Origin of the sequence: Stenotrophomonas sp. HITSZ_GD (assembly GCF_029543105.1) — a bacterium.
GTDB lineage: Bacteria > Pseudomonadota > Gammaproteobacteria > Xanthomonadales > Xanthomonadaceae > Stenotrophomonas_A.
In genome coordinates, this window is record NZ_JARQXB010000008.1 from 115,344 (window position 1) to 172,121 (window position 56,778).

At 70.0% G+C, this 56,778-nt stretch carries 50 protein-coding genes, 1 other RNA gene, 2 pseudogenes and 2 riboswitches (2 of these 55 running past the window's edge); of the genes and pseudogenes, 39 read left to right on the top strand and 14 right to left on the bottom strand.

The features are described 5' to 3' along the window. Positions 1-380 carry the 3' portion of a cellulose synthase subunit BcsC-related outer membrane protein gene (locus P6166_RS10060; RefSeq protein WP_277764330.1) on the top strand. The gene continues 4,159 nt to the left of window position 1, outside the view, so only the last 380 of its 4,539 coding nucleotides appear in the window; its start codon lies off the left edge, out of view; its stop codon occupies positions 378-380. 33 nt (positions 381-413) lie between these two features. Here the strand turns inward: P6166_RS10060 and P6166_RS10065 are convergent, their stop codons facing one another. From P6166_RS10065 to ettA, 4 genes are all read right to left on the bottom strand, one after another. Beyond that, positions 414-1,001, bottom strand: coding sequence for a mobile mystery protein B (locus P6166_RS10065; protein WP_277764331.1), 588 nt, complete (start codon positions 999-1,001; stop codon positions 414-416). Further along, entirely contained in the window at positions 988-1,491 is a 504-nt protein-coding gene (locus tag P6166_RS10070; RefSeq protein ID WP_277764332.1) for a helix-turn-helix domain-containing protein, read from the bottom strand. The genes P6166_RS10065 and P6166_RS10070 overlap by 14 nt, the downstream gene beginning before the upstream one ends. 116 nt (positions 1,492-1,607) lie before the next feature. After that, positions 1,608-2,927, bottom strand: coding sequence for an NCS2 family permease (locus tag P6166_RS10075; RefSeq protein WP_277764333.1), 1,320 nt, complete (start codon positions 2,925-2,927; stop codon positions 1,608-1,610). A gap of 121 nt (positions 2,928-3,048) precedes the next feature. Next, positions 3,049-4,713, bottom strand: a complete 1,665-nt coding sequence (gene ettA, locus P6166_RS10080) for an energy-dependent translational throttle protein EttA (RefSeq protein WP_277764334.1) — start codon at positions 4,711-4,713, stop codon at positions 3,049-3,051. A 237-nt stretch (positions 4,714-4,950) separates the two neighbouring features. Here ettA and P6166_RS10085 point away from each other — a divergent pair, with 237 nt between their 5' ends. The 17 genes from P6166_RS10085 to P6166_RS10165 all read left to right on the top strand — a co-directional run bounded on the left by P6166_RS10085 (position 4,951) and on the right by P6166_RS10165 (position 21,999). After that, entirely contained in the window at positions 4,951-5,451 is a 501-nt protein-coding gene (locus P6166_RS10085) for an RcnB family protein (protein WP_277764335.1), read from the top strand. A gap of 226 nt (positions 5,452-5,677) precedes the next feature. Continuing rightward, positions 5,678-6,931, top strand: a complete 1,254-nt coding sequence (glyA, locus tag P6166_RS10090) for a serine hydroxymethyltransferase (RefSeq protein ID WP_277764336.1) — start codon at positions 5,678-5,680, stop codon at positions 6,929-6,931. Between the two features lie 4 nt (positions 6,932-6,935). Further along, entirely contained in the window at positions 6,936-7,406 is a 471-nt protein-coding gene (locus P6166_RS10095; protein ID WP_277764337.1) for a hypothetical protein, read from the top strand. A gap of 9 nt (positions 7,407-7,415) precedes the next feature. After that, positions 7,416-7,949 carry a transcriptional regulator NrdR gene (nrdR, locus tag P6166_RS10100; protein WP_277764338.1) on the top strand — a complete coding sequence of 178 codons (534 nt, stop codon included), beginning with the start codon at positions 7,416-7,418 and terminating at the stop codon, positions 7,947-7,949. A gap of 19 nt (positions 7,950-7,968) precedes the next feature. Further along, positions 7,969-9,063, top strand: coding sequence for a bifunctional diaminohydroxyphosphoribosylaminopyrimidine deaminase/5-amino-6-(5-phosphoribosylamino)uracil reductase RibD (ribD, locus tag P6166_RS10105; RefSeq protein WP_277764339.1), 1,095 nt, complete (start codon positions 7,969-7,971; stop codon positions 9,061-9,063). Positions 9,064-9,178: 115 nt separating this feature from the next. Further along, positions 9,179-9,328, top strand: a riboswitch (FMN riboswitch). 129 nt (positions 9,329-9,457) lie between these two features. Then, positions 9,458-10,060, top strand: coding sequence for a riboflavin synthase (locus P6166_RS10110; protein WP_277764340.1), 603 nt, complete (start codon positions 9,458-9,460; stop codon positions 10,058-10,060). Then, a complete protein-coding gene (ribB, locus tag P6166_RS10115) occupies positions 10,057-11,157 on the top strand; it encodes a 3,4-dihydroxy-2-butanone-4-phosphate synthase (RefSeq protein WP_277764341.1) in 1,101 nt (366 codons plus the stop codon). The genes P6166_RS10110 and ribB overlap by 4 nt, the downstream gene beginning before the upstream one ends. A gap of 78 nt (positions 11,158-11,235) precedes the next feature. Further along, positions 11,236-11,703, top strand: a complete 468-nt coding sequence (ribH, locus tag P6166_RS10120; protein ID WP_277764342.1) for a 6,7-dimethyl-8-ribityllumazine synthase — start codon at positions 11,236-11,238, stop codon at positions 11,701-11,703. After that, on the top strand, positions 11,700-12,182 hold the full coding sequence (gene nusB / locus P6166_RS10125) for a transcription antitermination factor NusB (protein ID WP_277764343.1): 483 nt from the start codon (positions 11,700-11,702) through the stop codon (positions 12,180-12,182). Before ribH ends, nusB begins: the two co-directional genes overlap by 4 nt. 16 nt (positions 12,183-12,198) lie before the next feature. Further along, the gene (thiL, locus tag P6166_RS10130; RefSeq protein ID WP_277764344.1) at positions 12,199-13,170 is read left to right on the top strand and encodes a thiamine-phosphate kinase; all 972 of its coding nucleotides are present in this window, start codon (positions 12,199-12,201) and stop codon (positions 13,168-13,170) included. Between the two features lie 129 nt (positions 13,171-13,299). Next, positions 13,300-14,013, top strand: a complete 714-nt coding sequence (locus P6166_RS10135) for a TorF family putative porin (protein ID WP_277764345.1) — start codon at positions 13,300-13,302, stop codon at positions 14,011-14,013. Between the two features lie 11 nt (positions 14,014-14,024). Next, positions 14,025-14,117 carry a potassium-transporting ATPase subunit F gene (locus P6166_RS10140; RefSeq protein WP_277764346.1) on the top strand — a complete coding sequence of 31 codons (93 nt, stop codon included), beginning with the start codon at positions 14,025-14,027 and terminating at the stop codon, positions 14,115-14,117. Positions 14,118-14,127: 10 nt separating this feature from the next. Further along, positions 14,128-15,873: a potassium-transporting ATPase subunit KdpA gene (gene kdpA, locus P6166_RS10145; protein WP_277764347.1), complete on the top strand. Its 1,746-nt coding sequence runs from the start codon at positions 14,128-14,130 to the stop codon at positions 15,871-15,873. Between the two features lie 11 nt (positions 15,874-15,884). Further along, positions 15,885-17,933 (top strand): potassium-transporting ATPase subunit KdpB, encoded by a 2,049-nt coding sequence (gene kdpB / locus P6166_RS10150; RefSeq protein ID WP_277764348.1) that lies wholly within the window; start codon positions 15,885-15,887, stop codon positions 17,931-17,933. Positions 17,934-17,943: 10 nt separating this feature from the next. Beyond that, positions 17,944-18,555 carry a potassium-transporting ATPase subunit KdpC gene (gene kdpC / locus P6166_RS10155; protein ID WP_277764349.1) on the top strand — a complete coding sequence of 204 codons (612 nt, stop codon included), beginning with the start codon at positions 17,944-17,946 and terminating at the stop codon, positions 18,553-18,555. 46 nt (positions 18,556-18,601) lie between these two features. Continuing rightward, positions 18,602-21,265: a sensor histidine kinase KdpD gene (locus P6166_RS10160; protein WP_277764350.1), complete on the top strand. Its 2,664-nt coding sequence runs from the start codon at positions 18,602-18,604 to the stop codon at positions 21,263-21,265. 17 nt (positions 21,266-21,282) lie between these two features. Then, positions 21,283-21,999 (top strand): response regulator, encoded by a 717-nt coding sequence (locus P6166_RS10165; RefSeq protein WP_130317503.1) that lies wholly within the window; start codon positions 21,283-21,285, stop codon positions 21,997-21,999. Between the two features lie 140 nt (positions 22,000-22,139). Here the strand turns inward: P6166_RS10165 and P6166_RS10170 are convergent, their stop codons facing one another. Genes P6166_RS10170 through P6166_RS10185 form a run of 4 tightly spaced genes read right to left on the bottom strand, consistent with a single transcriptional unit; the run spans position 22,140 to position 26,176 of the window. Then, a complete protein-coding gene (locus P6166_RS10170; RefSeq protein WP_277764351.1) occupies positions 22,140-23,528 on the bottom strand; it encodes an FAD-linked oxidase C-terminal domain-containing protein in 1,389 nt (462 codons plus the stop codon). Positions 23,529-23,532: 4 nt separating this feature from the next. Further along, a complete protein-coding gene (locus P6166_RS10175; protein WP_277764376.1) occupies positions 23,533-24,075 on the bottom strand; it encodes a metal-dependent hydrolase in 543 nt (180 codons plus the stop codon). Between the two features lie 4 nt (positions 24,076-24,079). Next, entirely contained in the window at positions 24,080-24,448 is a 369-nt protein-coding gene (locus tag P6166_RS10180) for a YraN family protein (protein WP_277764352.1), read from the bottom strand. Between the two features lie 3 nt (positions 24,449-24,451). Further along, complete coding sequence (locus tag P6166_RS10185) at positions 24,452-26,176, bottom strand: penicillin-binding protein activator (RefSeq protein WP_277764353.1); 1,725 nt, start codon at positions 26,174-26,176, stop codon at positions 24,452-24,454. A gap of 82 nt (positions 26,177-26,258) precedes the next feature. On the opposite strand from P6166_RS10185, the gene rsmI reads away from it, so the two are divergent. Then, complete coding sequence (gene rsmI, locus P6166_RS10190) at positions 26,259-27,086, top strand: 16S rRNA (cytidine(1402)-2'-O)-methyltransferase (protein WP_277764354.1); 828 nt, start codon at positions 26,259-26,261, stop codon at positions 27,084-27,086. 9 nt (positions 27,087-27,095) lie between these two features. On the opposite strand, the gene rnpB is transcribed toward rsmI, so the two are convergent. Continuing rightward, an RNA gene (gene rnpB / locus P6166_RS10195) (RNase P RNA component class A) lies at positions 27,096-27,444 on the bottom strand. Between the two features lie 40 nt (positions 27,445-27,484). Beyond that, the gene (locus tag P6166_RS10200) at positions 27,485-28,240 is read right to left on the bottom strand and encodes an NRDE family protein (protein ID WP_277764355.1); all 756 of its coding nucleotides are present in this window, start codon (positions 28,238-28,240) and stop codon (positions 27,485-27,487) included. A 315-nt stretch (positions 28,241-28,555) separates the two neighbouring features. Here P6166_RS10200 and P6166_RS10205 point away from each other — a divergent pair, with 315 nt between their 5' ends. The 15 genes and pseudogenes from P6166_RS10205 (at position 28,556) to lpxC (ending at position 45,614) form a co-directional block, all read left to right on the top strand. Further along, on the top strand, positions 28,556-29,002 hold the full coding sequence (locus tag P6166_RS10205) for a division/cell wall cluster transcriptional repressor MraZ (protein WP_277764356.1): 447 nt from the start codon (positions 28,556-28,558) through the stop codon (positions 29,000-29,002). 14 nt (positions 29,003-29,016) lie between these two features. Further along, positions 29,017-29,982 (top strand): annotated as a pseudogene (rsmH, locus tag P6166_RS10210) (16S rRNA (cytosine(1402)-N(4))-methyltransferase RsmH); the annotation flags it as partial. 14 nt (positions 29,983-29,996) lie between these two features. Further along, positions 29,997-30,260: a cell division protein FtsL gene (gene ftsL / locus P6166_RS10215; protein ID WP_057648195.1), complete on the top strand. Its 264-nt coding sequence runs from the start codon at positions 29,997-29,999 to the stop codon at positions 30,258-30,260. After that, entirely contained in the window at positions 30,260-32,119 is a 1,860-nt protein-coding gene (locus P6166_RS10220) for a penicillin-binding transpeptidase domain-containing protein (RefSeq protein WP_277764377.1), read from the top strand. Before ftsL ends, P6166_RS10220 begins: the two co-directional genes overlap by 1 nt. Continuing rightward, positions 32,116-33,594 (top strand): UDP-N-acetylmuramoyl-L-alanyl-D-glutamate--2,6-diaminopimelate ligase, encoded by a 1,479-nt coding sequence (locus tag P6166_RS10225; RefSeq protein ID WP_277764357.1) that lies wholly within the window; start codon positions 32,116-32,118, stop codon positions 33,592-33,594. Before P6166_RS10220 ends, P6166_RS10225 begins: the two co-directional genes overlap by 4 nt. Further along, on the top strand, positions 33,591-34,997 hold the full coding sequence (gene murF / locus P6166_RS10230) for a UDP-N-acetylmuramoyl-tripeptide--D-alanyl-D-alanine ligase (RefSeq protein ID WP_277764358.1): 1,407 nt from the start codon (positions 33,591-33,593) through the stop codon (positions 34,995-34,997). Before P6166_RS10225 ends, murF begins: the two co-directional genes overlap by 4 nt. Beyond that, on the top strand, positions 34,987-36,072 hold the full coding sequence (mraY, locus tag P6166_RS10235; protein ID WP_277764359.1) for a phospho-N-acetylmuramoyl-pentapeptide-transferase: 1,086 nt from the start codon (positions 34,987-34,989) through the stop codon (positions 36,070-36,072). The genes murF and mraY overlap by 11 nt, the downstream gene beginning before the upstream one ends. Before the next feature lies 1 nt (position 36,073). Further along, positions 36,074-37,396 (top strand): putative lipid II flippase FtsW, encoded by a 1,323-nt coding sequence (ftsW, locus tag P6166_RS10240; RefSeq protein ID WP_277764360.1) that lies wholly within the window; start codon positions 36,074-36,076, stop codon positions 37,394-37,396. Positions 37,397-37,419: 23 nt separating this feature from the next. Next, positions 37,420-38,466: pseudogene (murG, locus tag P6166_RS10245) on the top strand (undecaprenyldiphospho-muramoylpentapeptide beta-N-acetylglucosaminyltransferase); the annotation flags it as partial. A gap of 70 nt (positions 38,467-38,536) precedes the next feature. Continuing rightward, positions 38,537-39,973 (top strand): UDP-N-acetylmuramate--L-alanine ligase, encoded by a 1,437-nt coding sequence (gene murC / locus P6166_RS10250; RefSeq protein WP_277764361.1) that lies wholly within the window; start codon positions 38,537-38,539, stop codon positions 39,971-39,973. Continuing rightward, positions 39,970-40,929 (top strand): D-alanine--D-alanine ligase, encoded by a 960-nt coding sequence (locus P6166_RS10255; RefSeq protein WP_277764362.1) that lies wholly within the window; start codon positions 39,970-39,972, stop codon positions 40,927-40,929. The genes murC and P6166_RS10255 overlap by 4 nt, the downstream gene beginning before the upstream one ends. A gap of 106 nt (positions 40,930-41,035) precedes the next feature. Further along, the gene (locus P6166_RS10260; RefSeq protein WP_277764378.1) at positions 41,036-41,833 is read left to right on the top strand and encodes a cell division protein FtsQ/DivIB; all 798 of its coding nucleotides are present in this window, start codon (positions 41,036-41,038) and stop codon (positions 41,831-41,833) included. Further along, entirely contained in the window at positions 41,830-43,065 is a 1,236-nt protein-coding gene (gene ftsA / locus P6166_RS10265; RefSeq protein ID WP_057648177.1) for a cell division protein FtsA, read from the top strand. Before P6166_RS10260 ends, ftsA begins: the two co-directional genes overlap by 4 nt. 127 nt (positions 43,066-43,192) lie before the next feature. Further along, positions 43,193-44,422 carry a cell division protein FtsZ gene (gene ftsZ / locus P6166_RS10270; protein ID WP_277764363.1) on the top strand — a complete coding sequence of 410 codons (1,230 nt, stop codon included), beginning with the start codon at positions 43,193-43,195 and terminating at the stop codon, positions 44,420-44,422. A gap of 280 nt (positions 44,423-44,702) precedes the next feature. Then, a complete protein-coding gene (gene lpxC, locus P6166_RS10275; protein WP_277764364.1) occupies positions 44,703-45,614 on the top strand; it encodes a UDP-3-O-acyl-N-acetylglucosamine deacetylase in 912 nt (303 codons plus the stop codon). 228 nt (positions 45,615-45,842) lie between these two features. On the opposite strand, the gene P6166_RS10280 is transcribed toward lpxC, so the two are convergent. Continuing rightward, entirely contained in the window at positions 45,843-46,295 is a 453-nt protein-coding gene (locus tag P6166_RS10280) for a DUF721 domain-containing protein (RefSeq protein WP_277764365.1), read from the bottom strand. 12 nt (positions 46,296-46,307) lie between these two features. Between P6166_RS10280 and P6166_RS10285 the strand changes: the two genes are divergently transcribed. The 3 genes from P6166_RS10285 (at position 46,308) to P6166_RS10295 (ending at position 51,394) form a co-directional block, all read left to right on the top strand. Beyond that, positions 46,308-47,255 carry a M23 family metallopeptidase gene (locus P6166_RS10285; RefSeq protein WP_277764366.1) on the top strand — a complete coding sequence of 316 codons (948 nt, stop codon included), beginning with the start codon at positions 46,308-46,310 and terminating at the stop codon, positions 47,253-47,255. Between the two features lie 177 nt (positions 47,256-47,432). Then, positions 47,433-50,165 (top strand): preprotein translocase subunit SecA, encoded by a 2,733-nt coding sequence (gene secA, locus P6166_RS10290; RefSeq protein WP_277764367.1) that lies wholly within the window; start codon positions 47,433-47,435, stop codon positions 50,163-50,165. 263 nt (positions 50,166-50,428) lie between these two features. Beyond that, positions 50,429-51,394, top strand: coding sequence for a Nudix family hydrolase (locus P6166_RS10295; RefSeq protein ID WP_277764368.1), 966 nt, complete (start codon positions 50,429-50,431; stop codon positions 51,392-51,394). Here P6166_RS10295 and P6166_RS10300 read toward each other — a convergent pair. After that, positions 51,391-52,002 (bottom strand): hypothetical protein, encoded by a 612-nt coding sequence (locus tag P6166_RS10300; RefSeq protein WP_277764379.1) that lies wholly within the window; start codon positions 52,000-52,002, stop codon positions 51,391-51,393. The genes P6166_RS10295 and P6166_RS10300 overlap by 4 nt on opposite strands. Positions 52,003-52,061: 59 nt before the next feature. Then, a complete protein-coding gene (metF, locus tag P6166_RS10305) occupies positions 52,062-52,889 on the bottom strand; it encodes a methylenetetrahydrofolate reductase [NAD(P)H] (RefSeq protein WP_277764369.1) in 828 nt (275 codons plus the stop codon). A 145-nt stretch (positions 52,890-53,034) separates the two neighbouring features. Between metF and P6166_RS10310 the strand changes: the two genes are divergently transcribed. After that, positions 53,035-54,759, top strand: coding sequence for a cellulase family glycosylhydrolase (locus P6166_RS10310; protein ID WP_277764370.1), 1,725 nt, complete (start codon positions 53,035-53,037; stop codon positions 54,757-54,759). Positions 54,760-54,857: 98 nt separating this feature from the next. Here P6166_RS10310 and ahcY read toward each other — a convergent pair whose 3' ends face one another. After that, complete coding sequence (gene ahcY / locus P6166_RS10315; protein ID WP_277764371.1) at positions 54,858-56,303, bottom strand: adenosylhomocysteinase; 1,446 nt, start codon at positions 56,301-56,303, stop codon at positions 54,858-54,860. A 31-nt stretch (positions 56,304-56,334) separates the two neighbouring features. Then, positions 56,335-56,424: riboswitch (S-adenosyl-L-homocysteine riboswitch) on the bottom strand. Between the two features lie 127 nt (positions 56,425-56,551). Here ahcY and P6166_RS10320 point away from each other — a divergent pair. Continuing rightward, a protein-coding gene (locus P6166_RS10320; RefSeq protein ID WP_277764372.1) for a prolyl oligopeptidase family serine peptidase crosses the window boundary here: on the top strand, positions 56,552-56,778 show its 5' portion. The gene runs 2,290 nt beyond the window's last position; the window shows 227 of its 2,517 coding nt (coding positions 1-227); the start codon lies at positions 56,552-56,554; its stop codon lies beyond the right edge, outside the window.

Below are 56,778 nucleotides of genomic sequence, written 5' to 3' on the forward strand. Positions count from 1 at the left end.
TCAATTGGCGCCTGGATGCCAGCGTGGGCGTGCAGCACTTCCGTACCGACGATTCGCCCTATTTCCCGACCGACCCAAGCTTGCAGCAATCGGCCTACGACGCCGCGTCGCTGGCGGCGATGCTGGGGCTGACCGATCGCTATGTCGCGCCGGTCTACCTGGGCGAGAGCAAGACCGGCGTGTCGTACAACGTCTCCGGTGCCGCCGAATGGCAAGTGGCGCCGCAGTTGTTCCTCGGCGGGCGACTGACGTTCAACAACGCGCGCGACTACAACCAGTTCAACACCAACCTGTACCTGCGCTTCGTGCTGGACCGCCTCGGCGCGGCCCTGGGCAAGACGCCGCAGGTGGTGAGCTCACCTTACGCCAGCGACTACTGAGGATGGGCGAGCCGGCCGGCCCGAGGGGCCGGCTCACCGCCTGACGAAGCTCGCCAGCGGCGCGTAGTGGCCGCGATCGGCCGCGCGGATGGCCTGCAGGTAGCACGCGCGCACCTCGTCGAGCGGCAGCGTACTGCCCCAGGAAAAGTGGCGCAGGCCGAGCTGCGCGAGGTAGTGGTCGGCCATCAGCCGCGAGCAGCGACCGTTGCCGTTGGGAAACGGATGTATCCAGGTGAGGCGGTGATGCAGCCGCCACGCCTGCTCGTCAGCAGGATAGGTGCCATGCAGGCGCCAGGCGGCGCTGTCGTCGAACAGCAGGGCGACCTGCATGCAGATCTGGTGGGGCGCCACGCCGATGTTGCGTTCCGTGCTGCGGTATTGCCCCGCCCATCGCCATACCTGGCCGAACATCGCCCGATGCAGGCCGCGCAGGAACGCCTCGCTGGCCACCGGCGTGCCATGACGGATCGCGGTGGCGGCCCAGCGATACGAGCGATCGATGTTCGCGCTTTCCACCGCATCCAGATCGCCGCGCGTTGCGACCCAGCGCGGAATTAGCCCCTGCGCCTCGTCGGGATCCAGCGGCGTCTGGCCGTCCTCGAGTCCTTCATGTACCGCCATGCTCCGTGTCGTCCGCCTTCCATAGCGCCCGGTCGGGCACGCAACGCTCCGCTTCGCGCAACAGGTCGCGCGTGGTGTACGCCACGGGTGCTTCCTGCGCTTCCAGGCGCATATGTTGGCGAGTGCGGTTCTGTATCGACATCAGGATTTCCACCCTGCGCGTGTCGACCATTTGCTGAAGGCCACGTCGCGGTACCAACGCATAGACGAGGTCGCAATCCAGCGCCGCAGCGGCGCGCTGCAGGGTGTCCAGCTGCACGGTGCCGCGCCGCTCGCTGGCTTCCAGCTTGGCGGCGGAGGCCCGGGTGATGCCCAACCGATGCGCGAAGTCCTGCACGGACATGCCAAGCGCCTCACGGATGGCGGCCACCCAGCCGCCTGCCGGGACGGCGCGGGCGCGGGCGGGCAGGTCGCGCAGAAGTTCGCCGGTTTCGTCCAGGCGCAGGCGGGCGAGGGCGGACAGCGGGGGATCGGATGAAGGGCGGGCCACGGCGGTACTCCTCGAAGCGTGCCGTAGTGTATGCCTATGGGGATGCAATTACATGGAAAATCGTTGCCTATAGGTAGCTATCAGGCGCGGATCAAGATGCCTGCAGGCATCTGTACTCAGTCCAGGGCGTACCGCAGCACGAACAGCGCAGCCACCAGCCACACCGCCGCATGCACCTCGCGCCAGCGCCCGGTGCCGGCCTTGAGCACGGCGTAGGCGATGAACCCGAAGGCCAGGCCGTTGGCGATCGAATAGGTGAAGGGCATCGCCAATGCGCACAGCGCCGCGGGCACCGATTCGGTGAGATCGGCCCAGTGCACATCGACCAGCTCGCGCAGCATCAGCCCGGCCACGAACAGCAGCGCCGGCGCGGTGGCGTAGCCGGGCACCATGGCCGCCAGCGGGGAGAACAACAGCGCGGCCAGGAACAACAGCGCCACCACCAGCGCGGTCAGGCCGGTGCGGCCACCGGCCTGCACGCCCGAAGCGCTCTCCGCGTACGCGGTGGTGCTGCTCGTGCCCAGGAGGGCGCCGGCCACGATCGCCGTGCTGTCGGCCAGCAGCGCGCGGCCGAACCGACGTTGCCCGTCGGGGAGTTGCAGCAGCCCGGCGCGGCCCGTCACGCCATACAGCGTGCCGGTGGCATCGAACACCTCCACCAGCACGAACACCAGCACCACCTGCATCAACACCGCCAGCGGCGCACCGCCGTCATGGTGCAGCAAGCCGGCGAGATTCAGTTGCAGGAAGGTGGGCGCCAGGCTGGGCGGCCACGACACCAGGCCGTGGTACTGGACATCGCCGGCCAGCCAACCGCCGGCGGTAACCGCCAGGATGCCGATCAGGATCGCGCCCCGCACGCCGCGCGCCTCCAGCACGGCGATCAGCAGGAAGCCGGCCAGTGCGAGCAGTGGCGGCGCGCTGTGCAGCGGCCCCAATGCCACCAGCGTGTCGGCGTTGCCGACGATCACGCCGGACTTCTGCAGCGCGATGATGGCCAGGAACAAGCCGATGCCCGCCACGATCGCCGCACGCAACGAGGGCGGGATGCCCGCCACCAGCCACGCACGCACGCCGGTGAGCGAAAGCAGCATGAACACCAGGCCGGAGATGAACACCGCCGCGAGCGCCTGCTGCCACGGCAGGCCGGCCGCGCCCACCACGGTGAAGGCGAAGAAGGCGTTCAGGCCCATGCCCGGCGCCATGCCGACCGGGAAGTTGGCCGCCAGCGCCATGATCGTCGAACCCAGCGCCGCGGCCAGGCAGGTCGCCACGAACACCGCGCCCGGGTCCATGCCCGTGGTGCCGAGGATGTCCGGGTTGACGAAGACGATGTAGGACATCGTCAGGAACGTCGTCAGGCCGGCCAGCAGTTCGGTGCGCACCGAGGTGGCGTGCTGGCGGAGGCGGAAAAGGCGCTCGAGGAGATCGGACATGGAAGGTTCCCGTGGCGGCGCGCGCAGTGTAGGGCAGGCTCGCGTGCGGGGCTGCGAATTTCCCGACGCGGAAAAAACGAAGGGCGCCGCGAGGCGCCCTTCGTCCACACGCTGGAGGCGCTTACTTCAGCGCCTTGAAGCGCAGGCGGTGCGGGCCGGCGTCATCGCCCAGGCGGCGCTTCTTGTCCTCTTCGTACTCGCGGTAGTTGCCCTGGAAGAACTCCACGTGCGAATCGCCCTCGAAGGCGAGGATGTGCGTGGCGATGCGGTCCAGGAACCAGCGGTCGTGCGAGATGACGAAGGTGTTGCCCGGGAACTCCAGCAGCGCATCTTCCAGCGCGCGCAGGGTTTCGATGTCCAGGTCGTTGGACGGTTCGTCGAGCAGCAGCACGTTGCCGCCCTGCAGCAGGGTCTTGGCCATGTGCAGGCGGCCGCGCTCACCACCGGAAAGCGAGCCGACCATCTTCTGCTGGTCCTGGCCCTTGAAGTTGAAGCGGCCGATGTACGCGCGCGACTGGATCTCCACGCCGTTGATGTTGAGGATGTCCAGGCCGCCGGAAATCTCCTGGAACACGTTGTGGTTGCCTTCCAGCTTGTCGCGGCTCTGGTCGACGTAGGAGAGCTTGACGGTGGGGCCGATGACGATCTCGCCCGAGTCCGGCTTCTCCTGCCCGGTGATCATCTTGAACAGCGTCGACTTGCCGGCGCCGTTCGGGCCGATGATGCCCACGATGGCGCCCGGCGGGATGATCATCGAGAGGTTGTCGATCAGCAGGCGGTCGCCGAACTTCTTCGACACGTTCTTGAACTCCATCACCGAGTTGCCCAGGCGCTCGCCCGGCGGGATGAAGATTTCATTGGTCTCGTTGCGCTTCTGGTAATCCACCGACTGCAGTTCTTCCAGCCGCGCCAGGCGCGCCTTGCCCTTGGAGCGGCCGCCCTTGGCGTTCTGCCGCGACCATTCCAGTTCCTTCTGGATCGCCTTCTGGCGCGCCTTTTCCTGGTTCTCTTCCTGCTTCAGGCGCTCGTCCTTCTGCACCAGCCACTGGGTGTAGTTGCCCTTCCACGGAATGCCGCGGCCGCGGTCCAGCTCCAGGATCCACTCGGCGGCGTTGTCCAGGAAGTAGCGATCGTGCGTCACCGCCACCACGGTGCCGGTGTAGCGGGCGAGGAACTGTTCCAGCCACTCCACCGACTCGGCGTCGAGGTGGTTGGTCGGTTCGTCGAGCAGCAGCATGTCCGGCTTCTGCAGCAGCAGGCGGCACAGCGCCACGCGGCGCTTCTCGCCGCCGGACAGGTTGGCGATCTTGGCCTCCCACGGCGGCAGGCGCAGCGCGTCGGCGGCCACATCGAGCTGGTTCTCCAGCGTGTGCGCGTCACCGGCGGCGAGGATCGCCTCCAGTCGCTCCTGCTCCTTGGCCAGCGCGTCGAAGTCGGCGCCTTCCTCGGCGTAGGCGGCATACACCGCCTCCAGCGCGGCCTGGGCCTGCAGCACCTCGCCCACGCCTTCCTCGACCGCTTCGCGCACGGTCTTTTCCGGGTCCAGCTGGGGCTCCTGCGCCAGGTAGCCGACCTTGATGCCCGGCTGCGGGCGCGCCTCGCCTTCGAAATCGGTGTCCACGCCGGCCATGATCTTCAGCACGGTGGACTTGCCGGCGCCGTTGAGGCCGAGCAGGCCGATCTTCGCGCCGGGGAAGAACGACAAGGAGATGTCCTTGATGATCTGGCGCTTCGGCGGCACGACCTTGCTGACGCCGTTCATGGTGTAGATGTATTGCGAGGACATGCGGTCTCCGTGGTGTTCCTGGCGCGCGCCCGGCCGGTCCGGCTGTGCGGACAGGCGGGGCAGGGAATGGGATGGCTTCAAGTATAGCGGCAACGCCCGCGCGCCCTTCCGAGGGGCCCCACGCGTGCTGGCCTACCGACAATTAAATGGGGACGGACGTAACCGATTCCAGCCAATGCCTGTTCATCTTGGCGGGCCAAATATGTCAGCAACACCTAGCACAGCCACGGAGCTGCCATGAATACGATTCGTCTTACTGCCTTGGCGTTGACATCCCTGCTGGCACTGGGCGCCGTGGCGCCGTCGGCGATGGCCGACGACCATGGCCGTGACCGCGACCACCGCGGCTGGGACGACCGGGGCCATGGTCGTGGCCACGACGACCGCGGGCGTGATCGCCGCTACGACGACCGCCGCGATTACCGCGAGCGCCGCGAGGCCTACCACGACGGTTACCGCGATGGTCGCCGCGACTACCGCGGCCCGGCCGTGGTCTACCGCCCGGCGCCGCGCCCGGCGTACTACCGCCCGGCCCCGCCGCCGCGCTACTACGGCTGGGCGCCGGGCCACCGCTACCGCGATTACTACGGCGGCCCGATCTACGTGGTGAACGACTACAACCGCTATCACCTGCGTCGCCCGCCGTATGGCTACCACTGGGTGCGCGATGACGTGGGCAACATGCTGATGGTGGCCGTGGCCACCGGCATCATCGCCGACCTGGTGTTGCACAACTGAGCTGCCCGCCCCGCAACACCCCCGACCGGCCGCCTCGTGCGGCCGGTTTCTTTTGTGCCGGTGCGCCCGCTCGTCGCAGGCCACGCGCGCTCACGCAGGCGTTCGCTCGCCCGGCACCGCCTGGCGGGCAGGCCCCTGCCGGCGCGAATTGGTGGGCCGGACCGGCGCCGCCTATAATTTCGGCCCCCGACCGCCCTTGGCCGCCCCGGCAGCCCCTGGAGACCCGATGTTCCCGCGCGATGCCCGTATCGAAAACTACGATCCCGAACTGGCCCAGGCCATGGCCGCCGAAGCGGCGCGCCAGGAGGATCACGTCGAGCTGATCGCCAGCGAGAACTACGCCAGCCCGCGCGTCATGGAAGCCCAGGGCAGCGTGCTGACCAACAAGTACGCCGAAGGCTACCCGGGCAAGCGCTACTACGGCGGCTGCGAATTCGTGGACATCGCCGAGCAGCTGGCGATCGACCGCCTCAAGCAGCTGTTCGGCGCCGATTACGCCAACGTGCAGCCGCACAGCGGCTCGCAGGCCAACCAGGCCGTCTACTTCGCGCTGCTCAACCCGGGCGACACCATCCTGGGCATGTCGCTGGCCCATGGCGGCCACCTGACCCACGGCGCCAAGGTCAACGCCTCCGGCAAGCTGTTCAACGCGGTGCAGTATGGGGTCAACGACCAGGGCCTGATCGACTACGACGAGGTCGAGCGCCTGGCCGTGGAGCACAAGCCGAAGATGGTCGTGGCCGGCTTCTCGGCCTACTCGCAGAAGATCGACTGGGCCCGCTTCCGCGCCATCGCCGACAAGGTCGGCGCGCTGTTCTTCGTGGACATGGCGCATGTCGCCGGGCTGGTGGCCGCCGGCGTGTACCCGAACCCGCTGCCGCACGCCCACGTCGTTACCTCCACCACGCACAAGACCCTGCGCGGCCCGCGCGGCGGCATCATCCTGGCCCAGGGCGCCGACGAGGACCTGGTCAAGAAGCTGCAGTCGATCGTGTTCCCGGGCATCCAGGGCGGCCCGCTGATGCACGTCATCGCCGCCAAGGCCGTCGCCTTCAAGGAAGCGCTGGAGCCGGAGTTCAAGGCCTACCAGGAGCAGGTCGTCAAGAACGCCCAGGCGATGGCGAAGACGCTGATCGCGCGCGGCTACAAGATCGTCTCCGGCGGCACCGAGAACCACCTGATGCTGGTCGACATGATCGGCAAGGACGTCTCGGGCAAGGACGCAGAAGCGGCGCTGGGCAAGGCGCACATCACGGTCAACAAGAACTCGGTGCCCAACGACCCGCGCTCGCCGTTCGTGACCTCCGGCCTGCGCCTGGGCACCCCGGCGATCACCACCCGCGGCTACCAGGAGGCCGACGCGGCCGAGCTGGCCGGCTGGATCGCCGACGTGCTCGACGCGCCGGCCGACGAGGCGGTCATCGCCCGGGTGCGCGAGGCCGTCACCGCGCAGTGCAAGCGCTTCCCGGTCTACGGATGATGTGATGGCCAAGGCATTCCGCATGTTCTACGCGCTGCTGGCGCTGGGCATCGGAATGCCGACGCTGCTGCTGGCGGCCGCCGCGCTGCCGGTGGGCATCACGCTCGGCCCGGTGATGCTGGCCGTGGCGCTGGGCAAGCTGTTCACCGGCCAGCTGGACGGCGAGGCGTGGTTCGTCGGGGGCTACGTCTGCGGGGCCTACGCCGGCATGGTCGCGTGGGTGGCGCTCTCGGTGCCCTACCTGCGCGGCCGGCGTGCCGCCTTCCACGCCACCCGCCCGTGGCTCTGGTGGCTGCTGGCCGCCGGCGCCGTCGCCGCGGCGATGCTGTGGTGGGCCGCCCCATACAAGACCTGGTCGCTGCTGTTCGCCGGCCCCGGCATGCTGCTGCCGATGCTCCAGCTCGCGCTGGCGCGCCTGCTGGACCGGCCCGTCGCGCCCCCGCCGTTGGCGTGCCCAGCCGGCTATTCGATCTAGAATCCCCCGATGCACTGTCCCTTCTGCCAGCACCATGACACCCGCGTGATCGATTCGCGCGTGTCCGAAGACGGCGCCACCATCCGCCGGCGCCGCGAATGCGAGGCCTGCGGCGAGCGTTTCAGCACGCTGGAGACCATCGAGCTGAAGATGCCGGTGGTGATCAAGAGCACCGGCAACCGCGAAGCCTTCGACGCGCGCAAGCTGCGCACCAGCTTCGACCGCGCGCTGCAGAAGCGCCCGGTGTCCGAAGAGGAGATCGAGGCGGCCGTGCGCGCGGTGGTGCACCAGCTGCGCATGTGTGGCGAGCGCGAAGTGCCTTCGATCCGCATCGGCGAATTCGTGATGGCCGAACTGCGCAAGCTCGACCACGTGGGCTACGTGCGCTTTGCCTCGGTCTACCGCAGCTTCGAGGACGTGGCCGATTTCCGCGAGGAAATCGAGAAACTCGAACGCGAGCTGCCGGTGGGCAGCGAACAGCTGCCGCTGCTGGAGATGGAGCGCGTGGCCGGCCGCGTGCCGGAGAAGCCGGGCAAGCGTTGAGCCTGGCCGCACCCTCCCGATGAGCGAATTCACCGCCCTGGACCACCTGCACATGGCGCAGGCCCTGCGCCTGGCCGAACGCGGTGCGTGGACCACGCGCCCGAACCCGATGGTGGGCTGCGTGATCGCCCACGGGCAGGAAATCGTCGGCGAGGGCTGGCACCAGCGTGCCGGCGGGCCGCATGCCGAGGTCTTTGCGTTGCGCCAGGCCGGTGCGCGCGCACGCGGCGCCACCGCCTACGTCACCCTGGAGCCGTGCGCCCACCACGGCCGCACGCCGCCCTGCGCGCTGGCGCTGATCGAAGCGGGGGTGGCGCGCGTGGTGGCGGCGATGGCCGATCCCTTCCCGCAGGTCAATGGCGGCGGGTTCGTACTGTTGCGCGAGGCCGGCATCGACGTGCGGCATGGCCTGATGGCCGCGCAGGCCCGCGAGCTCAACCACGGTTTCCTCTCGCGCATCGAACGCGGCCGGCCGTGGCTGCGGCTGAAGTACGGCATGAGCCTGGACGGCCGCACCGCGATGGCCGACGGGGAATCGAAATGGATCACGGGCCCGGCCGCCCGGGCCGACGTGCAGCGCTGGCGCGCCCGCGCCGGGGCAATCCTCACCGGCGCGGGCACGGTGGCCGCCGACGACCCTTCGCTCACCGTGCGGCTGGAAGGCGAGGCCGGCGAGTTCCTGCCGCCGCTGCGCGTCGTCCTGGATGCCCACCTGCGCACGCTGGGCCACGCCAAGGTGCGCGAAGGCCAGGCGCCCACCCTCTACCTGCACGCCGAAGGCGTCGCGCCGCCGACGCTGGCCGATGCCGAGTTCGCCGCCGTGCCCGCGCACGGTGGGCGGCTGGATCTGGAGGCGGTGCTCTCGCTGCTGGCCGCGCGCGGCATCAACGAAGTCCAGGTGGAAGCCGGCGCCGGCCTGGGCGGCGCGCTCTGGCGTGCCGGCCGGGTGGACGAACTGCTGCTGTACCAGGCGCCACAGCTGCTGGGCGATACCGCCCGCCCGCTGCTGGCCGGCCTGGGCATCGCGCGCATGGCCGATGCCGTGCACCTGGACCTGTGCGACGTGCGCCAGGTGGGCGCGGACCTGCGCCTGCTGCTGCGCCCGCGCGGCTGAGGCCCGAATGCCGGCCCTCAAGCCGGTTGTGGCCAAATGCAGCATTCCGCGCATGCAACCCGGGTCGCGCCGGGGCGTTTGCTAGAATGCCCGCGCCGGTTCGCCGGCAACCAATGAACGTCTTCAGGGCGGGGTGCGATTCCCCACCGGCGGTAGGTGCCCACCCGGCACGAGCCCGCGAGCGCTTCCGGCCACTGCTGGAAGGTCAGCAGATCCGGTCCGATGCCGGAGCCGACGGTGACAGTCCGGATGAAAGAAGACGGCCAGCGCGCGATCCGCCGGATCGTGCGTGCGCCTGTTTGCCTTGCGGCGTTTTTCGCTCACTTCATGCGGGAAACGACATGCACCACGTACAACTTCCTTCCTCGCAGGCCATCGGGCCGGAGGCGCGCTGATGTTCACCGGCATCATCGAAGGCGTCGGCCGCCTGGCCGAACGCGAGCCGCGCGGCGGCGACGTGCGCTTCAAGTTCGAGATCGGCGACCTGCCGTTCGACCACGTCCAGATGGGCGAGAGCATCGCCGTCAACGGCGTCTGCCTGACCGTGATCGCGCACGACGCGCGCAGTTTCCACGCCGATGCGTCCACCGAAACCCTCTCGCTCACCACGCTGGGCGAACTGCCGGTGGGCGCGGCGCTGAACCTGGAACGCGCCCTGCGCCCGACCGACCGGCTCGGCGGCCACTTGGTCAGCGGGCATGTCGATGGCCTGGGCCGTGTGCTGTCCGTGCACGAGGACGCGCGCGCCCAGCGCTGGCGCTTCGCCGCGCCGCCGGCGCTGCTGAAGTACATCGCCAAGAAAGGTTCGATTTGCGTGGACGGCGTCAGCCTGACCGTCAACGAGGTGGACGGCGAGGGCTTCGAGGTCGCGCTGATCCCGCACACGGTGGCGCACACGCGCTTTGCGCACACGCAGGTGGGCGATGCGGTGAACCTGGAGATCGACCTGGTCGCGCGCTACGTCGAACGCCTGCTTGGCGAACGGGGCGCGGCATGAACTTCGCCACCGTTCCCGAACTGCTGGAAGAAATCCGCGCCGGCCGCATGGTGGTCATCGTCGACGACGAGGATCGCGAGAACGAGGGCGACCTCATCATGGCGGCCGAGCTGGTCAAGCCGGCCGACATCAACTTCATGGTCACTCATGGCCGCGGCCTGGTGTGCCTGCCGCTCACCCGCGAGCGCGCCGGCCAGCTCGGCCTGGCGCCGATGGTGCGCGCCAATACCGCGCAGTTCCAGACCAACTTCACCGTCTCCATCGAGGCGGCCGAGGGCGTGACCACCGGCATCTCGGCCTACGACCGCGCCCACACCATCCGCACCGCGGTCAAGCCGGATGCGCGCCCGGAAGACCTGCACCAGCCCGGCCACATCTTCCCGCTGATCGCCCAGCCCGGCGGCGTGCTCACTCGCGCCGGCCACACCGAGGCGGGCGTGGACCTGGCCATGCTGGCCGGCTTGGAGCCGGCCGGCGTGCTGGTGGAGATTCTCAACCCCGACGGCAGCATGGCGCGCCGGCCGGAGCTGGAGGTTTTCGCGCGCGAGCACGGCCTGAAGATCGGCTCGATCGCCGACCTGATCGCCTACCGCCTGGCCACCGAGCACACCGTCGAGCGCGTGGACGAGCGCGAGATCGACACCGAGTTCGGCCCCTTCCGGCTGGTCACCTACCGCGACCGCATCGCCCACGACCTGCATTTCGCACTGGTACGCGGCACGCCTCACAAGGACACGCCCACGCTGGTGCGCGTGCAGGTGGAGAATCCGCTGGCCGACCTGCTGCATTGGCGGCGCGAGGATTTCGGCGTGGCCAGCACCGACGCGCTGCGCGCCATCGCCGCCGAGGGGCAGGGTGTGATGGTGGTGCTCTCGGCCCCGCGCGACGAGGCGTCGCTGCTCGCGCGCCTGCGCCAGGAGCCGGTGGTACGCCCGCCCGGCAAGGACAAGGACGTGGGCCAGTGGCGCCGCAACGGCGCCGGCGCGCAGATCCTGGCCGATCTCGGCCTGGGCCGCCTGCGCGTGCTCGGCAAGCCGCGCCGGCAGGTCGGCCTGGCCGGCTATGGCCTGGAAATCGTCGAGACGCTGGAGCCCTGAGCCCGCTTTCACGCAGGCGGCGCGGTCCCCGGGGCCGCGCCGCGTTAAACTGACCCACCTTTCGAGCCCCCGCAGCACATGAGCCACTACGAAGGCGACTTCCGCGCCCCCGAAAACGCGCGCTTCGCGATCATCGCCAGCCGCTGGAACGCCCGCATCACCGATGCGCTGGTCGCCGGCGCACGGCAGAGCCTGGCCGGCAACGGCATCGCCGAGGACGCCATCGACGTGGTGCGCGTGCCGGGCGCGTGGGAACTGCCGCTGGTCGCCGCGCGCCTGGCCGCCAGTGGCCGGCATGCGGCGATCATCGCGCTGGGCTGCGTGATCCGCGGCGATACCCGCCACTACGAACACGTCGCCGACCGGTGCGCCGAGGGCCTGATGCGCGTGCAGCTCGACCACCGCCTGCCGGTGCTCAACGGCGTGCTCGCCGTCGAGCGCGTGGAGGATGCCGAGGCGCGTGCCGGCGGCAGCCACGGCAACAAGGGTGAGGAGGCCGCGCTGGCGGCCCTGGAAATGATCAACCTGGTGGAGCAGCTGCCATGAACAAGTCCACCGGTTCCAAGCAGGGCGGCCACCGCCCGCCGCGCCGCGATGGTGTCGATCCGGTGCTGCGCTCGCGCGCGCGCCGCCGTGCCCTGCAGGCCATCTACGCTTGGCAGATTTCCGGCGGGCAGGCCAAGCAGGTCATCGCGCAGTTCGCCCACGAGCAGGCCCACGAGATCGCCGACCTGGCGTATTTCGAAGCGCTGGTGGAAGGCGTGCTGGCGCATCGTGCCGAGCTGGACGAAGCGCTGGTCGATTACCTGGACCGCAGCGTGGAAGAAGTGGACGCCATCGAGCGCGCCGTGCTGCGCCTGGCCGCCTACGAACTGCTCTACCGCCAGGACGTGCCGTACCGCGTGGTGATCAACGAGGCCATCGAGACCGCCAAGCGCTTCGGCTCCGAGCACGGGCACACCTACGTCAACGGCGTGCTCGACCGCGCCGCGCTGGCGTGGCGCAAGGTCGAATCGGGCGGCTGATCCCGCCCGCCGGCCGATGCCCGAATTCGCCCTGATCGACCGCCTGCGCCGCCACGTGCGCGGTCGCGAGGACGTGCCACTGGGCATCGGCGACGACGCGGCGCTACTGCAACCGCCGGCTGGCGAACAACTGGCCATCACCGCCGACACGCTCAACGTGGGCGTGCATTTCCCCGCCGAAACCGCGCCGGCCGATATCGGCTGGAAGACGCTGGCGGTGAACCTCTCCGACCTCGCCGCGATGGGCGCCCAGCCGCGCTGGTGCACCTTGTCGCTCTCGCTGCCGGAAGACGATGCGGCGTGGCTGGACGCCTTCGCCGAGGGCTTCTTCGCGCTGGCTGATGCGCACGCCGTCGTGCTGGTCGGCGGCGATACCACGCGCGGGCCGCTGTCGTTGTCGGTCACCGCCATCGGCAGCGTGCCGCCGGGCGCGGCGCTGCGCCGCGATGGCGCGCGCGAGGGCGACGACATCTGGGTCACCGGCACCCCGGGCGAAGCCGCCGCCGCGCTCGCGCTGTGGCAAGCGGGCCAGCTCGACGTGGCCGCGCCCGCCGCCGAGCCGTGGCGCGAGCACTTGCGCCAGCGCCTGTTGCGGCCCACGCCGCGGCTCGACGCAGGCCTGCGCCTGCGCGGGCTGGTACACGCCTGCGTGGACGTATCCGACGGCCTGCTCGCCGACCTCTGCCACGTGTGCGCGCGCAGCGGCGTGGGCGCGCGCCTGGCGCTTTCCTGCCTGCCGCCATCGCCCGCGTTGCACGCCAGCGGCGATGGCCGCGTGCGCGAATGGCAGCTGGCCGGTGGCGACGATTACGAACTGTGCTTCACCGCCGCGCCGGCCCACCGCGAGGCGGTGCAGCGCGCGCTGGAATTCGCCGGGCTGGAAGGCCACCGCATCGGCCACATCGTCAGCGGCCGCGACGTGCAGGTCTTGGATGCGGACGGCAGCCCCTGGCACCCGCCGCGCGCCGGCTACCAGCACTTCGGCTGAGCGGCCCCGGTTACGCCGAATTTACGCGCGCCCCCTCGGGCCGCCATAGCGACTTTACGCGGGCCACGCCCAGACTTTCGTGACTCGGCGGAATGGTTCCGCCCCCGCTCACCGAAAGGTCACCTTCCCATGTACTCCCCGCACCAAACGGCCCGCCGCCGGCACCTGCCGCGTGCCGCGCTGCTGCTGTGCCTGGGCGCCGCCGCGCCGCTGGCCAACGCCAACACCTTGTCCGGCAACCTCACCCTCACCAGCGATTACGTCTGGCGCGGCACCACCCAGACCCAGGGCGATTTCGCCGCGCAAGCCGGCCTCAAGTGGGCCGCCGACAACGGCCTGTACGCCTCGGCGTGGGGCTCTAACGTGGAGTTCGCGCCGCAGACGCACGCCAGCAGCGAACTGGACCTGGTGCTCGGCTGGGGCGGCAACGTGTCCGAAGACTGGGCGCTGGACGCCAACCTCACGCACTACCGCTATCCCGCCACCACGGTCGATCTGGACTGGACCGAGCTCAACGGCACGCTGACCTTCAAGCAGAATTACTGGCTGCAGCTGGGCTGGTCCAACGACGTGATGGCCAGCGACCAGACCGGCACCTACGCGCAGCTCGGCGCGCGCCTGCCGCTGGGCGAACGGGTCCGCCTGGAAGCGGCGCTGGGCCATTACTGGCTCGACGACGCCTACGGCGACAGCTACACCCACGGCCAGCTCGGCGTGGTGTGGGCCATCCGCGCGCCGCTGGAACTGCGCATCACCGCGCACGATACCGACCACGCCGCCGAACGCCTGTTCCCCGGCCTGGCCGGCTCGCGCGTGGAAGCGGCACTGCAAGCGTCCTTCTGAGGAGATGACCCATGCCTGCCTGGCTCGCTTTCGCATGTGGACTCGCGGTGATCGTCACCGCGGCCTACCTGCTGTACGTCGTGCTGCGTCCTGAAGACTTCTGAGGACGCCGCCATGACCGAGACTTTCTTGTTGTTCGCCGTCGCCATCGCGTTGGCCTGGCCGCTGGGCGTGTACCTGGCGCGGGTGATGCGCGGCGCGCCGATGCGCGGCGACGCGCTGTTCGGCCTGCTCGAAACACCGATCTACGCGCTGCTGGGCACGCGCCCGGAACGCGGCATGCGCTGGCGCGGCTACGCGCTGGCGTTCCTGGCCAGCAACATCGTCGTGGGGCTGCTGGTGTGGGGGGTGTTCATGACCCAGGCCGTGCTGCCGCTCAACCCCGACCAGGTGCCGAACCTGCGCTGGGACACCGCGCTGCACACCATGGTGTCGTTCCTCACCAACACCAACCAACAGCATTACGCCGGCCAGGCGCAGCTCTCCTACCTGGCGCAGATGACCGGCATCGTCGGGCTGCAGATGGTCACGCCGATGATGGGCCTGGCCTTGGCGGTGGCCACGCTGCGCGCGCTGATGGGCGGGCGCGGTGCGATGGCGCGCACCGGCACGCCGGAAGCGGTGCCGGCCACCGCGCCTGCCGCGCAGGGCGTGGATGTGGGCAACTACTGGGCCGATGTCGTGCGCCCGACAGTGCGCTTCCTGCTGCCGCTGTGCCTGGTGTGGACGCTGCTGCTGGCGTGGCAGGGCGTGCCCTCAACGCTGGCCGACGGCCCCACCGCCACGCCGATCGACGCGAGCGCCGGCCTGGATGCGCAGAAGATTCCCGTCGGCCCGGTCGCGGCGATGGTGGCGATCAAGCAACTCGGCTCCAACGGCGGCGGCTGGTATGGCCCCAACAGCGCCATGCCGCTGGAAAACCCGACTCCGCTGTCCAACTTCATCGAGATGCTCGGCATCGTGCTCATCCCGATGAGCGTGGTGATCATGGTGGGCGCGTTCACCGGCCGCCGGCGCTTCACCGCGTTGATCTTCGGCAGCATGCTGCTGATGTCGGCGCTGTCCACCGGCGCGTCGCTCTGGTCCGAAAGCCATTCGGCCAGCGCCGCCAGCGCCGCGCTGATGGAGGGCAAGGAAGTGCGCTTCGGCGCGGACGATTCGGCGCTGTGGTCTGCGATCACCACGCAGGTGAACAACGGCTCGGTCAATGCCATGCACGATTCGCTGGCGCCGCTCACCGGTGGCGTGGCGATGGTCAACATGCTGGTCAACGCGATCTGGGGCGGCGTGGGATGCGGCCTGCAGCAGTTCATCGTCTACCTGCTGCTGAGCGTGTTCCTGGCGGGGCTGATGACCGGCCGCACGCCCGAACTGTTCGGGCGCAAGATCGAAGCCGGCGAAGTGCGGCTGCTGGCGCTGCTGATCCTGCTGCAGCCGCTGGTGTTGCTCGGCTTCACCGCGGTGACGCTGGCGCTGCCGCAGTTCACCGGCAACTCCAATCCCGGCTTCCATGGCATCAGCCAGGTGTTCTACGAGTTCACCTCGGCGTTCGCCAACAACGGTTCCGGCTTCGAAGGCCTGGGCGATGCCACCTATTGGTGGAACCTGACCTGCGCGCTGGTGCTGGCGCTGGGGCGCTACCCGGCCCTGATCGTGCCGCTCGTCGTCGCCGCGCGCATGGCGGGCAAGCGCCAGGCGCCCGAATCCGGCGGCAGCCTGCGCATCGAAACGCCCACCTTCGCCCTGACCCTGGTCGCCGTCGTGCTCGTCCTCACCGTGCTGCAGTTCATGCCGGCGCTGGTGCTGGGGCCGATCGCCGAACACCTGTCGATGGCCGGCCTGACCCCGGCCGCGTCCTGAAGAGAATCCCCATGCGTACCGTTCCCTCGATCGAAAAGCGCCAGCGCACCGAGGTCGCGCTGTTCGACGCCGCCACCCTGCGTGCGGCCCTGCGCGATGCATTCGTCAAGCTCTCCCCACGCCACCTGTGGCACAGCCCGGTGATGGCGGTGGTGATGGTCGGCACGCTGCTGTCGGCGCTGATCACCGCCACCGGCCACGCGCCGTCCGGCTTCGGCTGGACGGTGACGGCCATCCTGTTCGTCACCGTGCTGTTCGGCAATTTCGCCGAAGCCGTGGCCGAAGCCCGTGGCCGCGGCCAGGCCGCCTCGCTGCGCCGCGCGCGCAAGGACCTGGTCGCGCGCCGCGTCGCCGACGAAAACGGCGGCCGCGAAACCCGCGTGCCCGCCGCCGAGCTGCGGCCGGGCGACCACGTGATCGTCTCCGAAGGCGAGTTCATTCCCGCCGACGGCGAGATCGTGCGCGGCCTGGCCACCATCAACGAAGCGGCCGTCACCGGCGAATCGGCGCCGGTGCTGCGCGAGGCCGGCACCGACCGCAGCGGCGTCATCGGCGGCACGCGCGTGCTCTCCGACGAGATCGTCTTCAAGGTCACCGCCGAGCCCGGCCACAGCTTCCTGGACCGCATGATCGCGCTGGTCGAAGGGGCGAACCGGCAGAAGACCCCGAACGAGATCGCACTGACGCTGTTGCTGGCGGCGATGACGCTCACGTTCCTGATCGTGGTCGCCACGCTGCCGGCCATGGCCGCCTTCGTCGGGGTGAAGCTCGATCCGCTGCTGCTCATCGCGCTGCTGGTCTGCCTGATCCCCACCACCATCGGCGGGCTGCTGCCGGCCATCGGCATCGCCGGCATGAACCGCGCGCTGGCGGCCAACGTGCTGGCCAAGTCGGGCAAGGCGGTGGAAGTGGCCGGCGACGTGGACGTGCTGCTGCTCGACAAGACCGGCACCATCACCCACGGCGACCGGCAGGCCACCGCGTTCCATCCGCTGGCCGGCATCGACCGCGCGCAGCTGCGCGATGCGGCCATGCTCGCCTCGCTCGCCGACCCGACGCCGGAAGGCAAGTCCATCGTGCGCCTGGCGCGCGAGCAGGGGGCGGCCGCGGTCGAACCGGCGAACGCGCACTTCATTGCGTTCACCGCGCAGACCCGCATGTCCGGCGTGGACGTGGACGGCCGGCACATCCGCAAGGGGGCCGGCGATTCCATCGGTGCGTGGGTGCAGGGCAACGGCGGCCTCGTCAGCCCCGAACTGGCCGGGCGCATCGAGGAAGTCGCGCGCGGCGGCGCCACGCCGCTGGTGGTGGCCGAAGGCCGGCATGCGCTGGGCGTGGTCGAGCTCTCCGACGTGGTCAAGCACGGCATCAAAGAAAAATTCGCCCGCCTGCGCGCGATGGGCATCAAGACGGTGATGATCACCGGCGACAACCCGCTCACCGCCGCGGCCATCGCCGCCGAGGCCGGCGTGGACGACTACATCGCCCAGGCCCGCCCGGAGGACAAGCTCGCGCGCATCCGCGCCGAGCAGGCCGGCGGCTGGCTGGTGGCGATGGTCGGCGACGGCACCAACGACGCCCCGGCGCTGGCGCAGGCCGACGTGGGCCTGGCGATGAATTCCGGCACGCAGGCGGCCAAGGAGGCCGGCAACATGGTCGACCTGGACAGCGACCCGGCCAAGCTGCTGGCGGTGGTGGAAGTGGGCAAGCAACAGCTGATCACCCGCGGCGCGCTGACCACCTTCTCGCTCGCCAACGACGTGTCCAAGTACTTCGCCATCCTGCCGGCGCTGTTCGCCGCGGCGATTCCCTCGATGGCCGCGCTCAACGTCATGCAGCTGTCGAGCCCGCGCAACGCGGTGCTGGCCGCGCTGGTGTTCAACGCCGTCATCATCCCGGCGCTGATCCCGCTGGCGTTGCGTGGCGTGCGCTTCCGGCCCGCCGGCGCGACGACCCTGTTGCGCCGGAACATGCTCGTCTACGGCGTGGGCGGCGTGCTGCTGCCCTTCGCCGGCATCAAGCTGATCGACATGGCCATCGCGGCCGCGGCCGGCATCTGAGGATTCCATCATGCAGAACGTCACTTCCCAACCGCACATCGCCGCGACCGGCGTGCACGACGGCGGCGCCTGGCGCGGCGCCTTGGCGCTGGCACTCGTCACCCTGGTCGGCTTCGGCTTCGCCTATTCGGTGGCCGCCACGCTGCTGGCCGGTGCGGCATTCCCGGCGCAGGCGGGCGGTTCGCTGATCCACGACGGCGAGCGCGTCGTGGGCTCGGCGCTGGTCGCCCAGCCTTTCAGCGATGCACGTTATTTCCAGCCGCGTCCCTCCGCCGCCAAGTACGACCCGATGTCGGCGGCCGGCAGCAACCAGGCGCGCTCCAACCCGGATCTGGTCAAGCGCCTCGACGAAACGCGCGCGGCGATCGCCCGGCGCGACGGCATCGACCCGGCGCAGGTGCCCTCGGACCTGCTGACGCAGTCCGGCAGCGGCCTGGACCCGGATATCAGCCCGGCGGCTGCGGCATTGCAGGTGCGTCGCGTCGCGGCCGCCCGCGGCCTGGCCGAAGCGCGCGTGGCCGCGCTACTGCGCCAGCACGTGCAGCCGCGCCAGTACGGCGTGTTCGGCCAGCCGCGGGTGAACGTCCTGCAGCTCAACCTGGCGCTGGACCGGTTGCGATGAATGCACCGCTCGCCGGCAGCATCGGGGCTGGTCCACAATCGCCGCCATGAGCGACGCGCGCACCCAACAGGCCGACGCCCTGATCGGCGAGCTGCAACGGGAACACGGGGGGCGGCTCACCGTGTTCCTCGGCGCCGCGCCGGGTGTGGGCAAGACCTACGCGATGCTGTCGCGGGCGCGCGAGCGCCTGCGACAGGGCGTGGACGTGGTGGCCGGCATCGTCGAGACGCATGGCCGCAGCGAGACCGCCGCGCTGCTCGACGGCCTGCCGGTGCTGCCGCGCCAGCGCATCGAGTACCGCGGCCGCACGCTGGAGGAGCTGGACCTGGACGCGCTGCTCGCGCGCCGCCCGCAACTGGCGCTCGTCGACGAGCTGGCGCACCGCAACGCGCCCAGCAGCCGCCACGAGCGGCGCTGGCAGGACGTGATCGAACTGCTCGACGCCGGCATCGACGTCTACACCACGATCAACATCCAGCACCTGGAAAGCCTCAACGACGTGGTGCTGCGCATCACCGGCGTGCGCGTGTCCGAAACCGTGCCCGACGCGGTGTTCGACCGCCTGCGCGACATCGTGCTGGTGGACCTGCCGCCGCGCGAACTCATCGAGCGCCTGCAGCAGGGCAAGGTCTACCTGCCCGAGCAGGCCACGCAGGCCTTGCAGGCATTCTTCTCGCCGTCCAACCTGGCGGCGCTGCGCGAGCTGGCGATGCAGACCGCCGCCGACCGCGTGGACAGCGACCTGCGCGACGCGCAGACCGCGCGCGGGTTGCCGGGCACCGCCGCGCTGCGCCGCCGCGTGGTGGTGGCCATCGACGGCCGCGGCAGTTCGGATTATCTGGTGCGCGTGGCGCGCCGGCTGTCCGAGCGGCGCGATGCGCCCTGGACGGTGGTGACGGTGCAGCCGCGCACGGTGATGGACGCCGCCTGGCAGCTGGAGGTGGACCGCGCGTTCGCGCTCGCCCGCCGGCTGGGCGGCGATACCGCGTTGCTGCACGGGAGCAACATCGCCGACGCGCTGCTGGATTTCGCCGCGCAGAGCGGCACCTCGACCCTCGTGCTGGGCCGCACCCGCGAGCGCCCGCTGGCGCGCATGTTCAATCGCACGCTCACCCAGCGCCTGTTGCAACGCGGCGCCCACTACGAACTGGTGATCGTCAGCTCGGCCGATGCGCGCGCGCGTTCGCGCCGGCAATCGCGCCAGCCGATGCGCTGGCTGCGCCGCTACGACCTGGCCTATGCGCTGGTCACCGCCGCCGCCGCCGTCGGCGTGGCCTGGCTGCTGCAGCGCTGGACCGATATCGACGACCTGTCGATGGTGTTCATCGTCGCGGTGGTGCTGGTGGCCTCGCGCACCCGCATGGTCGCCGCCGTGCTGGCCGCGCTGCTGAGCTTCCTGGCGTACAACTTCTTCTTCATCGAGCCGCGCTTCACCTTCAACATCAGTGCCCGGCAGGGCGTGGTGACGGTGATCCTGTTCCTGATCGCCGCGCTGGTCGCCGGCCGCCTCGCCTCGCGCCTGCGCGCGCAGGTGCTGGCGTTGCGCGCGGCCAACACGCATGCCAACGCGCTGCAGGCGCTGGGCCGCCAGCTGAGCACGGCCGCCGACCTGGGCGAAGTGGTGGAGGCCGGCCGCCGCGCGCTGGCCACCGCGCTGGGCGTGGATGCGTGGCTACGCCTGGAGCAGCGCGAGAGCGAAGGCGCGGTCGTCTTGTCCGCGCTGGACCGCAGCGCCGCCGACTGGACGCAACGCCACGGCCAGCCGGCCGGTCGCTTCACCGACACGCTGGCCGGCGCGGACTGGTGGTGTCTGCCGGTGCAGCACGAGCGCGGCACGCTGGGCGTGGTCGCGCTGCGGTTCGACCCCTCGGTGCAGCGACCGGCGCTGGAGCAGCGGCGGTTGGCCGAGGCGATGGTCGACGACATCGGCCAGGCCGCCTTGCGCACGCGGCTGGTGGCGGACCTGCAGAGCGCGCGCGTGAGCGGGGAAACCGAACGCCTGCGCTCGGCGCTGCTCTCGTCGGTGTCGCACGACCTGCGCTCGCCGCTGGCCTCGATGATCGGCTCGGCTTCCAGCCTGGCCAGTTACGGCGAGGCGATGGACGCGCAGGACCGCCGCAGCCTGCTGGACACCATCCAGCTCGAGGGCGAGCGGCTGGATCGCTACATCCAGAACCTGCTCGACATGACGCGCCTGGGGCACGCGGGCCTGAGCCTCAACCGCGACTGGATCGGCGTGGACGAGTTGATCGGCTCGGCCGCCCGGCGCCTGCAGCGCTACCAGCCCGAGGTGAGGCTGGACCTGCATATCGCCGCGGACCTGGCGCCGATCTGGGTGCATCCGGCGCTGGTGGAGCAGGCGATCTTCAACGTGCTGGAGAACGCGGCGAAGTTCTCCCCGCCCGGCGAGCCCGTGCGGGTGACGGCGGCCTTGCACGATGGCGCGCTGCGCATCGACATCGGCGACCGCGGCCCCGGCATCCCGGAAGAAGAGCGCGCGCGCATCTTCGACATGTTCTACAGCGTGGAGCGCGGCGACCGCGGGCACCATGGCACGGGCCTGGGGTTGACCATCTGCCAGGGCATGATCGGCGCGCACGGCGGCAGCGTGGAGGCGTTGGCCGGCGCCGATGGCCGCGGCACCACCATCCGCATTACCCTGCCGCTGCTGGAACCGCCGCCCCGGCCGGCCCGGCCCCCCGCAGACTGAGAGTGCGCCCAACGCCCGTGTCCCACGACGCCGCCATCGCCCCGCCGCCGCGGGTGCTCATCATCGACGACGAGCCGCAGATCCGCCGCTTCCTCGATATCAGCCTGCGCGCGCAGGGGTACCGCGTGCTGCAGGCCGCGACGGCGGCCGAAGGCCTGGCCGAACTGGCCACGCATGGCGCCGACCTGGTGGTGCTGGACATCGGCCTGCCGGATCGCGACGGGCACGAGGTGCTGCGTGAACTGCGGCAATGGTCGGCGGTGCCGGTGATCATGCTGACCGTGCGCGCGGGCGAGGCGGAAAAGGTGGCCGCGCTCGATGCCGGGGCGAACGACTACGTGACCAAGCCGTTCGGCGTGCAGGAACTGATGGCGCGCGTGCGCGTGCTGCTGCGCCAGTCCGGCGGGGCGACACCGGAGGAGATCGTGTTCGACGATGGCCGGCTGCACGTGAACCTCGCGCTGCGCGAGGTGACGATGGACGGCGAGCCGGCCGGCTTGAGCCGCAAGGAGTACGCGCTGCTGGCGCTGCTGATGCGGCACGCGGGGCGCGTAGTCACGCAGCCGCAACTGCTGCGCGAGCTGTGGGGGCCCACGCACGAGGAAGACACGCACTACCTGCGCATCCTGGTCGGCAAGCTGCGGCAGAAGCTGCACGACGATGCGGCGGCGCCACGGTACATCGTCACCGAGCCGGGCGTGGGGCTGCGATTCATCGGGCAGGGGCGCGGGTAGGCGCTCGCTTCTTTGGCGACATCGCCGCGCTTTGTCGCGGCTGAAGCCGCTCCTACGGAGAGGGCTGCCGGCAAGCGCGTGGAGGGCGCAACGCCGTCGTACGCATCCATCTGTAGGAGGGGCTTCAGCCCCGACAGCCCTCAGCCCTTCAGCGGCGGCAACACCTTCCCCGGGTTGAGGATGCCTGCCGGGTCCAGTGCCGCCTTCACCGCGCGCATCGTCGCCAGCGTCGCCGCATCGAAGGCCTGCGCCATGAAGTCGCGCTTGGCCACGCCGATGCCATGTTCGCCGGAGAGCGTGCCGCCCAAGGCCAGCACCGTTTCGAAAATCTTCGGCATGGCCGCGCGTGCGCGAGCGGTCTCTTCCGCGTCGGCGTCGTTGTACATGATGTTGACGTGCAGGTTGCCGTTGCCCGCATGGCCGAAGCACACGATGGGCAGGTTCGCCTGCACCGACAGCGTCTCCATCGCCGACACCAGGTCCGGGATGCGCGATACCGGCACCACCACGTCCTCGTTGATCTTGCCGGGCTTGATCGTGCGCAGCGCCGGCGACAAGGCCTTGCGCGCGGCCCACAGGCGATCGCGCGCCACGCCGTCGGCGGCGACATCGAGCGACAGCATGCCGTCGCCCTCGGCTGCATCGGCCAGCGATTGCAGTGCGTACGGCAGGGTGTCCTCGTCGCCGTCGGCCTCGATCAGCAGCATCGCGCCGGCCTCGGGCACGTCGCTGCCGTTGTGGCGCAGCAGCGCGATGGCATGCGCGTCCATGAATTCCAGCATCGCCGGCACCACCGGTTGCGCCATCACCCGCGAGACCGCCGCCGCCGCGCTGGTCGCGTCGCGGTAGAACGCGCGCAGGCCGGCCTGCGCGCGCGGGCGCGGTGTCAGCTTCAGCGTGGCCTCGACGATCAGCGCCAGCGTGCCTTCGCTGCCCACGATGAGGTGGGTGAGGTCGTAGCCGGTCGCATCCTTGGTGTACGCACCGCCGCAGCGGATGATCTCGCCGTTGCCCGTTACCGCGACCAGCCCCAGCACGTTGTCGCGGCTGGCGCCGTACTTCACCGCGCGCGGGCCGCCGGCATTGGTAGCCAGGTTGCCGCCGACGCTGCACATCGCCGCACTGGAAGGGTCCGGGGGCCAGAACAGGCCGTGCGGCGCCAATGCCTCCTGCAGGTCGCCGTTGAGCACGCCGGGCTGCACGATGGCGCAGCGGTCGGCGGCGCGGATTTCGACGATGCGGTTCATGCGCGCGAACGAGAGCACCACGCCGCCGTTGAACGGCACCGCCGCGCCGGTGGTGGCGGTGCCGGCCCCGCGCGCGACCAGTGCTACGCGATGTTCGGCGCAGGCACGCACGAGCGCGGCGACTTCCTCTGCGTCCTGCGGAAAAGCCACCGCGTCCGGCAGCGCGAAGCGGCGCGAATCGTCCTGGCCGTGCGCCTGGCGGATGGGCTCGTCGGTGCGCCAGCGCGCTGGACCGAGCAGGGCGGAGACGGCGTCGAGGAAAGCGGCGGGCAGCGTGGTCATCGACCTATTGTAGGTGCGTCGATCCGCGAGGCGTGGACTGTATCGCGCGCCAGCCAACCACCGCCAACGCCAGCGGCAGCCACACCCAGCGCAACTCGGAGAGCAGCGTGCCCAGCCCGCGTGCACTGAAAAAGCCCGCGCCGATGGGCGAGACGAGGATCGGCCGCCACGGCGCGAAGAAGCGCGTCTCGCGCCAAGGCCAAGCGAGTGCGACGCCGAGGCCGCCGGAGGTCATTGCATCGAGCAGGGGATGCGATGCCGCGCAGATGAACACCCAGGCACCCGTCTGCAAGGCGCCTGCGCGCAGTGGCCGATGCAGGCTTGCCGCCATCAACGCGCACAACGCGGCGAACAGCAGCGAATGGCTGGCGCCGCGATGGCCGAAAGCGTCGGCGTAGGGAATGCGCAGGACAAAGGCGAGCACGTCGGTATCCGGCAGCATCGCCGCGACAATGCCGGCCGCGAGCAACCGCGGCGAAATGCGCCCGCGTTCGCTGGCTGCCCAAAAGGCGAGCGGCACGGCGGCATGGGTAAGGATCGAGGGCATGGCGTCAGGTATCGTCCGCGCGGAACGCATCGCGCAGCCAGCGCAGGCGCGGCGGCTCGCCCTCGGCTTCGACCACGTCGAACCGGCACGGCTGCTGCGCCCATGGCGGATGCATCGCCAGGAACAGCTGCGCCGCCATCACCAGCTTGCGGCGCTTGCGCAGGTCGATGGAGGCCGCGCCGCCACCAAACGTCGCGTCGCGGCGGTAGCGCACTTCGACGAACACCAGGGTGTCGCCATCGCGCATCACCAGGTCCAGTTCGCCGCGCCGATAGCGCGCGTTGGTGGCCACATCCGCCAGCCCGGCGGCGAGCAGGTGCGCGCGCGCCGCCGCCTCGACCGCCGCTCCACGGGTGCGCCGGTCGATCTTCAAGGCTCAGCGCGTGCCGACGATCGCGTTCGGGCGGCCACCGCTGAAGGTGGACCACGCCGGCGTGCGCAGCACGTTGCCGAAGCCGTCCAGGTGCAGCGTGCCGGTGGCACCGCGCAGGCCGCCTTCGCTGCCGGCGGCCAGCGGTTCCAGGTAGGCGCTGATCAGCCACGCGTCGTAGCCGAAGGCGAACAGGCGCGCGGCCGGGCCGCGGGCGGTCGGCAGGGTAGCGGCGATGCTGGCCGCGCTCGGCAGGCCGATGACGCCGCTGCTGGTCCAGCGCTCGCCCGGGAAGGCGATGCCGTCCAGCGCCATGTCTTCCTCCGGCTTGCCGGTGCCCAGCACGAGCTGCGAGGTGCCCACGCGCGGCTTGCCGGCCAGGCCGGAGAGCGCGAGCTGGGGCGCCAGCGCGCGCGCGGTCGGGCCGCGCACGGCCAGGAACACCGAATCGGCGGCGGCGTAGTTGCGCAGCTGCGCCGACACATCCCCCGGTGCCTCGGCCACGCTGACGCTGCCGGCGACCTGCCCGCCGCGCATCGCCATGCGCTCGCGGAACGCGGCCGCGGCGCGGCGGCCGTTGTCGTCGCTGCTGGCCACCACCAGCGCGTTGCGCTGGCCGTGGGCGAGCAGGTATTCGGCGGCCATGATGCCGTCGTCCTCCGGGGCCAGCGAGAACCCGGCGATGCCGGCCGGGGCCTCGTGCGCGTCGGCCGGGCGGTTGAGCGCCAGCACCGGCACGCTGAGCGTGCGCGCGAACAGCGCGCTGACCTCGTCGCGGCCCAGCGGGCCGATCACGTAATCGGCACCGGCGGCGACCGCGCGGTCGTAAGCGGCGTTGGCACCGCCCGGCGTGCCGGCGGTATCGAGGAACTCGATGTCCGGGCGGCGGCGCGATTCGGCGTAGTAGCCGGCGAGCAGGCCATCGCGCACCGGCGCGGCGGCCGTGGCGAGGTTGCCGGTGAGCGGCAGCAGCACGGCCAGCTTGATCGGCGGGCGGTAGCCGTCGCGGTCGGCCGGCGGACGCTTGCTGGTGTCGAAGCTGGCCGATGCGCGGTCGAACGGGCGCGGCAGCGGCAGGCCGCGGTTGAGCAGCGCGCGGCCGGCGAAGTTGTACAGCGGGTCGCCGGCGGGCAGCGCGGTGGCGCGCGCGCGCAGGGTGTTGTCGTCCAACGCGGCGAGCAGGCGCATGATCTCGCGCTGGTTGTCGCTGCGCGCGGTGCCCGTGAGCGCGGCATCGGCGCGGCTGCGCGCTTCGGCGGCCTCCACTGGCTTGCCGGTGGCTTCCAGGGCCTGGGCGCGCGCGAGGAACCAGCGCGCCTGGTAGGCCGGCGACAGCCCCGGCGCGGATTCGCCCAGCGCCTGCAGTGCCTGCGCGGGCTGCTTGTCGGCCAGCGCGAATTCGCCGCTCAGCAGCTGGTAGCGGGCCTTCTCCTCGCCCCCCAGCTGGCGCGCATTGACCTGCGCGAGCAGGCCGCGCGCGCGCGCGGCGTCGCCGGCCTCGTTCCAGGCGAAGGCCGCGTCGGCCAACAAGCGGCTGCGCTGCGCGCCGGTGGCGGCGAAGGCCTGCGCTTCCAACTGCTGCGCCGCTTCGCGCGGCTTGCCCTGCTCGAGCAGGGCGATGGCCGCGGCCTGCGCGGGCGAGGCCTGCGGGGCGAGACTGCCGGTGGCGCAGCCGGCGCACAGCGCCAGCAGCAGGGACAGGGCGGAAATCCGGGCGAAGCGGTTGTTCATTTCGGTTCCAGTCGACGGGGCGGACGGAGGCGTGCCGGCGAAAAACGCTACGATTCTAACCTTGAGCCTGGAAAAACCACTGATGACTTCCGCAGGAACCCTCCATGTCGTGGCCACGCCGATCGGCAACCTCGGCGATCTGACCCCGCGCGCACAGGAAACCCTGCGCAACGTGGCGGCGATCTGCGCCGAGGACACCCGCCGCACCGGCCAGCTGCTGGCCCACTTCGGCATCGACAAGCCGCTGGTGGCGCTGCACGACCACAACGAGGAGGCGCTTGCGCAGCGCATCGTGGCCCGCCTGCAGGGTGGCGACTCGCTGGCGTTGGTCAGCGATGCCGGCACCCCGCTGGTGAGCGACCCCGGTTTCCGGGTGGTGCGCGCGGCCCGCGCGGCGGGGCTGAAGGTGAGCCCGGTGCCGGGCGCGTGCGCGGCGATCGCCGCGCTGAGCGTGGCGGGCTTGCCGAGCGACCGCTTCGTGTTCGAAGGCTTCCTGCCGGCCAAGGCCGGCGCGCGCCGCGAGCGCCTGGCCCGGCTGGCCGGCGAGGCGCGCACGCTGGTGTTCTACGAGTCCTCGCACCGCATCGACGAATCGCTGGCCGACATGGCCGCCGCGTTCGGCGCCGAGCGCCCGGCGGTGATCGCGCGCGAGCTCACCAAGCTGTTCGAGACCGTGCTCGACGGCACCCTCGCCGGATTGCTCGCGCAGGTGGAAGCCGACGACAACCAGCGCAAGGGCGAGTTCGTGGTGATGGTGCAAGGGGCCGGCGAGGATGCCGAGGCCGAGGCGAAGCTGGCCGAGGGCCGGCGGCTGTACGCCAGGCTGGGCGAACACCTGCCGCCCTCCACCGCCGCCAAGCTGGCGGCCGAACTGAGCGGCGCGCCGCGCAAGGCGCTCTACGGCAGTTGAAGGAAGAAGGGGCGGAGCCGGCCTGTAAGCCGGGTTCTGTCGTGGACAGTCATTCTTCTAGGCGCCGCGTCGCCGCGGCGCTCAAGCAACCTACCCGGACCCGACGCGGGCCGCGCCATGAGGTCCCTATTTGGTCTTGCTCCAGGTGGGGTTTGCCGTGCCGGTCCGTTACCGGACTCGCGGTGCGCTCTTACCGCACCATTTCACCCTTACCAGCTTCACGTGGAAGCTTCGGCGGTATCTTTCTGTTGCACTTTCCGTCGGCTCGCGCCGCCCAGGCGTTACCTGGCACCTTGCCCTGTGGAGCCCGGACTTTCCTCGGCATCCTTTCGGATGACGCGACTGCCTGGCCGACTCCGCCGCGCGCATTGTAGCCGACGTGCCTGGCGGGCGGGCTTTCAGAGCGCCAGCCGCGTCTGTCCGAGGAACAGGCCATCTGGGCCGAAACGACGTTCGTGGATCCAGCCGCCGCCCTCGGGGTCGACCATCAGGATCGTGCTGGCGCGCGTGCCGTATTCGCGGCCGCGGATGAAGGCGGCGGACAGGCGGCGCTCCAGTTCCAGGCCCACGCCGGTCTGCGGCAGTTCGTCGTCGGCGGCGATGCGCTCGTCGGCCAGCGCGGCCCACAGCGGGTCCAGCGATTCGTCCGCGCCGGCGATCCATTCGCCGAGCACCGCCACCAGCCGGCGCGTCTTGGGCCACGGCGCGTCCAGGGCGCCGTTGGACATGCCATGCACGCCTGGTGCGAGCGCGCGTGCGGCGGCCGGATGGTTGCCCACGTAGCGGCAGGCCTGGCCATCGGCCAGCAGCAGGTTGAAGGGCGGGTATTCGGCCGCGCTCGCGGCCAGGTCGGCGGCGAACGCGGTGGCGTCCTGCGCACCGGCCAGGTAGTTGGCGATCAGGTGCCCGCGCGAGGGGCCGGAGGTGGTCGCCATCGGGTCGCGCACGTTGGTCACCACCGCGGCGCGCCCGCCGGTACCCAACCCGACCCAGCTGCCGCCCGAGCGCAGGTCGCGCCCGGCCATCACGCCTTGTTGCGGCGGCGGCCAGTGCGACAGCGCGGCGGTAGGCCGCTCGTGGAATTCGTCGCGGTTGCCCGCCAGCACCAGGCGCCAGCGGGGGTGGGTTTTCCAGGCAATGGCGACCAGGCACATGCGGCCGATTGTGGCCGTTTTGCGCAGTGCCCCGCCATCGGCGGGCACGTCCTCGACGTGGTCTTAACACCCTCTACACAGGGCTGAATTTCGGTTCAATCTCAAAATCTGAGACGAAACAGCAACTTGTGGATAAGCCTTGAACAAGTCTCTAAAGATTGCTGCAAGCCATTGATCCCCCAAGTGATTTGTCGTTCGGAAAGTTGTTGACAAGCCTTCGCGCGCTGCTAAGGTGGGCAACGGAGGGAAAACCGGGTTTTTTGTGGTTTTTCGTGGTTCAATGACTGCCCGAGTGGGTGCCGAGGGTTTTTCAGCGTGTTTCAAGGCGAGACGGCCATCACAGTCGACGACAAGGGGCGCTTGGCGGTTCCCACCGCCTATCGCGATCTCGTCGCGCGTGACAGCGGCAACCGCCTGGTGCTGACCTACAACCCGTTCGAGGCCGGCTGCCTGTGGCTGTATGCAGAGAAGGAGTGGCAGCGGGTGCGCGACGACGTGATGTCCAAGCCCAACACCCAGCGCACCGTGCGCGTGCTGCAGCAGAAGCTGGTCGGTTCCTCGGCCGTGCTCGAACTGGACGGCAATGGCCGCGTGAGCATCCCCGTCAGCCACCGCAACGCGGTGGGCATCGAGAAGAAGGCCGTCCTGCTGGGCATGGGCGACAAGTTTGAACTGTGGAGCGAGCAGGCACATCGCGCATTGATCCAGCAGACGTTGTCTGACGGGGATCTGGGCGATGGATTGCTCGACCTCAGGTTGTGAGCCGGGGTGCCCGGATGCGCCCTGACGCGCAGCCCGGTCACCTCCCGGTGTCGCAGCCGCCGGCGGCGCATCTGCCGGTGCTGTACACGCAGGTGCTGGAAGGCCTGCAGGTGATCGAGGACGGAACGTATCTGGATGGCACGTTCGGGCGTGGTGGCCACGCGCGCGGCGTGCTGCAACGACTCGGCCCGGGAGGCCGGCTGCTGGTGATGGACAAGGACCCCGAAGCGATCGCCGTGGCCGAACAGTCGTTCGGTGGCGATGCGCGCGTGTCCATTCGCCGCGCCAGCTTCGCCACGCTGGGCCAGTGGGACCAGGCGCAGGCGCTGGACGGCGTGCTGTTGGACCTGGGGGTGTCTTCCCCGCAGCTGGACGTGGCCGAGCGCGGCTTTTCCTTCGGCAAGGACGGCCCGCTGGACATGCGCATGGACCCGGACGCCGGCCAGAGCGCCGCGCAATGGCTGGCCAGCGCGGACGAGCGCGAGATCGCCGACGTGCTGTGGACCTACGGCGAAGAGCGCCAGAGCCGCCGCATCGCGCGCGCCATCGTGCAGCGCCGCGCCGAGCAGCCGCTGCTGCGCACCGCGCAGCTGGCCGAGCTGATCGCCTCGGTGATGCCGCGCGGCAAGAGCGGCACGGATAAGAGCCGGATCCACCCGGCCACGCGCAGCTTCCAGGCCATCCGCATCCACATCAACCGCGAGCTGGCCGACCTCGAAGCCGGCCTGGACGCGGCGCTGGAACGGCTCAAGCCCGGTGGCCGGCTGGCGGTGATCAGCTTCCACTCGCTGGAAGACCGCATCGTCAAGCAGTTCATCAACCGCCACGCCAAGGCGCCGCCGGCCAACCGCCGCCTGCCCGAAGCACAGGCGTTCACGCCGACGCTGCTGGCCATCGGCGGGGCGATCCGCGCCGAGGACGACGAACTGGCCGCCAACCCGCGCGCCCGCAGCGCGGTGCTGCGCGTGGCCGAAAAACTGCCGCAGGTGGCCGCATGAGCCGCCTGCTGCTCATCGTGCTGCTGGCCTGCACCGTGGCCTCGGGCATTGGCGTGGTCTACATGCGCCACATGCACCGCAAGCTGTTCGTGGAGCTCACCCGCCTGCAGAAGACGCGCGACGACCTGGACATCGAATTCGGCCGCCTGCAGCTGGAACAGGCCACCTGGGCCGAGAGCAACCGCGTGGACCAGATCGCGCGCGAGCGCCTGGGCATGAAGTTCCCGGAAACCGCCGACATCGTGGTGGTGCGGCCATGATGAAGCCGACCCGCTCGCGCATGCGCTCCAGCTTCAACCTGCGCGGCCGCCTGATGCTGGTGGGCACCACGCTGGCACTGTGCTCGGTCACGCTGATCGGCCGCGCCGCCTACGTGCAGCTGATCAACAGCGACTTCTACCAGCGCCAGGGCGAAGCGCGCTACCTGCGCGAGCTGCCGATCGCGGTGTCGCGCGGCATGATCACCGACCGCAACGGCGAGCCGCTGGCCGTGTCCACGCCGGTGGAGTCGATCTGGGTGAACCCGCAGGAACTGCTGCGCAACCCGGACCGCATCCCGGAGCTGGCCAAGGCCCTGCAGATGCCGCAGGACGAGCTGAGCTCGCGCCTGTCGCAGAAGGCGGACAAGGAGTTCATGTACCTCAAGCGCCGGATCAATCCCGACCGCGCGCACGAGATCGTCGCGCTGAAGATCCCCGGCGTGTTCTCCCAGCGCGAATTCCGCCGCTTCTACCCGCAGGGCGAAGCGATGGCCCACGTGCTGGGCTTCACCAACATCGACGACCGCGGCCAGGAAGGCCTGGAGCTGGCGTTCGACCAGTGGCTGCGCGGCAAGCCGGGCAGCAAGCGCGTGGTGCGCGATGCGCGCGGCGCCATCGTGGAGAGCGTGGACCTGGTCAAGCCGGCCGAGCCGGGGCAGGACCTGACGCTGAGCATCGACCGCCGCATCCAGTTCCTGGCCTACAAGGAACTGCGCAACGCGCTGGTGGAGAACAAGGCCGCCGGCGGTTCGATGGTGGTGATGGACGTGGCCACCGGCGAAGTGCTGGCGATGGTCAACCTGCCCACCTACAACCCCAACGCGGTGACCGGCATCAACCCGGCGGCGCGTCGCAACCGCGCGGTCACCGACCTGGTCGAGCCCGGCTCCACGATGAAGCCGCTCACCATCGCCACCGCGCTGCAGGCCGGCGTGGTCACGCCGAACACCACCATCGACACCAACCCCGGCTACATGGCCGTGGGCCGCTTCACCATCAAGGACGTGCCGCGCAACAACGGCGTGCTCAACGTCACCGGCGTGATCACCCGCAGCTCCAACATCGGTGCGGCCAAGATCGCCGCCAAGCTGCCGGACGAGACCTTCTACCAGACGGTGCACAACTTCGGTTATGGCAGCGCGCCGCACAGCGGCTTCCCGGGCGAAGCCGCCGGCTTGCTGCCCTCGCCGGCGCGCTGGAGCGGCTCTTCCAAGACCACGATGTCCTACGGCTACGGCCTGAACGTCACGCCGCTGCAGATCGCCCAGGCCTACGCCACGCTGGGTAACGGCGGGCGCTTGAACCCGCCGACCTTCGTGAAGGGGCAGCGCGGCGAATCGCGCCAGGTCATCAGCCCCGAAGTGGCGCGCACCGTGATCGGCATGATGGAAACCGTGGTGACGCAGGGCGGCGCGAAGGACGCGGCGATCCTGGGCTACCACGTGGCCGGCAAGACCGGCACCGCGCGCAAGAACGGCCCCAACGGCTACGAGCGCGGCCACTACAACGCACTGTTCGCCGGCCTGGTGCCGGCGACGCGGCCGCGCTTTGCCACGGTGATCGTCATCAACGATCCGCAGGCGGGCAAGTACTACGGTGGCCTGGTGTCCGCGCCAGTGTTCCACCGCGTGATGGAAGGCGCGCTGCGCCTGGCCGACGTGCCGCCGGACGACATCCAGTCCTGGCTGGCCGCGCAGGCCGCCGGCAAGGCGGGTGGCGCGCTGCCCAAGCCGGCGCCGGCCGCCGCGGCGCCCGCCATCGACACCGATGGCGTGATTCCGTCGGCCGCCGATGAAGTGGATGCCGGCATTCCCACTGCCAGCGCCGCCACCGCGCCGCTGCAGGAGGCGCGCCAGTGAGCCGCGCGATGCCGCTCTCGCAGCTGCTGCCCGACGTGCCGCTGGCGCGCGAAGTCGAGATCACCGGCCTGGTGCTGGATAGCCGCGCCGTGCGCCCGGGCAATGCGTTCGTGGCCATCGCCGGCTTCGGCGCGCATGGCCTGGGCTTCGTCGAGCAGGCGCGCGCCCACGGTGCGTCCGCGATCTTGTTCGACCCGCCGGCCCCCGCCGACCTGCCGGCCCCGGCCGACGCCATCGCCGTGCCCGGCCTGCGCGGTCGCATGGGCGCGATGGCCGACCGCTTCCACGGCCATCCCTCGCAGGCGATGACGATGGTCGGCGTCACCGGCACCAACGGCAAGACCTCCACCGTGCAGCTGATGGCCCAAGCCTGGAAGCTGCTCGGTATCGAAAGCGGCAGCGTGGGCACGCTGGGCGTGGGCCTGTACGGCCATGCCGTGCCGACCGGTTTCACCACGCCGCTGGTGCTGCAGATGCACGAAGTGCTCGCCGACCTGCGCGATGCCGGCGCGCGCGCGGTGGCGATGGAAGTCAGCTCGCATGCGCTCGACCAGGGTCGCGTGGATGCGGTGCATTACGACGTGGCGGTGTTCACCAACCTCACCCGCGACCACCTCGACTACCACGGCGACATGGCCAGCTACGGCGCGGCCAAGGCCAAGCTGTTCTCGCGCGCCGGGCTCAAGGCCGCGGTCGTCAACCTCGACGACGCTTTCGGCCGCGAACTGCATGCCGGGCTGGGCGAGGGCATCGCCCGTATCGGCGTCAGCTCGCGTGGCCAGGCCGGTGCGCGCCTGCGCGCCGAGGCGCTGCGCCTGGACGACCACGGCCTGAATTTCGACCTGGTGGTGGACGGCACCGCGCACCCGGTGCGCTCGCCGCTGCTGGGCCGCTTCAACGTCGACAACCTGCTGGCCGTGGCCGGCGCGCTGTTCGCGCTGGGCCAGCCGGCGGAAGTGATCGCCGACGTGCTGTCCCGCCTGCAGCCGATCCGCGGCCGAATGAACCGCCTTGGCGGGCAGGGCACGCAGCCGCTGGTGGTGATCGATTACGCCCATACGCCCGACGCGCTGGAGCAGGCGCTGGACAGCCTGCGCGGCCACGTCCACGGCCGCCTGCTGTGCGTGTTCGGTTGCGGCGGCGAGCGCGACGCCGGCAAGCGCCCGCAGATGGCGGCCATCGCCGAGCGCCTGAGCGATGTGGTCATCGTCACCGACGACAACCCGCGCCATGAGAACGGCGATGCCATCGTGGCCGACATCCTCGCCGGCTTCGAACACGCCGACGCCGTCACCGTGCAGCGCGACCGCGCCCAGGCGATCGCCTCGGCCATCGGCCAGGCGCGCCCGGGCGACATCGTGCTGGTGGCCGGCAAGGGCCATGAGCCTTACCAGGACGTGGGCGGCGTGAAGCACCCGTTCGACGACACCGAGGTGGCGGCGCGGCTGCTGGCGAACGCGGAGGGCCGCGCATGAAGCACACCCCGCTGTCGCTGATCGCGCACTGGGCCGGCGGCGAACTGCACGGCGACGACGTGATGATCGACGCCGTCAGCAACGACACCCGCACCCTGGCCACCGGCAGCCTGTACGTGGCCCTGCGCGGCGAGCGCTTCGATGGCCACGACTTCGCCACCGACGCGCTGATGCGCGGCGCCAGCGGCCTGCTGGTCGAACGCCTGCTGCCGGAGATCGAACTGCCGCAGGTGCTCGTCGCCGACGCCGAGCTGGCGCTGGCGCGCGTGGCCGCCGGCATGCAGCGCGGCCGTGCCACCCAGGTGTTCGCCATCACCGGTTCCAACGGCAAGACCAGCGTGAAGTCGCTGCTGCTGGCGATCCTGCAGCACGTGCAGGCGGTCGACGGCCGCCGCGTCTATGCCACGCCGGGCAACCGCAACAACGAGATCGGCCTGCCGCTGGCGGTGATCGCCGCGCCGGACGATGCCGACTTCGCCGTCTACGAGATGGGCGCCGGCAAGCCGGGCGACATCGCCTACCTCACCGACATCGCCCGCCCGCAGTACGCGCTGGTCAACAACATCGCCCCGGCGCACCTGGAGCGCATGGGCAGCCTGCTCGGCGTGGCCACCACCAAGGGTGCGATCTACAGCGCGCTCCCCGGCGACGGCGTGGCGGTGATCAACGCCGACGATGCCTTCGGCCTGTGGTTCGAGCAGGCGCTGGTGCAGCCGGCCAGCACCGGCCGCCGCGTGCTGCGCTTCGGCCTGCAGGCCAGCGCCGACGTGCGCGCCGAGCACATCCGCGCCGGCGCGCAGGTATCGGACTTCACCTTGGTCACGCCGCGCGGCGAGATCGCGGTGAGCCTGCACCTGCCGGGCCGCCACAACATCCGCAACGCGCTGGCCGCCGCGTCCCTGGCGCTGGGCGCGGGCATCGGCCTGGACCGCATCGCCGAAGGCCTGGCCCAGGCGCGCCCGGTCGCCGGCCGCCAGATCGCCCACGTGCTGCCCGGCGGCGCGGTGCTGATCGACGACAGCTACAACGCCAACCCCGGTTCGCTGGACGCCGCCATCGACGCGCTCGCCGGCCCGGGCGAGGGCTGGCTGGTGCTGGGGGACATGCGCGAACTCGGCCCGGAAGGCGCCGCGCTGCATGCCGCCGCCGGCCGCCGCGCGCGCGAGGCCAAACTGGCGCGCCTGTATGCGCTGGGCGAGCTGAGCGCGCACGCCGCGCAGGCATTCGGCGAGCACGGCCGCGTGTTCGCCAGCCACGCCGAACTGGCCGCCGCGCTGGAAGCGGATATCCGCAACGCAACGACGCCGCCGCGCGTGCTCGTCAAGGGCTCGCGCGGCAGCGCCATGGACAAGATCGTGACCGCGCTGCTCGCGCATGGGGAGGAAGCACCGAATGCTGCTTGAGCTGGCCCGTTGGCTACAGCAACTGGAGAGCCTGTTCGGGCTGTTCGGCTATCTCACCTTCCGCGGCATCCTGGCCGCGTTGACCGCGCTGTTCCTGTCGCTGTGGATGGGCCCGGCGGTGATCCGCAAGCTCGCCCAGTTCAAGGGCGGCCAGCCGATCCGCCAGGACGGCCCGCAGACCCACTTCTCCAAGGCCGGCACGCCGACCATGGGCGGTTCGCTGATCCTGCTTGCCGTCACCCTCTCGGTGCTGCTGTGGGGCGACCTGCGCAACCGCTACGTGTGGCTGGTGCTGGCGGTGATGGTGTGCTTCGGCGCGATCGGCTGGTACGACGACTGGATCAAGATCGTGCGGCGCGACCCGAACGGGCTGAAGTCGCGCTGGAAGTACCTGCTGCAGTCGATCTTCGGCCTGGCCGCCGGCCTGTTCCTGCTCTACACCGCCAAGGTGCCGGCCGAGCTGACGTTCTATATCCCGATGTTCAAGGCGGTGGCGCTGCCGCTGGCCGGCATCAGCTTCGTGGTGATCGCCTATTTCTGGATCGTGGGCTTCTCCAACGCGGTGAACCTCACCGACGGCCTGGACGGCCTGGCGATCATGCCGACCGTGCTGGTGGCCTGCGCGCTGGGCGTGTTCGCCTATGCCTCGGGCAACGTGGTGTTCTCCGAATACCTGAAGATTCCCTCCATCCCCGGCGCGGGCGAGCTGGTGATCATCTGCGCGGCCATCGCCGGCGCGGGCCTGGGCTTCCTCTGGTTCAACACCTACCCGGCGATGGTGTTCATGGGCGACATCGGCGCGCTGGCGCTGGGCGCGGTGCTGGGCACCATCGCGGTGATCGTGCGCCAGGAACTGGTGCTAGTGGTCATGGGCGGCGTGTTCGTCATCGAGACGCTCTCGGTGATGATCCAGGTCGCCAGCTTCAAGCTCACCGGCAAGCGCGTGTTCCGCATGGCGCCGATCCACCACCACTTCGAACTCAAGGGCTGGCCGGAGCCGCGCGTGATCGTGCGCTTCTGGATCATCTCCGTCGTGCTCGTGCTCATTGGCCTGGCCACGTTGAAGGTGCGCTGAGATGAACGACCTGTCCCGCCAAGCGACCCGCCTGGAAGCGATCGGAGGCCGCTACGATCCGTGGCTGCTCGGCGCCGCCGTGGCGCTGGCCTCGCTGGGCGTGGTCATGGTCGCCTCCAGTTCGATCGAGCTGGAAGCCAGCCCGTTCTACTACCTCACCCGCCACCTGCTGTTCCTGGGCGTGGGCGTGGGCCTGGCGTTCTGGGCGATGCGCACGGAGCTGAAGAACATCGAGCAGCACAACCAATGGCTGCTGCTGGCCTGCTTCGGCCTGCTGCTGGTGGTGTTCATCCCCGGCGTGGGCAGCACCGTGAACGGCGCGCGGCGCTGGATCAACCTGGGCGTATCGCGCTTCCAGACCGTGGAAGCGGTGAAGGTGCTCTACATCATCTGGCTGGCCAGCTACTTGGTGCGCTTCCGCGACGAGGTCAATGCCACCTGGCAGGCGATGCTCAAGCCGGTGTTCGTGGTCGGCCTGCTGGTCGGCCTGCTGCTGATGCAGCCGGACTTCGGCTCCTCGATGCTGCTGCTGAGCGTCACCGCCTGCATGCTGGTGCTGGGCGGCGCGCAGATCAAGCGCATCATCCTGCCGATCCTGCTGCTGCTGCCGGCCCTGGTGGCGCTGGTGATCCTCGAGCCGTACCGCATGCGCCGCGTGACCTCCTTCATGGACCCGTGGGCGGACCAGCTCGGCTCGGGCTACCAGCTCTCCAATGCGCTGATGGCCATCGGCCGCGGCGAGTGGTTCGGCGTGGGCCTGGGCGGTTCGGTGCAGAAGCTCAACTATCTGCCCGAATCGCACACCGACTTCATCTTCTCGGTGATCGCCGAGGAGCTGGGCTTCGTCGGCGTGTGCATGGTGGTGGCGCTGTACGCGCTGCTGGTCGGCCGCGCCTTCTGGCTGGGCATGCGCTGCATCGAGATGAAGCGGCATTTCTCCGGCTACATCGCTTTCGGCATCGGCCTGTGGATCGCGATGCAGAGCTTCGTGTCCATCGGCGTGAACCTGGGCATCCTGCCGACCAAGGGCCTGACGCTGCCGCTGATCTCCTCCGGCGGCTCGTCCGTGCTGATGACCTGCGTGGCGATGGGCGTGCTGTTGCGCGTCTCCTACGAGACCGACCGCGCGGAGCGCCTGCGCAGCAAGCTCGCGCCGGGTGCGCAGGGTGCCGCCGCGCCGGATACCGCCGAAGCCGCGCCCGCCGCCGCCCCGGCGCGCCCGGCACCGCCGACCGCCACCGAAGTGGCGGCCGCCGCGCAGGCGCTGCGCGGTACCAGCCGCATGCAGCCGCGCGTCGAACCGACCTTCGGGAGGATCGCGTGAGCGCAGCCGCACCGCGCCCCGTGATGATCCTGGCCGGTGGCACCGGCGGGCACATCTTTCCCGGCCTGGCCGTGGCGAAGGTGCTGCGCGCGCGCGGCGTGCCGGTGACCTGGCTCGGCGCCGACGGCGCGATGGAAACCCGCCTGGTGCCGCAGCACGATATCCCGATCGACACGCTGGCCATCAGCGGCTTGCGCGGCAAGGGCAAGCTGGCGCTGCTCGGCGCGCCGCTGCGCGTGATGCGCGCGGTGCGCGCCGCCGGCTTCGTGCTGCGCGACCGCCAGCCGCGCGCGGTGGTGAGCTTCGGGGGCTTCGCCGCCGGTCCGGGCGGCCTGGCCGCGCGCCTGATGAAGCTGCCGCTGCTGGTGCACGAACAGAACCGCGCGCCGGGCATGACCAACAAGGTGCTTTCGCGCTTCGCGCGCCGCGTGCTGACCGGCTTTCCGGGCAGCTTTGCCGGCGAGGAAGCAGTCGGCAATCCGGTGCGCGCCGAGATCGCCGCGCTGCCGGCGCCGTCGGCGCGCTTCGGTGGCCGCGACGGCGCCGTGCGCGTGCTGGTGCTGGGCGGCAGCCAGGGCGCGCGCGTGCTCAACAATGCGGTGCCGCAGGCGCTGGCCGCGCTCGGCCACCCGGACGTGGAAGTGCGCCACCAGTGCGGCGAGAAGCTGCGCGCCGAAGCCGAGGCCGCCTATGCGCAGGCCTGGGTGAAGGCGAGCGTGGAGCCGTTCATCGCCGACATGGCCGCCGCTTATGCCTGGGCCGACCTGGTGGTGTGCCGCGCCGGTGCCTCCACCCTGGCCGAGCTGTGCGCGGCCGGCGTGGGCAGCGTGCTGGTGCCTTTCGCCGCGGCGGTGGACGACCACCAGACCCGCAACGCCGAATACCTGGTCCAGGCCGGCGCCGCCGTGCTGCTCAAGCAGGACGACGCGCTGGCCACGCACCTGCAGCCCGTGCTGCGCGAACTGCTGGCCGACCCGCGCCGCCGCCTGGCCATGGCCGAGGCCGCGCGTGGGCTGGCCAAACCCGATGCGGCCGAACGCATCGCCGACATCATTCTCGAGGAAGCCGTATGAAGTGGGGAACCGCGAAGCGCCAGTGGGCGTTCGCATCGCAGCGCGCCGTTGCGCAGGCAGGGCGCGCATGATCCGCCGCCTGCAGGACAGCCAGGACCTGGTGCGCGCGTTCCCGCGCGTCCACTTCGTCGGCATCGGCGGCACCGGCATGAGCGGCATCGCCGAGGTGATGCTGACGCTGGGCTACGAGGTCTCCGGTTCGGACAACGCCGACAACGCGGCCACCCGCCGCCTGGCCAAGCTGGGCGCGCGCGTGATGCGCGGCCACTCGGCCGCCAACGTGCTGGGCACCGATTGCGTGGTGGTTTCCAGCGCGATCCGCGAGGACAACCCGGAGCTGATGGAAGCGCGCAGCCAGCGCATCCCGATCATGCCGCGCGCGGCGATGCTGGCCGAGCTGATGCGCTTCCGCCGCGGCATCGCGGTGGCCGGCACGCACGGCAAGACCACCACCACCAGCCTCACCGCCGCGGTGCTGAGCGAGGGCGGCCTGGACCCGACCTTCGTCATCGGCGGCCAGCTGCTCGCCGCCGGCGCCAACGCCAAGCTCGGCGGTGGCCAGTGGCTGGTGGCCGAGGCCGATGAAAGCGATGGCAGCTTCCTGCGCCTGAACCCGCTGGTGGCGGTGATCACCAACATCGACGCCGACCACCTGGAGAACTACGGCAACGACTTCGCCCGCGTGCAGGCGGCGTTCGCCGAGTTCCTGCAGCGCCTGCCGTTCTATGGCTTGGCGCTGCTGTGCATCGACGACCCCGAGGTGGCCGCGCTGGCCGCCAAGACGCCGCGCCACGTGATGACCTACGGCATGAGCGCGCACGCCGACGTGCGCGCCGAGGACGTGGTGCAGGATGGCCCGCGCATGCGCTTCACCCTGCGCCTGCCCGAGGGCACCACCACGCCGGTGACGCTCGCGCTGCCGGGCCGCCACAACGTACTCAACGCGCTGGCCGCCGCCGCCGTGGGCTGGCAGCTGGGCGTGGCGCCGGAGACGATCGCCAAGGCGCTGGAATCCTTCGCCGGCATCGGCCGCCGTTTCAACGACCTGGGCGAAGTCACCACCGCCACCGGCGCCAAGGTGCGCGTGGTCGACGACTACGGCCACCACCCGCGCGAGCTGGAAGCGGTGTTCGCCGCCGCGCGCGGCGGCTGGCCGGACAAGCGCCTGGTGGTGGCTTTCCAGCCTCACCGCTACAGCCGTACCCGCGACCAGTTCGACGCCTTCGCCGCGGTGCTGAGCACCGTCGATGCCCTGGTGCTGAGCGAGGTCTACCCGGCCGGTGAAGCGCCGATCCCGGGTGCCGACGCGCGTTCGCTGGCCCGCGCCATCCGCGCGCGTGGCCGCAGCGAGCCGGTGGTGGTAGGGCAGGTGGCCCAGCTGGGCGACGTGCTGCCGGACGTGCTGCAGGACGGAGACCTGTTGTTGATGATGGGCGCCGGCGACATCGGCTATGTGGCCCAGCAGATCGCCAACAGCGGCTTTAGCGCGGGAGAGAAGGCATGAGCGCCGTGCCCGCCCGCCGCCATGAAGACCCGGCCGTGTTCGGCCGTGTGGCCGTGCTGCTCGGCGGCACGTCGAGCGAGCGCGAGGTGTCGCTGGATTCCGGCCGCAACGTGCTGGAAGCCCTGCGCGGCCGCGGCGTGGATGCACAGCCGGTCGATGGCATCCCGGCGCTGGCCAAGGCGCTGGCCGCCGGCCAGTTCGACCGCGTGTTCAACGTGCTGCATGGCCATAACGGCGGCGGCGAAGACGGCATCGTGCAGGGCCTGATGGAGGCGTTCGGCGTGCCGTACACCGGCTCGGACGTGCTCGGTTCGGCGCTGTCGATGGACAAGATCCGCACCAAGCAGGTGTGGCTCTCGCTGGGCCTGCCCACGCCGCGCTACGTGCGCCTGGCACGCGGTGGCGACGTGCATGCGGCCGCGCGCGAACTGGGCCTGCCGGTGATCGTCAAGCCGGCCAACGAAGGTTCCAGCGTCGGCGTCAGCCGCGTGTTCGAGGATGCGCAGCTCGATGAGGCCGTGGCCCTTGCCGCGCGCTACGAGGGCGAGCTGCTGATGGAGCAGCTGATCGAAGGCGACGAGCTCACCGTGGCGATCCTCGGCGCGCAGGCGCTGCCGTCGATCCGCATCGTGCCCAAGGGCCAGTGGTACGACTACAACGCCAAGTACATCGCCGAGGACACGCAGTACCTGTGCCCGGGCCTGGAAGGCGCGGCCGAGGACGAGATCCGCCGCATCGCGCTGGCCGCGTTCCAGGCGGCCGGTTGCGGTGGCTGGGGCCGGGTGGACGTGATGCGCGACCGCGCCACCGGCGCGTTCTACCTGCTCGAAGTGAACACGGCGCCGGGCATGACCAGCCATTCGCTGGTGCCCAAGTCCGCGCGTCAGCTCGGCATCGCGTTCGACGAACTGTGCTGGCGGATTCTGGAGCAGACCGTCGTGGAGCAGGCGCGATGACCCACACGGGATACGGCATGCAGGTACGCAAGCGGGGCGCGCACGCGCCGGCCGCCGCGTGCGCCTGCGCCTGCCGTATCCCCGCGCCGGCGAAGGCGGTGCGCGCATGAACGCGGTGTTGCGCATCCTCGCCTGGCTGCTGGCGGTGGCGCTGGTCGCGCTGCCGGTGGTGGCCGTGCTCAACGGCTGGGTCGGCGCCGAGCGCTGGCCGCTGGCCAAGCTGCGCGTGACCGGCGACTTCAAGCGCGTGCCGGCCGAACAGCTGCGCGCGGTCGTGCTGCCGTATGCGCGCTCGGGCTTCTTCGCGGTCAAGCTGAAGGATGCGCAGGACGCCATCGAACGCCTGCCGTGGGTGGAAAGCGCGCAGGTGCGCAAGCAGTGGCCGGACGTGCTGGAAGTGCGCGTGGTCGAGCACCAGCCGTTCGCGCGCTGGGGTACGGACCGCATGCTCTCCGAGCAGGGCCGGCTGTTCGCGATTCCGCCGCGCCTGCGCAACTTGCAGCTGCCGCAGCTCGGCGGGCCGGACAGCAAGACCCGCGAAGTGGTCGCCCTCTACAACGAGTCGCGCGCGCTGTTCGCGCCGACCGGCCTGGACGTGCAGCGCCTGGAGATGGATGCGCGCGGCAGCTGGTCGCTTGGCCTGAGCAACGGCATCGCGGTGATCGTGGGCCGCGACGATGCGCGGGCCCGCCTGCAGCGCTTCGCCCGCGTGCTGCCGCAGCTGCTCGACCCGCAGCAACCCATCGCGCGCGCCGATCTTCGCTACACCAACGGTTTCACCCTGGAGAGGCAGCCGGCGCCGCCGGCCACGCCGCCGGCCCCCGTGCCGCGCCGCGTCGCCAGCAACGCCCGCCGCACGTCCCTCCCGCATTCCTTCTTCAGCATTCCGGCAGCCAGTACATGAACCGCAAGGGCGACAAATCTCTCATCGTGGGCCTCGACATCGGCACCTCCAAGGTGGTGGCGCTGGTCGGCGAATATTCGCCGGGCAATCCGATCGAGGTGATCGGCATCGGTTCGCACGAGTCGCGCGGCCTCAAGCGCGGCGTGGTGGTGGACATCGAATCGACGGTGCAGTCGATCCAGCGCGCGGTGGAGGAAGCCGAGCTGATGGCCGGCTGCGAGATCCGCTCGGTCTATGCCTCCATCTCCGGCAACCACGTGCAGTGCAAGAACTCGCCGGGCATCGTGCCGATCCGCGACGGCGAAGTGACCTGGGGTGATCTGGAGCGCGTGCTCGATGCCGCCAAGGCGGTGGCGATCCCGGCCGACCAGCGCATCCTGCATGCGATCCCGCGCGAGTACGTGCTGGACGATTCGCAGGAAGGCATCCGCAATCCCGTCGGCATGACCGGCGTGCGCCTGGAGGTGCACGCGCACCTGGTGGTGTGCGCGCAGTCGGCGGCGGCCAACATCAGCAAGTGCGTGCAGAAGTGCGGCCTGCAGGTCGATGACCTGGTGCTGTCCTCGCTGGCTTCCAGCGTGGCGGTGCTGACCGCCGACGAGCGCGAACTGGGCGTGGTGCTGGTGGATATCGGCGCCGGCACCACGGACATCGCCGTGTACGTGCAGGGCGCCATCTGCCACACCGCCTCGCTGCCGATCGCCGGCGACCACGTCACCAACGACATCGCGCACATGCTGCGCACCCCGACGCCGGAAGCCGAGCAGATCAAGGTGCGCTACGCCTGCGCGCTGGCCCAGCTGGCCACCGCCGAGGAAAGCATCCAGGTGCCGTCGGTGGGCGACCGCCCGCCGCGCCGCATGCCGCGTGCCTCGCTGGCGCAGGCGGTGCAGGGTCGTTACGAGGAAATCTTCGAGATGGTGCAGGCCGAGCTGCGCCGCTCCGGCTTCGAGGAACTGGTGCGCGCCGGCATGGTGCTCACCGGTGGCGCCTCGAAGATGGAAGGCGTGGTCGAGCTGGCCGAGGAAATGCTGCAGATGCCGGTGCGCGTGGGGATTCCGCAGCACGTCACCGGGCTGGGCGAAGTGGTGGGCAACCCGGTGCACGCCACCGGCGTGGGCCTGCTGCTGATGGGCAGCCAGATCGAACACCCGCGCCGCCCGTCGATTCCGACCGGCCGCGCGGGCAGCTTCTTCAACAAACTCAAGAACTGGTACCGCGGCGAATTCTGAGCGCGGTGCGCAGGGGCAACAGGCAGTGGGCAGTCGCAGTAACGCAGGGCACGCAGTACTCAAACCAGAAGAGAACGCCGGCCACGGGCAGCCCCCGGGTCACGGCTCCACACAAGAGGACAAGGACATGGCACATTTTGAACTGATCGAGAAGATGGCCCCGAATGCGGTCATCAAGGTGGTGGGCGTGGGTGGCGGCGGCGGCAACGCCGTGGCGCACATGGTCAGCAGCAGCGTGGACGGCGTGGAGTTCATCACCGCCAACACCGACTCGCAGGCGATCAAGAACTGCGGCGCGAAGCTGCAGCTGCAGCTGGGCACCAACGTGACCAAGGGCCTGGGCGCCGGCGCCAACCCGGAAGTCGGCCGCCAGGCCGCGCTGGAAGACCGCGAGCGCATCATGGACGCGCTGCAGGGCGCGGACATGGTGTTCATCACCGCCGGCATGGGCGGCGGCACCGGTACCGGTGCCGCGCCGGTGGTGGCGCAGCTGGCCAAGGAGATGGGCATCCTGACCGTGGCCGTGGTCACCAAGCCGTTCCCGTTCGAAGGCCGCCGCCGCATGCAGGTGGCGCTGAAGGGCATCGAGGAACTGTCGGCGCACTGCGACTCGCTGATCACCATTCCCAACGAAAAGCTGATCACCGTGCTCGGCCGCAACGCCACGATGATCCAGGCGTTCCGCGCCGCCAACGACGTGCTGCAGGGCGCGGTGCAGGGCATCGCCGACCTGATCGTGCGTCCGGGCCTGATCAACGTCGACTTCGCCGACGTGCGCACCGTGATGTCCGAGATGGGCCTGGCGATGATGGGCACCGGCTCGGCCCGCGGCGACGACCGCGCCCAGGCCGCGGCCGAGGCGGCGATCCAGAACCCGCTGCTGGACGACGTGAACCTGGCCGGCGCCAACGGCATCCTGGTGAACATCACCGCCGGCCCGGACTTCACCATGTCCGAGTTCGACGAGATCGGCCGCACCATCGAAGGCTTCGCCTCGGAAGACGCCACCGTCGTGGTCGGCACCGTGCTGGACCCGGACATGCAGGACGAGGTCCGCGTGACCGTGGTCGCCACCGGCCTGAACCGCGCGGTAGCCCGCACGGCGCAGCGTCCGGAGCAGCGCGCGCCGATCAAGCTGGTGCGCAACGCCACCACCGGCCAGCCGGAGTTCGGCGATTTCGACAACGGCGGCAGCGATGCCGTGTCCAAGGCCGTGGGCGGTTCGATGGGCCTGGGCCTGCGCCGTGCCAGCAGCGATGTCGGGGCCGCTTCGGCCGGTGCCGCCTCGCCGGCGGCCGCCGAACTGCCGAGCGACTACCTGGACATCCCGGCGTTCCTGCGCCGCCAGGCCGACTGACCTTCCGCGCGAGCGGAATGCTTCACCGGCGCCGCGCCGTTCCCGTCATCGCGGGAGCGGAACGCAGCGTCGGCGGCATCGGGCTTGTCCGCCCGCGTGCCGGCGCCATGTCCTTTCCGCCGGGTCGGTGTGCCCCCGACCCGGCGGGTTTTGGCGTCGCTTGGCCGGGCATGGCATCGGGCGTGAATCTGCCGATGCGACACTTTTGTTAACATTCGTCCCTTCTTGCCGGCTCGCCGGTTCAGCTCACGTCTGCGTTTGTCATTCAGACTTCACCGCCATGACCCAGCAACGCACCCTCAAGAACACGATCCGCGCCACCGGCGTTGGCCTGCACAGCGGCGACAAGGTCTACATGACCCTGCGCCCGGCGCCGGTCAACCACGGCATCGTGTTCCGGCGCGTGGACATGGTGCCGGTGGTCGAAGTGCCCGCGGACGCAAGCCTGGTCACCGAGACCACGCTGTGCACCGGGCTGACGTGCAATGGGGCCAAGATCCAGACCGTCGAGCACCTGATGTCGGCCCTGGCCGGCCTGGGTATCGACAATGCCATCGTCGAGTTGTCCTCGGCCGAGCTGCCGATCATGGACGGCTCCTCGGGCCCGTTCGTGTTCCTGCTGCAGTCCGCCGGCATCGTCGAGCAGGATGCGGCCAAGCGCTTCATCCGCATCAAGTCGCCGGTGGAAGTGCGCGAGGGCGACAAGGTGGCCCGCTTCACCCCGTATGACGGCTACAAGCTCGGCTTCACCATCGAGTTCGACCACCCGATGATCCCGGCCAAGCAGTCGCGCGCCGAGCTGGAGTTCTCCACCGCCGCGTACATCAAGGAAATCTCCCGCGCGCGCACGTTCGGCTTCATGCGCGACCTGGAGTACATGCGCGAGCGCAACCTGGGCCTGGGCGGCTCGATGGACAACGCCATCGTGCTGGACGAGTTCCGCGTGCTCAACGACGACGGCCTGCGTTACACCGACGAATTCGTGCGCCACAAGATCCTCGATGCGGTGGGCGACCTGTACCTCGCCGGCGGCCCGATCCTGGGCGCCTACGAGGGCTTCAAGTCCGGCCACGCGCTCAACAACAAGCTGGTCCGGGCCCTGCTGGCGCAGCAGGAAGCCTGGGAATGGGTCAGCTTCCCGGCCGGCAGCGTGCAGCCGCCGGTGGCCTACGGCGCCCCCGCCTACGCCTGATCGCCTCCCCGTCAGGGGATTCCCCACCCACCCGGCCTCCCTGTAGGGAGCCCGCCGGGGCGATGTCGTGGAACTGTGAACTCACACCGAGCCAGTTCCTGAATTTAACGACTATTTAATCTTTCCCTAACTAACGCGCCACCCGGGGCCGCTAGGATGCGTCCGGTCGCGTATGTTTCTTCTCATGCTCTTCACGCGCGACGGCCGGCCGGGAGTGCCGGCCGGGCATCAACGGCGCGTCTTGGGCGCACCGGTGGGAACGATGTCCTGCAGGGATGCCAGTGCCTCGCGCAGACCTTTGTGCGTGGCGGCTGAGACAGGTTTCGACTGCCCCGGGTTCTTCGGCATTGGGGAATGCAGCGAAGCGGTGGTGGTCTTGGGGGTCACCCGCGTGACCTTCAGCCCGACGGATCGGGCCGCAACGAGGAGCTGTTGTTCGGCCAGCCGCAGTTTGGCGTGCCACACCGGCGAATCGACGAGGAAAACGAGCTGTTCGTCCTTCACGTTGGCAAGCCGGCAGTGCCCGGCGAGTGAAGGCGGCAGATAGGGGCGCAACTGCCTGTCCAGCGCATCGAGCCACAGGGCTCGGCGCAAGGGGTTGCCGGTCTTCTCCGCCAGCGCGGCCTCGATGGCCTGCTGCGGGACGGAGGGGCCGCGTGCGCTGGACGTTGGCTTGGACATGAAGACTCACTAATGGCTTTCAACAAGATCGTAATCAAATCGCGTCAGACCCGGGGCCAGCGTGTGGCCCGACAGATCCGCGATTTCGCGGCGGATCGCCCGCTCACCGTGTTGGGCGTGGTGCTGGGCGCCGGCCTGTTGCTCGGCCTGGGCGCAGCCACCGGGGCCGGCATGGTGAACGATGCCCGCCTGCAGGCCAAGGTCGACGCACAGCAGGCCGAGCTGGCCAAGGTACAGCGCGAATCCCAGGCCCAGGTCAATGCGCTGGCCGCGCGGCTCGGCGAGCTGCAGGCCCAGGCCACCCGCCTGAACGCCCTGGGCGAGCGCCTGACCCAGATGGGCAAGCTGCAGGACGGCGAATTCGACTTCAACGAACCGGTGGGCGTGGGTGGCGGCGACGAGCCCGCCCAGGACATGCCGGTCGGCGAGTTCAAGGAGGATCTAGGGCAACTCGAGCAGCAGTTCGCCGCCTCCGGCCAGCAGCTCAACGTCCTCGCGTCGCTGATGTTCGACCACCAGCTGGAGCAGAACGCGGTGCCGTCGCGGATGCCGATCCGCAACACCTACATCACCTCCGGCTTCGGCGGCCGCGCCGATCCGTTCAACGGCGGCTCCGCCAACCACAAGGGCATCGATTTCCACGCCAGCGTCGGCGATCCGGTGCTGGCGGTGGCCGACGGCGTGGTGAGCTATGCCGGCGTGCGCGGCGGCTACGGCAACGTGGTGGAGGTCGACCACGGCAACGGCTACGTCACCCGCTACGCGCACAACTCGCGCCTGACGGTGAAGGCCGGCGACCTGGTCCGGGCCGGCGAGCAGGTCGCCAAGGCCGGCTCCACGGGCCGCTCCACCGGCGCCCACGTCCACTTCGAGGTCTGGAAGGACGGCCAGGTGATGAACCCGCGCAAGTTCCTGGGCGACAACAACAATACCCCGGTGGGCCGCCGCGCACGCGGCTGATCCGCCTGCGGCCGGGGCTTGCGTTCGCCAGCCCCCGCCCCAAGCTACAATGGGCATTGCCATCGACAGGGCGCTTTGCGCCCTGTCGCGTTTGCGGCGGTCGTCGGGGAGCCGGCGTCGGTCGAAGCGTTCCTTCTTTTCGGCGCATCTTTCGATGCACTTCAACCGGTTTCTTCAATGATCAACAGCCTGCTTACCCGCGTTTTCGGCAGTCGTAACGAACGCCTCCTGCGCCAGCTCAACCGCATCGTGGTCAAGATCAATGCGCTGGAGCCGGAGATGGAGAAGCTCTCCGACGCGCAGCTGCAGGCCAAGACCCCCGAATTCAAGGAGCGCATCGCCAAGGGCGAGGCGCTGGACAAGGTGCTGCCCGAAGCCTTCGCCGTGTGCCGCGAGGCCTCGCGCCGCGTGCTGGGCATGCGCCACTACGACGTGCAGCTGATCGGCGGCATGGTGCTGCACCTGGGCAAGATCGCCGAAATGCGCACCGGCGAGGGCAAGACCCTGGTCGCCACGCTGCCGGTGTACCTCAACGCTCTGGAAGGCCAGGGCGTCCACGTGGTGACCGTCAACGACTACCTGGCCCGCCGCGACGCCGCGCAGATGGGCAAGCTGTACAACTGGCTGGGCCTGAGCGTGGGCGTGGTCTACCCCGGCATGCCGCACAGCGACAAGCACGCCGCCTACGGCGCGGACATCACCTACGGCACCAACAACGAATTCGGCTTCGACTACCTGCGCGACAACATGGCGCTCTCGCGTGCGGACCGCTACCAGCGAGGCCTGCACTACGCCATCGTCGACGAAGTGGACTCGATCCTGATCGACGAAGCGCGCACGCCGCTGATCATCTCCGGCCCGGCCGATGAATCGCCGGAGCTGTACATCCGCGTCAACCGCATCGTCCCGCAGCTGACCAAGCAGGAGAACGAGGAAGCCGAAGGCGACTTCTGGGTCGACGAGAAGGGCAAGCAGGTGCACCTGTCCGAGGCCGGCATGGAGCATGCCGAGGACCTGCTGCGCCAGGCCGGCATCCTCACCGACGAGGAAGGCCTGTACGCCGCGCAGAATCTCAGCGTGGTCCACCACCTCAATGCCGCGCTGCGCGCGCACGCGCTGTTCCAGCGCGACGTGGACTACATCGTGCGCGACGGCGAAGTGGTGATCGTCGACGAATTCACCGGCCGTACCCTGGCCGGCCGCCGCTGGTCCGATGGCCTGCACCAGGCGGTGGAAGCGAAGGAGGGTGTGCCGGTCCAGCGCGAGAACCAGACCCTGGCCAGCATCACCTTCCAGAACCTGTTCCGCATGTACAAGAAGCTGTCCGGCATGACCGGTACGGCCGATACGGAAGCCTACGAGTTCCAGAGCATCTACGGCCTGGAAGTGGTGGTGATCCCCACCAACAAGCCGACCGTGCGCAAGGACCACCCCGACCAGGTGTTCCTCAACCGCAAGGGCAAGTTCAACGCGGTGCTGGCCGACATCCAGGACTGCAACAAGCGCGGCCAGCCGGTGCTGGTCGGCACCACCTCGATCGAAACCTCGGAGATGCTCTCCGATCACCTGCGCAAGGCCGGCGTGCCGCACGAGGTGCTCAACGCCAAGCAGCACGAGCGCGAGGCGACCATCGTCGCCAACGCCGGCCGCCCGGGCGCGGTGACCATCGCCACCAACATGGCCGGCCGCGGTACCGACATCGTGCTCGGCGGCTCGCTGGAAACCGAGCTGCAGGGCCTGGGCGAGGAAGCGACCGAGGACCAGCGCTTCCGCGCCAAGACCGAATGGCAGCGCCGCCACGATGCGGTCAAGGCCGCCGGCGGCCTGCACATCGTCGGCACCGAGCGGCATGAGTCGCGGCGTATCGACAACCAGTTGCGTGGCCGCTCCGGCCGCCAGGGCGACCCGGGCTCCTCGCGCTTCTACCTGTCGCTCGAAGACAATCTGATGCGCATCTTTGCCTCCGACTGGGTCCAGAAGGCCATGCGCCTGATGGGCATGAAGGAGGACGACGTCATCGAGGACCGCCTGGTCAGCCGCCAGATCGAGAAGGCGCAGCGCAAGGTCGAGGCCCACAACTTCGATATCCGCAAGAACCTGCTGGACTTCGACGACGTCAACAACGACCAGCGCAAGGTGATCTACGCCCAGCGCGACGAGCTGCTGGACGCCGAATCGGTGAAGGACAACGTGGACGGCATCCGCGGCGACGTGGTGTACGACCTGGTCGCGCGCTTCGTGCCGCCGAACTCGGTGGACGACCAGTGGGACCTGCCGGGCCTGGAGGCCACGCTGCAATCCGAGCTGGGCGTGAACATCGACCTGGCCAGCTTTGCCAAGGGCCAGGAAGAGCTCGACGCCGAGCAGATCGCTGAGAAGGTGCAGGGCGCGGTGGACGCGCACTTCGCCGGCAAGGAAGCGGCCGTCGGCGCCGAGACCATGCGCGCGCTGGAGAAGCACGTCATGCTCACCGTGCTCGACCAGGGCTGGAAGGAACACCTGGCGAAGATGGACTACCTGCGCCAGGGCATCTACCTGCGCGGCTATGCGCAGAAGCAGCCGAAGCAGGAATACAAGAAGGAAGCCTTCGAGCTGTTCTCCGAGATGCTGGAAAGCGTGAAGCGCGACGTGATCAACCTGCTCGCGCGCGTGCACATCCGCAGCGAGGAAGAAGTCGCCGCGCTGGAGGCCCAGGAGCGTCAGCAGGCCGAGGCACGCCTGCGCCAGTCGCAGTTCCAGCACCAGGATGCCGGCGGCTACGGCACCGAGGACGAAGTGGACGAGATGCAGGGCCGCCAGGGCGCCGCCGTGGCGCAGGCCGTGCGCGAGGCCCCGAAGGTCGGCCGCAACGACCCGTGCCCGTGCGGCAGCGGCAAGAAGTTCAAGCACTGCCACGGTCAGCTCAGCTGAGCTGAGCTGACCGCGTCACCCGCGGGGCGGGTGGCGACTGCGGATTTCGCGTAGCGAAACCCGCAGTACGGGGCTTGCTGGCTGGCGGGCGCTTTCGGCGCGCCCCTCGACGATGGGGGGCTTTCCCCAAGACCGGCGCCGGCGCGGGCAGGTCCCTGGACCGAGCAGGCCGCCGTGAACACCGCAGGCGGCCAACCCCCTCTCCTTCACATACTTCACGCCCGCCGCTTGCCGCTGCTCCCGGCGCACGGCAAAGTCGTTGCATGCCTGATTCCCTGCGATCGATCCATGTCGTGGCCGGCGTCATCCGTGACGCCCGTGGCCGCATCCTGCTCACGCGCCGCACCGAAACCCGCGACATGCCGGGCCTGTGGGAATTCCCCGGCGGCAAGCGCGAGCCCGGCGAGACGTCCGAACAGGCGCTCGCGCGCGAGTTGCACGAGGAGCTGGGCATCGACGCCGAGGTCGGCGACTGGCTGATGGAAGTCCCGCAGCGTTATCCGGACAAGCGGCTGCGCCTGGAAGTACGCGCGATCACCGCCTGGAAGGGCCAGCCGCGCGGCCGCGAAGGGCAGGCATTGACGTGGGTGCCGCCGGAACGGCTCTCGCGCTATTCGATGCCGCCCGCCGACGTGCCGGTGGTGGCGGCGCTGCGCCAGCCCGACCGCTACCTCGTTACGCCCGAACCGGAAGATGCCGAAGCCTGGCTGCGCCAGTTGGGCATCGCGCTGGACGAGGGCGTGCGGCGGGTACACCTGCGTGCGCGCGCCTGCGAGCCGCTGCGTTGGCGCGGTCTGCTGGAGGCGGTGCGCGAACACTTCGGCCGCCGCGACGTGCAATGGCTGCTCAACCGCGACATCGCGCTGGCGCGCGAGCTGGGCTTTGGCGTGCACCTGGGCGCCGAACAGCTGGCCACGCTGGAGGCGCGCCCCTTGCCGGCGGAAGTGCCGCTGGCCGCTTCCTGCCACCAGGCGGAGGACCTGCGTCGCGCGCAGCAGCTGGGCTGCGACTTCGCCGTGCTCGGCCCGGTGCTGCCCACCGCTTCGCATCCGGGCGAGCCCGCGCTCGGCTGGGAGGGTTTCGAGCAGCTGCGTGAGTCGGTGGCGCTGCCGTTGTACGCGATCGGCGGGTTGGCACCGGAACACATCGGGGTGGCGCGCCAGCACGGCGCGCAGGGCATCGCGGCGATCCGCGCGCTGTGGCCCGCGGACCTGGCCGCCGTCGGCTAGAAGCTCACCCAGAAGCAGTTGTACTGCCGCCGCAGCCGCAGCACGGTGCGCGACGGCGTGCTGCCGTTGGCCATCACCTGTTCCAGCCGCAAGCCCCAGGGACGCGGGCGCGTGGCGGGCGCGTAAGGGGCTTCGGCCAGTGCGGTGGCGGCGCTGTTGTCCGGCGGCACATAGGCGGCGTCGGGCTCGGGCGTGGTGATCGGCGCATAGGCGTCCGTCGCCTCGGCCGGGTACATCGGCGCGATGTCCACCAGCGTGCGGTCGGCGATGGCTTCCAGTTGCGACAGCACGCGGTTGGCGGTGGCGTTGGAGACATCGCCCCACAGGTACAGGCTGGAGAGGCGGTTGACGTCGTGGGTCTCCACCGCGGTGCGCAGCAGCCCGACCAGTTCGCTGAGGCGGCGCGGGCAGCCGTAACGGTACAGGCCGGTCTCTCCGTCGCGCAGGGCGGGCGGCGGCATGCGCGAGATGCTGCCCAGGTCCTCGCAGCGGCGGTCGCTGAAGACCGTCTGCCCGTCCGGGCCGATGCAGCGGTTCACCGCGGCCTGCGCCCGCGCGCCGGTGGCCGGCAGAGCCAGGGCCAGGCCGGTCAGCAGGGTGGGCAGCATCAGGGACGTGCGCATCCGCCCAGCGTAGCGACGAACGGCATCGCGCGCCACGCGCGGCGTCAGCGGCCCAGGCGTTGCAGGATCTGCTGGGTCGGCTTGGCGAGGTTGAGCGTGTAGAAATGCAGCGACGGCGCGCCGCCCTCGATCAGCCGCTGGCACAGCGCGGCCACCACGTCGGCGCCGAACTCGCGGATCGATTCGGCGTCGTCGCCATAGGCCTGCATGCGCTTGGCGATCCAGCGCGGGATCTCCGCGCCGCACTGCTCGGAAAAGCGCCGCAGCTGCGAGAAGTTGGAGATCGGCATGATGCCCGGCACGATCGGGATCTCCACGCCCAGCTTGCGCACCGCGTCCACGAAGGAGAAATAGGCGTCCGCGTTGTAGAAGTACTGCGTGATCGCGCCGTCCGCGCCGGCGTCCACCTTGGCCTTGAAATGCCGCAGGTCGGTGATCGCGTCGGCGGCCTGCGGGTGCGTTTCCGGATAGGCGCCCACCTCGACATGGAACGCATCGCCATGCTCGTCGCGGATGAAGGCAATCAGCTCGGCGGCGTAGCGCAGGTCGCCCGGATGGCCCATGCCCGACGGCAGGTCGCCGCGCAGCGCGACGATGCGCTTGCAGCCCAGCGCGCGGTACAGCTTGAGCAGCTCGCGGATCTCCTCGCGGCTGCCACCCACGCAGGACAGGTGCGGCGCGGCGTCGAAGCGATGGTGCTGGCTGAGGTGGCGCACCGTCTCGGAGGTGTAGCTCAGCGTCGAGCCACCCGCGCCGAACGTGCAGGACACGTACTCCGGTGCGTGCGTGGAGAGGCGCGACGCGGTGCGGTCGAGCTGGCTGCGCTGCTCGTCGGTCTTCGGCGGGTAGAACTCGAAGCTGATCGGGGTCATGGGCCTGGGGCGTGCGAGGGTGCGGTGGAATTGTATCGCTTCATCGCGATGGATGCATGGAGGTTTTGCTGCGCCGCAGGGCGGCCATCGCCAGGGGCCGTGCCATCATCGCCGGAAACGTTTTTTCCGGGGAGCACCGCACACGATGAAGTCCAAGACCCGTCTGATCGCCCTTGTCCTGGCCCTGGCCGCCGTGCAGGCGCCCGCCACCGCCAAGGATTTCCTGCGTGCAGACGGCACGCGCATCGTCGATGGGCAGGGGGAGCCGGTCATCCTGCGCGGCATGGGGCTGGGCGGCTGGATGCTGCAAGAAGGCTACATGCTGGAGCTGCCGCAGTTCGGCACGCAACGGGTGATCCGCCAGAACATCGAGAAGCTGATCGGCCCGGAGAAGACCCAGGCCTTCTACACCGCGTGGCTGGACAACCACACCACCAAGGCCGACGTCGACGCGATGGCGCGCTGGGGCTTCAACTCCATCCGCCTGCCGATGCACTACGCGCTGTACACGCTGCCGGTCGAACAGGAACCGGTGAAGGGCGAGCAGACCTGGCTGGAAGACGGCTTCCGCCGCACCGACGAACTGCTGGCCTGGGCCAAGGCCAACGACATGTACCTGATCCTGGACCTGCATGCCGCGCCGGGCGGGCAGGGCAACGACATCAACATCTCCGACCGCGACCCGGCGCAATCCTCGCTGTGGGACGACCCGGCCAAGCAGGAGAAGATGATCGCGCTGTGGCGCAAGCTGGCCGAGCGCTACAAGGACGAACCGTACATCGGCGCCTACGACATCATCAACGAGCCCAACTGGGGCTTCTCCGACCGCGCCGACCGCAACGGCTGCAAGGAGACCGGCAACGCGCCGTTGCGCGACCTGCTGGTGCGCACCACCGCGGCGATCCGCGAAGTCGACAAGCGCCACATCGTCATCGTGGAGGGCAACTGCTGGGGCAACAACTACGCCGGCGTGTTCGATGAGGGCATGTGGGACGACAACCTGGTGGTCAGTTTCCACAAGTACTGGGATGCGACCACGCCCGACACGCTGGGCAAGGTCATCGCGCTGCGCGACAAGCACCATGTGCCGCTATGGCTGGGCGAGAGCGGCGAGAACTCCAACGACTGGTTCGCGCGCACGATCCAGCTGGTGGAGAACGAGGGCATCGGTTGGTCGTGGTGGCCGTTGAAGAAGATTCGTTACAACAATCCGCTGCAGGTGACGCCCAACGAGGGCTACCGCCGGCTGCTCGCCTATTGGGAAGGCAAGGGGCCGCAACCCTCGGCGGCCGAGGCCGAGCAGGCATTGATGCAGTTTGCCTCGCATGACGTGCGCTACGAAAACAACGTGCAGCACCCGGACGTGGTGGACGCGCTGTTCCGTTCGCCGCATTCGCTGCAGCCCGTGCCTTACAAGACGCACCGCATCGGCGCGGACGGCGGCACGGTGGCGGCGATCGACTTCGACATGGGGCGCGATGGCGTGGCGTACCACGACCTCACGGCGTCTAACGACAAGGGCACCGGGCCGGACCGCGTCACCTGGAACCCGGCCATGACCTACCGCAACGACGGCGTGGACCTGGGCGTGCGCCAGGACGGCACCTTGCAGGTGGCCGGGCTGGAGAAGGGCGAGTGGCTGAAGTACACCGTGGAGGTGGAGACCGGCGGCCGCTACACGCTGGCGCTGCAGGGCGATGGCAAGGGCCAGGCCTGGGTGCAGGTCAACGGCGACCGCCTCGCGCAGACCGTGGCCGGTGCGAATGGCAAGCTGCCGGTGACGCTGGCGCCGGGGCGCAACACGCTGGTGGTGGGGGCCGCTGCCGGCAAGTTCGACCTGCGGGCGCTGCGGATCGAAGTGGCGCGCTGAGCGGCGGGCGGATGCGGCAGCTTCGAGTGCCGCGATGACATCTTGCACAAAAAAACGGGGCCCGAGGGCCCCGTTTTCTTGTCCGATCCGGCAAGGGATCAGTAGCGGTAATGCTCCGGCTTGTACGGGCCTTCCACCGGCACGCCGAGGTAGGCGGCCTGCTCGTCGCTCAGCTTGGTCAGCACCACGCCGATCTTCTCCAGGTGCAGGCGCGCCACTTCCTCGTCCAGGTGCTTGGGCAGGCGGTAGACGGCCTTCTCGTACACATCCTTGTTCTGCCACAGGTCGATCTGCGCCAGGGTCTGGTTGGCGAACGAGTTGGACATCACGAAGCTCGGGTGGCCGGTGGCGCAGCCCAGGTTCACCAGGCGGCCTTCGGCCAGCAGGAAGATCGCGTTGCCGTTGGGGAACACGAACTTGTCCACCTGCGGCTTGATGTTGATCTTCTGCACGCCGGCCAGGTTGTACAGCGCATCGACCTGGATCTCGTTGTCGAAGTGGCCGATGTTGCACACGATGGCCTGGTCCTTCATCGCCTTCATGTGCTCGAGGGTGATGATGTCCTTGTTGCCGGTCGTGGTGACGTAGATGTCGGCCTGGCCCAGGGTCGATTCGACGGTGTTGACCTCAAAGCCTTCCATCGCCGCCTGCAGCGCGCAGATCGGGTCGATCTCGGTGACGACCACGCGCGCGCCATAGGCGCGCAGCGAGTGGGCCGAGCCCTTGCCGACGTCGCCGTAGCCGCACACCACGGCCACCTTGCCGGCCAGCATCACGTCCATCGCGCGCTTCAGGCCGTCGGCCAGCGATTCGCGGCAACCGTAGAGGTTGTCGAACTTGCTCTTGGTGACCGAGTCGTTGACGTTGATGGAGGGCACCAGCAGCGTGCCGGCCTCGGCCAGCTGGTACAGGCGGTGCACGCCGGTGGTGGTCTCTTCCGAGACGCCCTTCCAGCTCTGCACCACGCGGGTCCAGTAGCCCGGGCGCTCGACGGCCACGCGCTTGAGCAGGTTCTTGATGATCTGCTCCTCGTGCGAGGAGGCCGGCTCGTCCACCCACTTGGAGCCGTTCTCCAGCTCGTAGCCCTTGTGGATCAGCAGGGTGACGTCGCCGCCATCATCGACCACCAGTTCCGGGCCCAGCAGGGTGCCGTCGGCGGCGGTGAAGGTCAGCGCGGCCAGGGTGCAGTCCCAGTATTCCTCCAGCGTCTCGCCCTTCCAGGCGAACACCGGGGTGCCGGTGGCGGCGATGGCCGCGGCGGCCTGGTCCTGGGTGGAGAAGATGTTGCACGAGGCCCAGCGCACGTCGCCGCCGATGTCCTTCAGCGTTTCGATCAGCACGGCGGTCTGGATGGTCATGTGCAGCGAGCCGGTCACGCGCACGCCGTTGAGCGGCTTGGCGGCGGCGTGCTTGCGGCGGATGGACATCAGGCCCGGCATCTCGTGCTCGGCGATGTCGATCTCCTTGCGGCCCCAGTCGGCCAGGGAGATGTCGGCGACCTTGTAGTCGCCCTCGGTGGAAAAGGTCTTCAGTGCGGCATTCATGGGCATGCTCCGGTATCTGCGAAAGAATTCGCGTTGCCGGGCGCCGTTGCAGGGGACCAACCCACCGAGCCTGGCCCGTGGCGTCGTGAAACGGCCCCTGGTCGCAGCGCCCCTCGGCGGACCCGACGATTATATCGTCGCGACCCGTCCGGGAATGAACACGTCGGTGGCCGGGCCCCAACCATCGGCAGGTCAGCCGCGCGCGCGCGGCTGCTACCGTGGGTCATTCGCTCATGGGAGGCAGGCCGATGCAGGCAGGATGGAAGACGATGTGGACCGGTGTGCTGGCAGGCTGCCTGCTGGCGCCCGCGGCGTGGTCGGCGACGCCGGCCGCCCCGCCTGCCACGCAAGCCGCCGCGCCGGGCTATCGGCTGCCGCCCGCGCCGCTGCAGGCGGTGGCCGATGCGCCGAACCCGCCTCGCCTGGTGCTCTCGCGCCAGCGCGAATACGCCGCGCTGCTGCAGAGCCCGGCGTT

Excerpts from the sequence above, each read along its gene's own strand:
- mraY (WP_277764359.1), top strand. The coding sequence starts at position 34,987 with ATGCTGCTTGAGCTGGCCCGTTGGCTACAGCAACTGGAGAGCCTGTTC.
- ahcY (WP_277764371.1), bottom strand. The coding sequence starts at position 56,303 with ATGAATGCCGCACTGAAGACCTTTTCCACCGAGGGCGACTACAAGGTC.
- P6166_RS10075 (WP_277764333.1), bottom strand. The coding sequence starts at position 2,927 with ATGTCCGATCTCCTCGAGCGCCTTTTCCGCCTCCGCCAGCACGCCACC.
- ribB (WP_277764341.1), top strand. The coding sequence starts at position 10,057 with ATGAACTTCGCCACCGTTCCCGAACTGCTGGAAGAAATCCGCGCCGGC.
- lpxC (WP_277764364.1), top strand. The coding sequence starts at position 44,703 with ATGACCCAGCAACGCACCCTCAAGAACACGATCCGCGCCACCGGCGTT.
- P6166_RS10300 (WP_277764379.1), bottom strand. The coding sequence starts at position 52,002 with ATGCTGCCCACCCTGCTGACCGGCCTGGCCCTGGCTCTGCCGGCCACC.
- ribH (WP_277764342.1), top strand. The coding sequence starts at position 11,236 with ATGAGCCACTACGAAGGCGACTTCCGCGCCCCCGAAAACGCGCGCTTC.
- kdpC (WP_277764349.1), top strand. The coding sequence starts at position 17,944 with ATGCAGAACGTCACTTCCCAACCGCACATCGCCGCGACCGGCGTGCAC.
- P6166_RS10200 (WP_277764355.1), bottom strand. The coding sequence starts at position 28,240 with ATGTGCCTGGTCGCCATTGCCTGGAAAACCCACCCCCGCTGGCGCCTG.
- P6166_RS10255 (WP_277764362.1), top strand. The coding sequence starts at position 39,970 with ATGAGCGCCGTGCCCGCCCGCCGCCATGAAGACCCGGCCGTGTTCGGC.
- P6166_RS10170 (WP_277764351.1), bottom strand. The coding sequence starts at position 23,528 with ATGACCACGCTGCCCGCCGCTTTCCTCGACGCCGTCTCCGCCCTGCTC.
- P6166_RS10185 (WP_277764353.1), bottom strand. The coding sequence starts at position 26,176 with ATGAACAACCGCTTCGCCCGGATTTCCGCCCTGTCCCTGCTGCTGGCG.
- rsmI (WP_277764354.1), top strand. The coding sequence starts at position 26,259 with ATGACTTCCGCAGGAACCCTCCATGTCGTGGCCACGCCGATCGGCAAC.
- murC (WP_277764361.1), top strand. The coding sequence starts at position 38,537 with ATGATCCGCCGCCTGCAGGACAGCCAGGACCTGGTGCGCGCGTTCCCG.
- ftsA (WP_057648177.1), top strand. The coding sequence starts at position 41,830 with ATGAACCGCAAGGGCGACAAATCTCTCATCGTGGGCCTCGACATCGGC.
- P6166_RS10065 (WP_277764331.1), bottom strand. The coding sequence starts at position 1,001 with ATGGCGGTACATGAAGGACTCGAGGACGGCCAGACGCCGCTGGATCCC.
- P6166_RS10110 (WP_277764340.1), top strand. The coding sequence starts at position 9,458 with ATGTTCACCGGCATCATCGAAGGCGTCGGCCGCCTGGCCGAACGCGAG.
- P6166_RS10160 (WP_277764350.1), top strand. The coding sequence starts at position 18,602 with ATGAGCGACGCGCGCACCCAACAGGCCGACGCCCTGATCGGCGAGCTG.
- glyA (WP_277764336.1), top strand. The coding sequence starts at position 5,678 with ATGTTCCCGCGCGATGCCCGTATCGAAAACTACGATCCCGAACTGGCC.
- P6166_RS10310 (WP_277764370.1), top strand. The coding sequence starts at position 53,035 with ATGAAGTCCAAGACCCGTCTGATCGCCCTTGTCCTGGCCCTGGCCGCC.
- P6166_RS10285 (WP_277764366.1), top strand. The coding sequence starts at position 46,308 with ATGGCTTTCAACAAGATCGTAATCAAATCGCGTCAGACCCGGGGCCAG.
- ribD (WP_277764339.1), top strand. The coding sequence starts at position 7,969 with ATGAGCGAATTCACCGCCCTGGACCACCTGCACATGGCGCAGGCCCTG.
- nrdR (WP_277764338.1), top strand. The coding sequence starts at position 7,416 with ATGCACTGTCCCTTCTGCCAGCACCATGACACCCGCGTGATCGATTCG.
- secA (WP_277764367.1), top strand. The coding sequence starts at position 47,433 with ATGATCAACAGCCTGCTTACCCGCGTTTTCGGCAGTCGTAACGAACGC.
- P6166_RS10140 (WP_277764346.1), top strand. The coding sequence starts at position 14,025 with ATGCCTGCCTGGCTCGCTTTCGCATGTGGACTCGCGGTGATCGTCACC.
- ftsZ (WP_277764363.1), top strand. The coding sequence starts at position 43,193 with ATGGCACATTTTGAACTGATCGAGAAGATGGCCCCGAATGCGGTCATC.
- thiL (WP_277764344.1), top strand. The coding sequence starts at position 12,199 with ATGCCCGAATTCGCCCTGATCGACCGCCTGCGCCGCCACGTGCGCGGT.
- metF (WP_277764369.1), bottom strand. The coding sequence starts at position 52,889 with ATGACCCCGATCAGCTTCGAGTTCTACCCGCCGAAGACCGACGAGCAG.
- P6166_RS10135 (WP_277764345.1), top strand. The coding sequence starts at position 13,300 with ATGTACTCCCCGCACCAAACGGCCCGCCGCCGGCACCTGCCGCGTGCC.
- nusB (WP_277764343.1), top strand. The coding sequence starts at position 11,700 with ATGAACAAGTCCACCGGTTCCAAGCAGGGCGGCCACCGCCCGCCGCGC.
- ftsW (WP_277764360.1), top strand. The coding sequence starts at position 36,074 with ATGAACGACCTGTCCCGCCAAGCGACCCGCCTGGAAGCGATCGGAGGC.
- P6166_RS10295 (WP_277764368.1), top strand. The coding sequence starts at position 50,429 with ATGCCTGATTCCCTGCGATCGATCCATGTCGTGGCCGGCGTCATCCGT.
- P6166_RS10280 (WP_277764365.1), bottom strand. The coding sequence starts at position 46,295 with ATGTCCAAGCCAACGTCCAGCGCACGCGGCCCCTCCGTCCCGCAGCAG.
- ettA (WP_277764334.1), bottom strand. The coding sequence starts at position 4,713 with ATGTCCTCGCAATACATCTACACCATGAACGGCGTCAGCAAGGTCGTG.
- P6166_RS10095 (WP_277764337.1), top strand. The coding sequence starts at position 6,936 with ATGGCCAAGGCATTCCGCATGTTCTACGCGCTGCTGGCGCTGGGCATC.
- kdpB (WP_277764348.1), top strand. The coding sequence starts at position 15,885 with ATGCGTACCGTTCCCTCGATCGAAAAGCGCCAGCGCACCGAGGTCGCG.
- murF (WP_277764358.1), top strand. The coding sequence starts at position 33,591 with ATGAAGCACACCCCGCTGTCGCTGATCGCGCACTGGGCCGGCGGCGAA.
- P6166_RS10175 (WP_277764376.1), bottom strand. The coding sequence starts at position 24,075 with ATGCCCTCGATCCTTACCCATGCCGCCGTGCCGCTCGCCTTTTGGGCA.
- P6166_RS10260 (WP_277764378.1), top strand. The coding sequence starts at position 41,036 with ATGAACGCGGTGTTGCGCATCCTCGCCTGGCTGCTGGCGGTGGCGCTG.
- ftsL (WP_057648195.1), top strand. The coding sequence starts at position 29,997 with ATGAGCCGCCTGCTGCTCATCGTGCTGCTGGCCTGCACCGTGGCCTCG.
- P6166_RS10220 (WP_277764377.1), top strand. The coding sequence starts at position 30,260 with ATGAAGCCGACCCGCTCGCGCATGCGCTCCAGCTTCAACCTGCGCGGC.
- kdpA (WP_277764347.1), top strand. The coding sequence starts at position 14,128 with ATGACCGAGACTTTCTTGTTGTTCGCCGTCGCCATCGCGTTGGCCTGG.
- P6166_RS10085 (WP_277764335.1), top strand. The coding sequence starts at position 4,951 with ATGAATACGATTCGTCTTACTGCCTTGGCGTTGACATCCCTGCTGGCA.